This window comes from Micromonospora saelicesensis, from assembly GCF_900091575.1.
GTDB classification, from domain to species: domain Bacteria; phylum Actinomycetota; class Actinomycetes; order Mycobacteriales; family Micromonosporaceae; genus Micromonospora; species Micromonospora saelicesensis.
This window is the reverse complement of sequence record NZ_FMCR01000002.1, coordinates 399,431-455,592: the sequence shown is the minus strand read 5'-3', so window position 1 is coordinate 455,592 and position 56,162 is coordinate 399,431. Positions and strand designations below refer to the sequence as shown.

Sequence of the window (56,162 nt, the reverse complement as noted above, 5' to 3'; positions counted from 1 at the left end):
TCGCCGTCGTGGAACAGGCCCTGCGGGGTGAGGTCGGCACCCTCCGGCTCGCCTTCCTGACCACCGTCGCCAACCACCTGCTGCCCCCGGTGGTCCGGGCAGTCCGCCAGCACCTCCCCAATCTGCACCTGGTCACCGAGTCCACCAGCATCGCGCCCCTGGTGCAGGGCGTCCTCGACGGGCGGTTCGACGTCGCCTTCACCCGGACCCCGCTCGTTCCCGGCCTGGAGTCCAGGAGACTGACGACCGAACCGGTCTGCGCGGTGCTGCCCGAGGGCCACCCGCTCGCCGGGCGAGACGAGTTGACCCTCGCCGACCTGGCGAACGAACCGTGGGTCATGACCCCGCGCAGCTCCTGGGAACCCTGGCATCGCGCCTACGAGGACCAGTTCCGGGAAGCGGGCTTCGTACCGACCGTCGTTCAGGAGGAGTCCGGTGTGCAGAGCCTCCTCGGCCTGGTCGCCGCCGGGCTCGGCGTCACCCGACTCGCCTGCTCGGCGGCGAGTCTTCGCCGCACCGGCGTGGTGTTCGTCCCGCTGGCCGGCGCCTACGCGTACACCGAGATGGTGTGGTTGGCGGGCAACACCGCGCCCGCGCTGCACCGGTTCCTGGACGTGGTCACGGAACTCGCGGCGACCACCGACCTCACCAGCACCGGCTGACGGTGAGCCGGCCGGCTCACCGGGTCGCGAGGTGGTGGGTGGTGCCGTCGGCGACGGCGCGAAGCTTGTCGGGGTTGGCGACGTTGTGGATGGCGGTGATGCGGCCGTCGGCGTCGATGTCGAAGGAGACGGTGGCGACCACCCGCCCCGCACCGCTGAACACCAGACCCGGGCCCCCGTTGATCTCGACCAGCGCGGCGCGCATGTCGTGCGGCGCGACGCCCTGGTAGGTGACGGTGCCGATGGCCGCGAACCACGCGGCGACCGTTTCCGCGCCCCTGATGGGACGCAGGGCCTGGCGGACCTTACCGCCACCGTCGGTCCACAACGTGACGTCCGGAGACAGCAGCTCCAGCAGGGTGTTGATGTCGCCACCGGTCGCGGCGGCGAGGAATCGCTCGGTGACCCCGCGCTGCTGCGACCGATCCGCCGTGAAACGTTGCCGCTGGCCCCGCACGTGCTCGCGAGCCCGGTGGGCGATCTGGCGGACCGCGGCCTCGGAGCGCTCCACCGCCGCCGCGATCTCCGCGTGGCTGAAGTCGAAGACCTCCCGCAGGACGAACACGGCGCGTTCGAGCGGGCTGAGCGTCTCCAGCACCACCAGCATCGCCATCGACTCGGCGTCGGTGACGGCGTCGGCGGCGTCCCCATCGGTCAGGACGGGTTCGGGCAACCACGGCCCCGGATAGGTCTCGCGCTGGTGCCGGGCCGAGCGCAGGCGCTGCAACGCGAGGTTCGACACGATGCGGGCGAGGTACGCCTTCGGGTCGGCGACCTGGGAGCGGTCTGCCGAGGACCAGCTGATCCAGGCGTCCTGCACCGCGTCCTCGGCATCGGCCGCGCTGCCGAGGATCCGGTAGGCCACCGAGAACAGCAGGTTGCGATGACTGTGGAACACCTGCTGGTCGGGGTCCGGCGGGTGCGTCACCGCGCGTTCCGCAGGCGGGTGAAACGGCCACCACGCGGCCAGAACGCACCGGAGGAGGGCAACCGCGACATGCGACGGTAGGTCGGCCAGGGCGAAGCGCTCACGGTCTCCTTGTACCAGACCGCCATCCGCCCGGTCAGACACCCGCGGCGAGGGCTGTCGTCCGGGCGGGTGAACTGCACGACCGCGTCGTTTCGGCCCAGGCTCACCGGCGTGTGGTAGTAACCGAACCGGAACGGCCTGGGTTGCCTGCCCCGCAGCGCGCGGGCGATCGACACCGCCGCGTGCACGCCGGTCGGCATACCGCTCTGGCAGGTGCCGTGCAGCACCCCGTAACCCTGCCGGATCGCTGCCGCATCGCCGATCGCGTACACCTCGGGGTGCGACACCGACCGCAACGCGGAGTCGGTGACGACGCGACCGCGTTCGTCGACGGTCAACCCGGCGGCGGCGGCCAGCGGCGCCACCCGGGTACCACCCGTCCAGAGGACGACGTCGGCCGCCACGGTCTCCGCACCGGCCAGTTCGACAGCGTCGGGCCGGACCCTGGTGACCGCCGCTCCGCTGATCACCTGGACGCCGAGGCGGGTCAGCGCGCCCCCCAGGTACGCCCGGGCCTTCGGGTTCATGCTCGCTCCCGGGCCCTGCTGGCCCACCAGCGTGACACCGACCTCCGGGTGCCGTTCCGCGATCTCCGCGGCCGCCTCGATCCCGGTCAACCCGCTGCCGACCACAACGACAGTGCCGGCGCCGAGCCGTGCCAGCCGGTCCGCCAGCGTGGTCGCGCCACTCGGACCGTCCAGGGTGTACGCGTGCTCCTCGACGCCCGGGACCGTCGCCGTGTCCGTCACGCTGCCCAACGCGTAGACCAGGGTGTCGTAGCGCAGCACCCGGCTGTCGTCGACGCGGACGGTCTTCGCGTGGGCGTCCACCGCCGTCACCCAGCCGCGCACGAACTGCGCACCCGTTCCCGCCAGCAGCTCAGTGATGTCCAGCTCGGCGAGCCGCTGACCGGTCGCCGTCATGTGCAGCCGGAGACGCTCGGTGAACCGCTCCTGCGCGTTGACCAGCGTCACCTGCACGTCGGCCCGCCTGGTCCGGGCCGCGAGTTGGGTCGCCGCGGCCATGCCCGCGTAGCCGGCGCCGAGGATCAGTACGCGGTGTGTGCCCGCCGGGACCTGTCGTTGCGCTGTGCTCATTGTTCTGCCTCTCTGATCGGACTGACGACCACGAGATGCGTGCCGCTCGTCGGTTCGTGACATGGCAGCGATGTGACGCCCGCCACGGCCGGCGTCGGAGGGGCGCGTTCACTACCCTTGGCGCGATGAGCCGATCCGCCGCCGCTGGTCGGGCTCCGCTCTGGCGGGACCGGACCTTCGGCACGTACTGGGTCGCGCAGTCGCTCTCGGCGGCCGGCGACTCGTTCGCCTACCTGGCGGTGCCGCTGCTGGTGCTCCAGGCGACCGGGTCGGTGGCGCAGATGGGCCTGCTCACCGCCGTCGCGGGCGCGGCGTCCGTCGTCGCCGGGATCTTCGGTGGGGTGCTGGTCGACCGGTACGACCGCCGCACCCTGATGATCGTGGCGGATCTGACCCGGCTGGTGCTCTACGCCGTGGTGCCACTGGCGTGGCTCGCGGGCCCGCAGGTCTGGCTGCTCTTCGTCGTGCTGCCCATCTGTGAGGCGGCCGGCATGCTGTTCCAGGTCGCCGCGGTGACCGCGGTCCGCAACCTCGTCGACTCCGACCGGATCACCGAGGCCAACGGCCGGTTGCAGGCGACGTACGCGTCGACGGCCGTCCTCGGGCCGCTGCTCGCCGGTGTGGTGGCGGCCCGCTTCGGCCCGGCCACCGCCATCGCCGTCAACGCGGCGAGCTTCGCGCTCTCGGCCGCCGGCCTGTGGCTGATCAGACTGCGCCCCGTCCAGGTGGACGAGGGGGTGGCCCGGCAACGCCCGCTGGCCGAGTTCCTGGCCGGGGCGCGGTTCCTGTGGGGACAGCCCGTGCTGCGCGCGCTGACCGTCCTGTTGTCGGTCTTCATCTTCCTCACCTACGGCTTCGTCGACGTGCTGATCTACCACGTCACGCACGACCTCGGCGGCTCGGAGGGCACCGTCGGCACGGTGCTCGGCCTGGCGGCGCTGGGCACGGTCGCCGGCGCGCTGCTGGTGGCGCCGCTGCGCCGCCGTCGCGGCTTCGGCGCCACCTGGATCGGCGCGCACGCGATCTGCGGTTTCGCCGTGGCGGGGGTCGGCCTCGCCACCACAGTGCCTGCGGTCACCACGCTGACCGCGGTGTACCTGTGCTGTCTCAGCGTCGGCGGGATCTGTTCGATGTCCCTGCGCCAGGAGATCACCCCCGATCACCTGCTGGGCCGGGTCACGTCGGCGTTCTGGAGCACGCACTACGCTCTCGGTCCGGCCGGCGCTGTCGTGCTGACCTGGGCCGCCGGCCGCTACGGTGCGCCGGCGGTCACCCTCGCGGCCGGCGCGGGGTGCCTGCTGGTCGCGGTCGGCGCCCTCTTCACCCCGATCCGCCGTGCCGGCGCGGAACCGGCCGCCGGGCAGCCCGGACTGCGCCCGGCCCCGGCCGGCGGCACCGTCGGTTGAGACGCGCCGATCACCATTGTGAGCAACTCGCCTCGGTCAAAACTCCTGGTACATCACGTGCAGGCCGACCCTGCCGAGGGTGGGGTGACGGAACGCGCCCGGCACTGTGCCGACCACCTCGAAGCCCTCCCGCCGATACAGCCGCACTGCCGAACTGTTGCTCTCCGCCACGGCGTTGAACTGCATGCCGGCGTACCCCTGCCGGCGAGCCCAGGTGAGGGCGTCGCGGCACAGCGCGGTGCCCACGCCCCGGCCCCGCGCGTCGGCGGCGACCATGAAGCTCGCGGTGGACACGTGCGCGCCCGGCCCGGGCCGGTTGGTGCCCATCTTCGCGGTGCCGAGCACCCGTTCGCCGTCGACCGCCACGACGGTCCGCCCTGGCGCCGCCTCGACCCACATGCCGTACGACTGCTCGGCGGTCATCGCCGGGTCGTAGGGGAACGTCTCCTGTGCCCGGATCACCTCCTCGATGATCGGCCACACCTGCGACCAGTCCCGGTCGACGAACTCCCGAATCAACACCCGGGGAGGTTAGGCCCGCGCAGGAGCCCCGGACAATCCGTTATCCGTGAGTGCATCTGCGCGGCCTACCCGGTGCGAAGCATGGATCGTGACGAGACGTCACGGATCCGGTCGCTTCGACGAAAGGCCCGCTGATGAAGATCGCACGAATCGCCGCCCGGATGGCGGTGGGTGCCATGGCCACCGCGCTGGCCACCACCGCGGTCGCCGTACCGGCCGCTCAGGCCACCAGCAAGCCCAAGCCGCTCGGCACGACGTCACTCGCCCAGGTGCTCACCCGGGACAGCAGCGGCTTCGACCGCAACTCGCGTGACTTCGACGTGCTGACGGCGGCCGTGCTGGCCGTGCTGGAGGCCAAGCCGAACTCTCCGGTCAAGGTGCTCACCGACGGCACCGTGGCGCTGACCGCGTTCATCCCCACCGACGCCGCCTTCCAGCAGTTGGTCCGCGAGATCACGCAGGCCCGGAAGCTGCCGAGTGAGAGCGCCGCCTTCACCGCCGTGGCCGGGCTGGGCATCGACACCGTCGAGTCGGTGCTGCTCTACCACGTGGTCCCGGGGGCCACCATCGACCGCAGGACGGCGGTCCGGGCCGACGGCACGGACCTGACCACCGCGCTCGGCTCGACCGTCGAGGTCGACGTGCGCACCTACCTGTACTTCTTCCGCCAGGTGCGGCTGGTCGACGCCGACACCGACGACCGTGACGCGCGGGTCGTCTCCTACGACGTCAACAAGGGCAACCGGCAGATCGCGCACGCCGTGGACCGGGTGCTGCGCCCGATCGACCTGCCCTGACCGCGGGCGGGTGGCGTTCGACCACGCGTCGGACGCCACCCGCGCCGGGCCGTCAGCCCGAGGCGAGCGCGGCCAGCTCCTCGTCGAGCAGGGCCGCCAGCCGGGCGTGCCGCCCGGGATGGCTGCGCGCGGTCATCCCGCGGCTGGGCATCTCCACAGTCATCAGCAGGTACAGGTGCAACCGGTAGAGACCGAGCCGGCGGCGTGCCGAAGCGTTCAGCACCAACGGCTCGGCCGCGCTGGCCTGGTAGCCGCGCAGCAGAGGGTGCTCCGGCTCGTCCTCGACGCGTCGGAAGAGCAGCGGCGAAACCAGGTCCAGCAGCGGGTCGCCGTAGAGGAACCGCTCGCCGTCCACCAGGCCGCGCAGCCGCAACCGGCCGTCCCCGTCGGGCGCCGCCAGCACGTTGCCGTCCCAGCAGTCGAAGTGCAGCAGCGCCGGTCGGCGCACCTCGTCGAGCACGTCGGAGTGTCGCCCCACCAGCGCGTGCAGCTGCTCCGGGGTCACCGGCAGTCGGACGTCCCAGTCGACCGCGTCGGCCAGGAGCGCGTCGAGCATCGCCGTGAACGCCGTTCGCCAGGTCGGCCCGCCGGCCCGGTCGTCGTCGTACCCGAACCGCTCACCGGTCACCCGGTGCAACGCGGCGAGAGCCACCCCGAGGTCGTAGCGCGCCGGGCCGTCGTCGACCACGACACCGGCCTCGGCCAGGTCGGACAGCGACCGGCCGGGCAGCAGCGCGGTGACCAACCACTCGCCGTACGCCGGGTCGGCGCCGCGCCAGAGCACCGGGGGGACGGGCACCTGCGGCGCCCGCTGCGCGACGAGCCGAAAGTACCGCTCCTCGGCAGCGCAGAGCCCGCGCTCGTAGCGCAGCAGCGGCGTTTCGGCCGGCGGAGCCAGCTTCAGCACCACCCGACGGTCGTCGTCGAGCAGCGCCCACCAGACCGTCGCGTACCCGCCGCCGGCCAGCGGACCGGCGTCCCGGACCCGGGCGTGTGGCCCGAACGACGCACCGACCAGGTACGCCACATCGGCGCGCGTGAGGGGCCGTTGCGTCGGGCTGGCACCGGTCACGACGTGCTGTCACCTCGCCGTGCGCGTGGCGCGGAACCCGCGGTGGCGCGGGTGGACAGTGGGACGGGACCGGCGGTGTCGCGGCGGACCAGCTCGGCGGGGAGCACCTCGACCCGGGGCGTCGGGGCCCCGACGTCGAGCACCAGGGACATCGCCCGCACACCCATGTCGACCAGGGGCAACCGCACGGTGGTCAACGCCGGGGTCACGTCCCGGGCGATCGGCATGTCGTCGAAACCCAGCACCGAGATCTGCTGCGGCACGGCCAGCCCACGTGCGCGCAGGGTGGCGAGCGCGCCGATGGCCATCGAGTCGTTGAGCGCCACGATCGCGGTCAGCTCCGGGTCGGCGTCGAGCAGTCGGGCGGTGGCCTCGGCGCCACCGTCGCGGTCGAACTCCGCGTACCGGATGCGCCGTTCGGGCAGTTCGCTGCCCTGCTCGGTGAGGGCCTGCCGGAGCCCGGCGAGCCGGTCGGTGGTGGTGGTCAGGATGCGCGGGCCGGCGACCACGCCGATCGCCCGGTGCCCCAGCCCGCACAGTTCCCGCCCGGCGAGGTAGCCGCCGGTCCGGTTGTCCGGCATCACCGCGTCGCCCGAGTGCTCGTGTCGGCCGATCACCGCCACCCGCCCGCCGGTGGCCTCGTACGCGGCGAGCTTCTCGTTGAGTTGCCGGGTGAACGCCTCGTCGTGGTAGCCCGAGCCGGCCAGGATCAGCGCCGCCACCTGGTGGCCGCGCAGCAGCTCCACGTACTCCAACTCACGGTCCGGGTCCCGGTAGCTGTTGCAGATCATCAGCAGCCGGCCCTGGTCGGTGGCGACCCGTTGCAGCCCCCGGGTGATCTCGGCGAAGTACGGGTCGGAGACGTCGTGCACGATCACGCCGACCGCGCTGCGGTGTGAGCGGGCCAGCAGTTGGGCGTGCGCGTTCGGCACGTACTGCAACTCGGCGACGGCGGCGAGCACCCGTTCGCGCAGCTCGTCGGTGACCGGCTTGCTGCTGCCGTTGATGACGCGGGAGGCGGTGGCGGGCGAGACGCCCGCTCGGCGGGCCACATCGGACAGGGTCGCCATGGCCCGCCCCCTCGATCTGTTGACGGCGTTTCGTCGTGCCGGCTAGCGTCACCGTACCGCAGAGAAAGCCCTTTCCCGCAGGGAGGCCCGGCCATGTCCGATCGCTTCGCGGTACTTCAACTTGACGACCTTCCCGCCCGGCGCTGCTCGTGTGGGACCACCCGCCGGGGTTTCATCGCCGAGAGCGAGGGCCAGGCCAGCGTGCATCTGCTCCAGGTGCAGGACGCGGTGACCCACCACCACCGGATCGCCACCGAGTACTACGTCGTGCTCGCCGGTGAGGGCGAGATCGAGCTGGACGGAGTCCGTCACCCGGCCCGGCCGATGTCCGCGTTCCTGATCAAGCCGGGCTGCCGGCACCGGGCCATCGGCGATCTCACCGTGCTGCTGGTGTCCCTGCCGGCCGCGGACGACACCGACGAGTACTTCGATGCGTGATCGGCCGGCACCGCTGCCCGGTGGGGTCGGGGTGTCCCGGCTGCGCGTCTACGACACCGTTGCCCCGGACGGCCTGGTCGGCGGCACCCCGCACGTGCACCTGTGCTGCACCGAGGGGTACGTGGTGACCGAGGGCGAGGGCGCGGTGCAGACCCTGACCACGGCCGGCTACCGGGAGACGCCCTTGCGGCCGGGGGCGGTGGTCTGGTTCGAGCCGGGCACCGTGCACCGCCTGGTCAACACCGGCGGGCTGAGCATCGTGGTGCTGATGCAGAACAGCGGCCTGCCCGAGGCCGGCGACGCGGTGCTGACCTTCCCACCCGAGGTGCTGGCCGACCCGGCCGCGTACGACGCCGTGGCGGCGTTGCCCGACGGGGGAGCGCCGGGCGCGGACGTCCACGCCGCGTACCGCCGTCGGGATCTGGCGGTGACCGGCTTCCAAGCGCTGCGGCCCGGCGGTCCGGCGGCGCTGGCCGCGTTCCACGCCGCCGCGGTCGCCCTGCGCCAGCCGATGCTGACGCGGTGGCGGCAGCGGTGGGAGGCCGGCGCGGGCCGCGCCGCCGCCGACACCGCCGCGCAGCTCGACGCCCTGGAGCGGGGGGATCCTGCCCACCTGGGCGACGCCGGCGTGTACGCGGTGAACGAGCCGGTCGAGCGGGGCCGGTTGGGGATGTGCGGCCTCCTCGACACCTACCCGGCGGCCGGCTGACCGTCCCCTCGGGACAGCTGCCGGGCTGCTGCCACGCATCGGTGGAAACAGATCGAGGAAAGGCCTTGCCCGGCGTGAGGGGGCCGCCTACGCTCCAGGAAAGCGTTTGCCTGATCCGCCGACGGCCCGGTCCATGGGTGCCGTGCCGGGCCCCGAGGAGGTTCCGCGTGACCGAGAACTCTTTGGACACGGCGGGCCGGCAGGCCGCCGCCGACCAGGCCGGCGGTGCGCGAGCAGCCGCTGCCGGGCCTGGCAGTGTCGATGCGGCGGGCGGCCTCGACGGCACGGTTTCGTCCACTGTGGTGAAGCGGCAACCCGGCGGTGGTCGTCCACCACGTCCCACGCTCGGTCGCCGGGCGGTGACCTTCGCCGACTCGCTCTGGCGCCCGGCGCTGGTGCTCGCGGTCTTCTTCGCCGCCTGGTGGTTCGTGGCGGCCCGCGAGTACGTCCCGAACTACCTGGTGCCCACCCCCGGCCAGGTGTGGGAGACGATGACCACCCAGTGGTCCGAGCTGGCCCGGCACACAGTGGTGACCCTCTACGAGACGGTGCTCGGCTTCGTGCTGGCCGCCGCGTTGGGTCTGGTCACCGCGGTCGCCATCGCCTACTCCCGCACCCTGGACAAGGCGCTCTACCCGATCGTCCTGTTCGCACAGGTCATCCCGAAGATCGCCATCGCGCCGTTGCTGGTGGTCTGGTTCGGCCTCGGCCTCACCCCGAAGATCATCCTGGCGGTGCTCATCGCGTTCTTCCCGGTGGTCATCTCCGGGGTGGCCGGGCTGCGCTCCACCGACCCGGAGCTGCTCGACCTCGCCGCCACGATGGGCGCCGGACCGTGGCGCACCTTCCGCAAGATCCGCTTCCCGAACGCGTTGCCGCACCTGATGGCCGGCCTGAAGGTGGCCGTCACCCTCGCCGTGGTCGGTGCCGTGGTCGGTGAGTTCGTCGGCGCCAGCGAAGGGCTCGGCTACGTCCTGTTGCTGGCCAACGGCAACCTCGACTCCGCGCTTCTCTTCGCTGACCTGATCCTGATGTCCGCCATCGGCATCGTCCTGTTCGTCCTGGTCGAGATCGCCGAGGCACTGCTCATTCCGTGGCACGCCAGCCGCCGGGCCGGCGTGTCCCTCACCACCTCCTGACCGACCCCATCACGGAGGCACCGATGAAACGCACCGCCACCACCATCCTGGCCACCGCCGCCCTGCTCCTCGCCGCCACCGGCTGCGGTGGGGACGACCCCGCCGGCAGCACCAACGCCGACGGCAGCAAGCAGGTCACCCTCACCCTCAACTGGGTGCCCTACGGCGAGCACGCGCCCTTCTACTACGGCCTGCAGAAGGGCTACTACTCGGCCGAGGGCATCGACCTGAAGATCCTGCCCGGCAACGGGTCGGGCAACACCGTCAAGCAGGTCGCCCAGAAGCAGACCGACTTCGGCTGGGCGGACAGCCCGGTGCTGCTCAAGTCGGTGGCCAGCGGGATGCCGGTGCGCAGCCTCGGCGCGTACCTGGAGAAGGGACCCTCCTCGGTGGAGTTCTTCACCGAGGAGAACATCAAGACACCGGCCGACCTCAAGGGCAAGACCGTCGGCGGCACCCCCGGCGACGCCCTCTACGCGACCTTCCCGGCCTGGCTGGAGAAGAACGGCCTCAAGAAGGACGACGTCAAGGTGGTCAACGTCGACGCCGCCGGCAAGATCGCCGCCCTGGCAGAGGGCAAGGTCGACGCCATCATGGGCTTCTTCCACGACCAGGCGCCCACCATCGAGAGCAAGACCGGCAAGAAGGTCGATGTGCTGCTCTTCGCCGACTACGGGATGAACCTGCTCGGCACCGGCCTGATCGCCAACACTCAGACCCTGCAGAAGGACCCGGAGCTGGTCCGCAAGTTCGTCCGCGCCACCCAGAAGTCCTGGGCCGACGCCGCCCGGGACCCGGCCGGCGCGGTGAGCGCGATGACGGCTCTGGCCGAGAACGAGCCGGCGCCCGAGGTGCTCACCAAGCAGCTCACGCTCAACATGCCGCTGATCGGCGCGGACGGCCCGCCCGGGGTGAACACCGAGGCCCAGTGGACCGAGACCATCGACCTGATGTCCCGCTACGCCGAGCTGAAGGACCCGGGAGCGCCCAGCGCGTACTGGGACTCCTCGTACGCGGCGCAGGGGTGACCCGGTGACCGCCGCGCCGGCAGCCACCGGCACCGCCATCGGGATGTCCGGGCTGACCGTCCGGTTCACCACCCGACGGTCGCAGACCACCGCGTTGGACGACGTGTCGCTGGACATCGAGCCGGGCGAGTTCGTCACGATCGTCGGCCCGTCCGGCTGCGGCAAGTCCACCCTCCTGAAGATCGTCGCGGGGTTGGTCAAGCCGACCAGCGGTGACGTGTCGCTGCTGCAGCGCCCGGTGCGCGGCCCGCAGAAGGAGATCGGCTTCGTCTTCCAGAAGGCCGCGTTGCTGGAGTGGCGCGGTGCCCGAGCCAACATCCTGCTCCAGGCCGAGATGCGCGGCATGGACCGGGCCCAGGCGGCCCGCCGCGCCGACGAGCTGATCGAGATGACCGGCCTGACCGGCTTCGAGAAGGCGTTGCCACACGAGCTGTCCGGCGGCATGCAGCAACGGGTGGCGCTCTGCCGCGCGCTGCTGCACTCCCCGCCGGTGCTGCTGATGGACGAACCGTTCGGCGCCCTGGACGCCCTGACCCGGGAGCAGATGAACGCCGAACTGCACCGGATCTGGCGGGAGACCGGGACCACCGTGGTGCTGGTCACCCACTCCATCGCCGAGGCGGTCTTCCTCGGCACCCGGGTCGTGGTGATGAGTCCCCGGCCCGGCCGGATCATCCGCACCTTCCCGGTCGAGCTGCCGGCGCACCGCGACTACGCGCAGGTGATGTCGGATCCCCGCTTCGACCGGCTCGCCACCGACCTGCGTGGGTTGCTCGGCAGCGCGGCCGCCAACCACTGAGCGCAGATCGGCACGACCAGCACGACGGAAGGAACACCATGACCCGCAGGTCGATCGGCATCATCGTCAACGGCGTGACCGGGCGGATGGGCTACCGGCAGCACCTCGTCCGGTCGCTGCTGGCCATCCGCGAATCCGGTGGTGTGGCGTTGGCCGACGGCACCACCATCTGGCCGGAACCGGTCCTGGTCGGGCGCAACGAGACGAAGCTCCGGGAGCTCGCCGAGCGGCACGGGCTGACCGACTGGACCACCGACCTGACCTCGGCCCTGGCCCGCGACGACGTCGAGATCTACTTCGACGCGCAGGTCACCCAGCAACGGGAGAAGGCGATCCGGCAGGCCATCGAGGCCGGCAAGCACATCTACACGGAGAAGCCGCTGGCCGAGGACACCGCAGCTGCCCTCGACCTGGCCCGGGCGGCGGACGCGGCCGGCGTCCGCACCGGTGTCGTGCAGGACAAGCTCTTCCTGCCCGGTCTGCGCAAGCTCAAGCGCCTCATCGACGGCGGCTTCTTCGGCCGGATCCTCTCGGTGCGCGGCGAGTTCGGGTACTGGGTCTTCGAGGGCGACTGGCAGCCCGCTCAGCGGCCGTCGTGGAACTACCGGAACGAGGACGGCGGCGGCATCGTGGTCGACATGTTCCCGCACTGGCACTACGTGCTGGAGGAGCTGTTCGGCCGGGTCACCGCCGTCTCCTGCGTGACCGCCACCCACGTGCCCGAACGGGTCGACGAGGCCGGTCACCCGTACGCCGCCACCGCCGACGACGCCGCGTACGCCACCTTCGAACTCGACGGCGGGGTGATCGCGCAGATCAACTCCTCCTGGGCCGTGCGGGTGTACCGCGACGAGCTGGTGGAGTTCCAGGTCGACGGCACGGAGGGCAGCGCGATCGCAGGCCTGCGCAACTGCCGGGTGCAGCACCGGGCGGTCACCCCGAAGCCGGTGTGGAACCCGGACCTGCCGGCCACCGAGGACTTCCGCGCCCAGTGGGCCGAGGTGCCCGACAACGAGGAGTTCGACAACGGCTTCAAGGTGCAGTGGGAGGCGTACCTGCGGCACGTGGTGGCCGGCGAGCCGTTCCGGTGGGACTTTCTTGCCGGCGCGCGTGGCGTGCAGCTCGCCGAGTTGGGGCTGCGCTCGGCCCGCGAGGGCGGTCGCATCGAGGTGCCGGAGCTGCGCTCATGAGCGCCGAGGTGGTGTTGCCCGGCGGACGGCGACACCGACTGGCCGGGGGTGGAGGCTTCGCCCGACCGGACGCGCCGTCGACCAGCCGGATCGCGTACGCCGCCGCGCACGTGGTCGCCGACCCGTGTGCGGAGAACGTGCCGGGTGCCCCGGCGGCGGTCGACTGGGACACCACCCTCGCCTTCCGCCGGCACCTCTGGTCCTACGGGCTGGGGGTCGCCGAGGCGATGGACACCGCCCAGCGGGGGATGGGTCTGGACTATCCGGCCACCCGGGAGCTGATCCGGCGCAGCGCCGCCGAGGCCCGCGCGGTCGACGGCCGGATCGTCGCCGGGGTCGGCACCGACCAGCTGCCGGTCGGCCCGGCCACCCTGGCGGCGGTCACCGCCGCGTACGCCGAGCAGCTCGACGACGTCCGCGCCGCCGGCGCCCGGCCGGTGCTGATGTGCAGCCGGCACCTGGCCGCCGCGGCCCGTGGTCCGGAGGACTACCTGCGGGTGTACGACGAACTGCTGAGCGCCGCCGACGAACCGGTGGTGCTGCACTGGTTGGGTCCGATGTTCGACCCGGCGTTGACCGGCTACTGGGGTGCGGTCGACCTGGACCTGGCCGCCGACACGGTGATCGAGCTGATCAAGGCACACCAGTCCACTGTGGACGGCATCAAGGTGTCGCTGTTGGACGCCGACCGGGAGGTCGCGTTGCGCCGCCGCCTGCCGGCCGGGGTACGGCTCTACACCGGTGACGACTTCCACTACCCGGAGCTGATCCGCGGTGACGAGGTGGGTCACTCCGACGCGCTGCTCGGGGTGTTCGCGGCTATCGCGCCGGCCGCCGCTGCCGCGCTGGCCGCCCTGGACAGGGGGGACCTGACGGCGTACGAGGAGATCTTCGCACCCACTGTGCCGCTGGCCCGGCACCTGTTCGCGGCGCCGACCTGGCACTACAAGACGGGGATCGTGTTCCTGGCCTGGTTGGCCGGGCACCAGGACCATTTCACGATGGTCGCCGGCGCGCAGTCCGGCCGGTCTCCGGCGCACCTGGCCACCCTGCTCACCCTGGCCGACGCCGCGGGGCTGCTGCCCGACGCCGACCTGGCCGCCGCCCGCGCCCGGGCCTTCTTCACCGTGGCGGGGGTGGCCCAGTGAGCGCGAGGAGTGAGCCGGTTCTGCGAGCCCCGCAGTCGCGAGCGGAGACCAGCCCGGTGAGCCTCGCGCGGTTCTCGTTCAACCAGGCGACCGCCCAGCGCTGGCCGCTGCCCGAGGTGGTGGCCGGGTGCGTGGCAGCCGGTGTGCCGGGCATCGGCCTGTGGCGGGAGCCGGTGGCCGAGTACGGGCTGGCCCGCTCGGCGAAACTGGTCCGCGACGCCGGCCTCGCCGTCACGTCGCTGTGCCGGGGCGGGTTCTTCTCCGCCGACGACTGGCGCGCGGAGAACCTGCGGGCCATCGAGGAGGCCGCCGCCCTCGGCGCCCCGGAGCTGGTGCTGGTCTCCGGTGGGCTGCCGGCCGGCAGCCGGGACATCGACGGCGCGCGGCGTCGGGTCGCCGACGCCATCGGCGAGCTGGCCCCGCACGCCGAGGCCGCCGGGGTACGGCTGGCCATCGAGCCGCTGCACCCGATGTTCGCCGCCGACCGGTGCGTGATCGCCACCCTCGGCCAGGCGCTCGACATCGCCGAGCGGTTCGACCCGGCGGTGGTCGGCGTGGTCGTGGACGCGTACCACGTCTGGTGGGACGACACGGTGTACGCGCAGATCGCGCGGGCCGCCGCCCGGATCGCCGCGTTCCAGGTCTGTGACTGGGTGACCCCGCTGCCCGAAGGGGTGCTGCTCGGCCGGGCGTTGCCCGGTGACGGCTGCATCGAGTTGCGTCGGCTGCGCGAGGCGGTAGACGCGGCCGGCTACGTCGGCCCGATCGAGGTGGAGGTCTTCTCCGCCGAGGTGTGGGCGCGGCCGGGCGCGGAGGTGCTCGACGCGGCGATCGCCGGCTACCTGCGCCACGTTGCCTGACGTCCCCGAACGGCGGTGGCCGGCGGCGGTCGGTGCCTGGTTGGGCATCGGCACCGCACCCGCCACGCTGGTGCTCGGCGCGGCGATGGCCGCCCGACACGGTGGCGCGGTGCCGGTGGCCGGGCTGCTGGTCGGCGGGGTGCTGATGGCGGCTCTGCTCTGGGGGCAGGGCCGGATCGGGCTGCGTCGACCGCTCGGCGACGGCGGGACGTTGACCGCGGTGCTGCCCGCGTACCTGGGGGACACCTCGCGGCTGCTGCTGGCGGCGGTGCTGGCCGTGTCGATGGTCGGTTGGAACGGGTTCAACGTCGGGCTCGGCGGGGCTTCGCTGGCCGCGCTGACCCACCTGCCGGGCTGGGCCGGGCCGGTGCTGCTGGAGGTGGCGGTCCTTGCCGTCTCCTGGGCGCCGGCCCGGCTCGGCAACCGGGTCGCGGTGGTCACCACGCTCAGCGCGGTGGTGCTGGTCGGCTGGTGCCTGACGGTGCTTCCACCACCCGGTGCGCCGGTCCGTCTCGCCGGTGGCGGGCTCGCCGACGGCGCCGCGCTGATCGGGTACGCGGCCGTGTTCGCGCTGCGCGCACCGGACTTCAGCGTGGGCCTTTCGCGGAGGCGGGACCTGGCCTGGTGCGTGGGGCTGCTGATCGGGCCGGCGCTGCTCGGGGTGCTCGCCGGGGCCGGCCTGTGGCTGCGGACCGGCTCGGCCGACGTTGTCGCGCTGCTCGCCGCCGGCTCGGGGCTGGCCGCGTACGCGAATCTGTTCGTCGCGGTGGCGGTCTTCGCGGCGGCGCTGACCACCACGTACTCCGGTTCCCTGGCGTTGCGTGGTCTGGCTCCCCGCCTGCCGGCGCGGGCGGCGATGCTGCTCGTCGCGGTGCTCGGCGGGATGCTGGCGGTGGCGCGGTTCGACCGGCTGGTGCTGCCCTGGCTGACCCTGCTGGCCGCAGCGTTGCCGGTGCTGGTGGTGCCGATGGCCGTGGAAGCGGCGGCCCGTCGGCGCGGGCGTATCCCGCGTACCGTGCCCGCCTGGTGCTGGATGCCGCCGGCGCTGCTCGCGGTGGCCTGCACGCTCGCCGGCGTGGGTGTCGCCCCGCTGCTCGGGCTGGTCCTGGCCGCGGCGTGCACGGTGCTCTGGCGCCGCCGAGGAGGCGCGGACCAGTTGGTTGGCGGCGCCTAGCGGGTGGCGTGTGGGCCGTGGTCGCTGACCTGGGCATCGAACCAGTGGTGCAGTGCGTCGCGGAGCCCCGCGTCGTCGGTGGCGTAGGTGGCGCGTGCGCCGTCGGGAACCGCCTCGTACGTGATGGTGATCCGCCCGCCGTGTGCCCGAAGCGTTGCCAGGCCGGGCATCTCGGTGCCGTGGATGCGGGCCGGGTCGCTGAAGTCACCGCGCCGGAACCGCTCGACCTCGGCGCTCAGATGCTGTTGGACAAGGGTGATCTGGGTGCTGTCCCGCGGGTCGTCGGCGACGACGGTCTGCACGCCGCCGGTGTCGGTCCTGGTGAAGCGGTGTGTGGTGCGCTCCAGGTCGAAGGGCATGACCGAAGCGCCTCGCTCGGCGACGTCGGCCTGTCGATTTGAGGTGGTCGTTGTCGGCGTCGACGGTGCCGAGTCGTCGGCGCAGCCGCCGCTGAGCGCGGCGACAGCGACGGCCGCCAAGAGCAGAAGCCGATGGGGACGAGGGTGGTCAGAACGGTTCACGGGTGGCCTCCGCGAGGGTCTGGAGCGCACGCACCACTGCCGTGCGCTGGTCGTCGGGAACGCGATCGAGCAGGGCGGTCAGCCGGGCCCGACGGGCGTCGGCCTGTCGGGCGGCGGCCGTGGTGCCCGCGGCAGTCAACAGAAGCAGGACGCCGCGACCGTCACCCTCGGCTGTCTCCCGGTGCACCCAGCCCCGGTTGACCAGGTTGGTGACCAGGCGGCTGACGCTGCTCTTTTCCAGACGCAGCCGGCGAGCCAACTCCACCTGCCGGATCTGCCCCTCCCGGGCGATCTCCACCATGGCGTGCGCCTCGGACACCGGCAGCGGCTGCCCGCAGGGAGTCCGGTCGGGCTGATGGAGGCCGAAGTTGCGGACGAACCGCATCAGTGCCTCCTGCGCCGCATCGAGTTCGCCAGACTGCATGGTTCGACGGTACAACCAGATGGTTCGACTGTGCAACCATTGTGGAGAGAACTCGCATCTGAACCCACGGGAGGCATGGCATGACGCCGGAGAGCGACCGTTACGTGGTTCGGCCGAGCCAGCGACGCCGCTGAACTAGCCCGCCTGCACGCCTTGGTTCAGCTCCAGGCGGTGACCGGCGGCCAGCCACACCCCGGCATCGCTACCGAACCCGGAACCCACGCCGCCATCCCACCGGGCGCCCTACTCCAGTTGGCCCTCGGCCACCGCACCGTGCCCGAGGTGGTCGACACCTGGCCGGACTGCCTGCTGCGCGACCGCCGCACCGAGCAGTTCCTGGCAGCGGCCTTCCCGCGCGTGTCGGTCCAGGTCTGGCCCCGCAACTGACCAGCGACCAGGTGCGTGTCGGTGGTAGCGGGGTTCGTGACGACCCGGTCCGGCCGGAGTGGACGCGGTCGGCGAGATGGGCCTGGACCTCGGCCGTGCGGTAGCCGTCCTCCTGCCGCCGCGACGGCCGAGGGTCAGCCGCTTTCGATCATGGTATTGACGGCACACCACCTACCGCGCGTACGGTGATCTTGCCAGTACCGGCGTTCCGTAACACCACGCAAATCCTCGATTAACCGTCGTGGACTTGGGTGGGGGAGCGCTCCCAGTGCGGGTCGCGATCAATGAGAGACGCTCCACAAGGGAGCAACCGAAAGGAGCCTCGTGGCTACAGGCACGAGCGGAAACAGGCTGCGAAGACTGGCGATACCTACGCTGGTCGTCGCCCTGATCACCGGCACCACCGGTGTAGCGGGAACGGCGTCGGCGGCACCCGCCGGGTCGTCGGGTAACGGCAGTGGCACCGGCTACTTCACCGCCGGGTCCGACCGGAAGGTCACCCTGACCGACGGGGCCGACCGCCGACCCGGCGGCAACCGTGCGGCCACGCCGAAGGCAGCCGCCGACGAGACCGACTCCGGCATGTACGTCGTCGAGTTGGCCGAGGACCCGTTGACCACGTACACCGGTGGGGTGTCCGGTCTGGCGCGGACCCGCCCGGCGGCGGGTAACCGGCTGGACGTGACGTCGACGCCGTCACAGGCGTACCGCCGGCACCTCGACACGCAGCGGGGCGCCGTCGCCGCCGCGGCCGGGGTCACTGTCAACGCCGTCTACACCGCCGCCTTCAACGGGTTCTCGGCGAAGCTGACCGCCCAGCAGGTGAGCACGTTGCGGGCGGACAAGCGCGTCCGCGCCGTCACCGCCTCGCGGGCCCTCGGCACCCCCTCGGCGCCGCCCGCCGCGACCACGGCGACCGCCGCCAACCCGACGCCCGCCACCCCCGGTGGCGCGGACCAGTCGGCGCCGGCGGACCGCTCCGGCCGACCGGCCAAGCCCGGCCCCGGCACGGGCGCCGGCATGGTGATCGGCGTCCTGGACACCGGCATCTGGCCGGAGAGCGCGTCGTTCGCCAAGAAGATGCCCGCTCCCGCGACCTGGCACGGCACCTGCCAGACAGGTGTGGCCTTCGTAGCCGCGCACTGCAACGGCAAGATCGTCGGTGCCCGGTACTTTGCCGACTCGTGGCTCGCCGGCGGCGGCTCCGTGCCCGAGGGTGAGGTGCTGTCCCCGCGCGACATGGCCGGCCACGGTACGCACACCGCCTCCACGGCGGCTGGTCTGCCCCTGTCGAACGTCACCATCGACGGTCGCCGCTACGGTCCCGTCTCCGGGGTGGCGCCGGACGCCCAGATCGCCGTCTACAAGGTGCTCTGGGGTGGCATGGGCTACGACGCCGACATCATCGCCGGCATCGACGCCGCCGTCGCCGACGGCGTGCAGGTGCTGAACTTCTCGATCGGTTCCGACCTCGGCGACTGGGAGGCCAACACCCCCATCGGCGTGGCGTTCCTCAACGCCTCGCTGGCCGGGGTCTTCGTGGCGGCGTCGGCCGGCAACACCGGCATCGTGAGTGGAGCCATCAGCAACGCGGCGCCCTGGGTGACCACTGTCGGCGCGGCGGTGACCAAGCTCGACGAGGCCACCGCCAAGCTGGGCGACGGCACGAAGCTGGTCGGCGGCTCGCTGGACGCCCTGCCCGGCGGTGGCGCACGGCCGCTGGTCTTCGGTGAACAGGCCGGCTCGCCCGATCTGGGCGCGGTCTACTGCGAGCCCGGCAGCCTCGACCCCGCCAAGATCAAGGGCAAGGTGGTCGCCTGCGCGCTGTCCGACATGTTCGGCTCCGCCGCCGAGATCAAGGCCAAGGGCGGGGCGGCGATGGTGGTGTTCGACCCGGTCGGCAACTACCGGATCAACTCCATCTTCAACTTCCCGGTGGTCTACCTGCCGACCGAGAAGCAGGCCGGCACGCTGTTCAACTACCTGATGCGCCACCCCACCGACGCCACTGTCTCGTTGCGCACCGGCGGCGACGGCTCCAGCGTCCCGGGCATACCGAGCGTCGCGGACTTCTCCTCCACCGGCCCGGACAAGGTGACCCTCGGCGTCTTCAAGCCGGACCTGGTCGCGCCCGGATCGAACATCATCGCCGCGGTCTCACCGGCGGGCAACTTCGGGCGGCAGTACGACGCGTACTCCGGCACCTCGATGGCCTCGCCCTACGTGGCCGGAGCGGCGGCGATCCTGCGCGCCACGCACCCGGACTGGTCACCCGGCGCTGTCGCCTCCGCGCTGCGCACCACCGCCACCGACACCGTCGGCACCAGCAGCCCCCTGGACCAGGGCAGCGGCTTCATCAATCTGCCCCAGGCCACCGACCCGGGACTGGTCATCGAGCCCACGGCGGCGGAGCTGATCGAGTTCAGCGAGACGGCCGAACCCGACGGCAAGGCACTCAACCTGCCGGCCATCTCGTTGCGCGAGTACGACGGGACCCGCCCGGTGACTCTCACCCGCACCCTGACCAATGTGGGCAAGGCGCGGGAGACCTACCGTTCGTCGGTGTCCGGTCTGCCCGGCATGAAGGTCACCGTGTCGCCGGCATCGGTGACCCTGGCGCCCGGCAGGTCCGCGACGGTCACCATCACCCTGCGTCGGGGCAGCGCGCCCTGGGACCGGTACGTGACCGGGTCGATCACCTGGCAGGGTAAGGCGCACAGCGCCCGGATCCCGGTCGCCGCCCGTCCGTGGGGTATTTCGGCCCGGCCGTACGCCGACGACGGCGAGGAGTTCGCCCGGATGGCCAACGGTGCCTTCGGCATGGTCCAGCCGGGCTTCACCGGCCCGCTCGTCGGTCGCAGCACCGGCTACACCCCGATGCGGCGCACGTCGTACTCGATGCCGGCCGGCGTCTACGGGGGCGTGTTCGACCCGAGCGCCACCGGAGTGAAGAAGGTCGACTTCACGGTGCCGGCGAACACCGCCGGCATTGTCGTCGAGGCCAACACCGCCGATCCGAACACGAACCTCGATCTCTACCTGTACAAGGGCGACAAGCTCATCTACAGCAGTGACAGGTTCTGGACCAGCGCCGAGCAGGCGTACAAGTTCCTGCCCGAGCCGGGGCGCTACACCGCGTACGTGTTCGCCCAGTACCCCGGTGGTCCCGTCGTCGACTTCGAGCTGGGCCACGCCATCATCGGCCGTAACGCCAAGTATTCCGGTGCCACCCTCACGCTGCCCTCCACCTCGGAGCGCGGTCAGGGCTTCAACTTCACGCTGAAGCCGAACAAGCCGCTGGCCGAGGGGGACTTCTGGGCGTACACCGAGTACAGCACCAACGGCACGGTGGTCCCCGGCAACCTCGTCTACACGCAGCAGAGTTCCTGGCAGTAACCATTCAACCGGGCGTGGGGCGGTGCCGACGTGCACCGCCCCACGCCCGGAACCACCGTCCAGGTGGTGACGAGGATCCTCGGGCCGGAGCGCGTCAGCCCACCTCCGGCCAGCTGCCGGCGAGCGCCGCGAGATCGTCCCCGCCGGTCGGCCAGCAGATTTCATCACCGTCGCCCTCGCGGTCCAGCACCAGACAGGCGGCACCGACCGACTCGGCCAGCCCGGTGAAGGTGTCCCGAATGCTCGTTGACTGCTCGAACAACCGGCTCATGCCGGTACTGGCGGCGGTGAAGTCCAGCCGTGAATAGCCGGGACGCAGCCCGCAGTTCCGCCAGAAGTACAGGTAGATCGAACCGACCCAGATCCGTCCTTGCGCATCAGGGTGTTCCTGTCTGCCGGAGCGTCGTTCCACTTCGGCCCACGCTCGGATCGCCTCGTCGTCAACGGGGAAGAACAGACACGTATCCAGCGACCAGTGGTCCACGTCGTCCGCCGGGTCACCGCGAAACGGCAGCGTGATCCGCTCACCGCCGGGCACGACGGCATCCACCGAACCGATCCCGCGCCGGGCGATCGAGGCGACCGTCCGCAGGGCCTGGCCGACCGCGTGAGTCGGCAGGTAGAGATCGTATCCGTAATCGATGCCCATCAGCCCCGCTGCCCGTCGAAGGCGGCCCTCGCTGCGCAGCACGCGGGGACCGTTTCCCTCGGAATCGTAGCGGCAACAACCAGGAGTACGGCGTCCTGTGCCCTGCATGCCACAGCCTCCGAGGCCTGGTCATCGCGAGCGCGAGCCCGACCGAGTACGGCGCGCACGCCACATTGCCGGATGCCCGGGACGCCGCCAGCGTGCGGTAGAGGTCGGCCGTGAAGCCGCGAACCGCGGTAGCGGCGGCCTGCATCGTGGCCGGGTCGGGTGGTACGCGGTCCGCATTCGCCGGGGTGGGCGACGGGCCGAGCCAACGGGAATCACCTGGGACGGCGGTAAGGGCAGCGGCGGCAAGTGGTACCGCCCGCAGGACCGATCGACGCGAGACCGTGTATCGACGGTAGGCTATCTCTGCCTTCCTGGGGTGCCCGGAGGTTCGGACCGCGACGGCCCTGGTGCCGCGCCCTCAGGGCAACAGGTACGCCGTCAGGCGGTCGGCGAGTTGTATCGGGTGGCTGAGCGGCACGCAGTGACCACCGTCGACCTCGTCCGGGACGATACCGAGTCGGTCGGCGGCAACCCGGCGCTGAAAGTCCGCCGGGAAGAACCGATCCTCGCGGGCGAGGAGCACCGTCGTCGGCACGTCTGGCCAGGCGTCCAGTGGCCACGGCTGGTCGCCCTCCGCGCTGACCTGGTCCCGGCTGTGTGATGCTGCCTCCGCGATGATCTCGGCCGGGACGCCGTTGTAGAACTGCTGCTCCTCGCTGAGCCCTTCCGCGCTGCGGTAACCGGTGTTGACCCACCAGTCACCGGGCCTCTCACCGGGCGTGGGGACCATCGGTGTGAGCAGGACGATCAGCCGCACCGGCAGCTTGTCGGCAACGAGCGGCGCGGTGAACGCACCGTACGAGTGCCCGACGACAACGAGGTCTCTCCGGTCGCCGACCGCGTCGACGACCGTCCGGCAGAACTCGGTGAACCCGGCGGACCTGTCCTCGATCGGCAGTTCCGGTACGACCACGTCGTGGCCGCGGCCGGTCAGCTCGGGCACAAGGAGATGCCAGTCCCAGGCGCTGCCCCCGCCACCGTGGATCAGAACGAACGTCGCCATGCCCCGAAGCCTCACACACGGGTATGACACGCGCCACTGTCGATGACGATGCACTGGATACGGACGACGAAGGCGCATCGGGTCAGTCAAATCGAGGCTGAGGTCAGTAGGGTGCCGTCGATGGGGTACCGGCCACCCCGGAGGTAGTCCTCGGCGTGGCTCAGGTGACATCTACCGATTGCGAAGGACGCCCGACATGAGCAGCCCACGCGATACTTTCCTCCGACTGGTGAACGGTGTTTGCGATGGTCCGTACGAGGACTTGGCCGACCTGTACGCCGAACAGACCCATGTCACGCATCCGTTCCATCCGCTCAACCCGCCGCCGCTGCATAGCCGCAACGAACTGCACGAGCACTTCACCGCGCCGCCTCCGGTCGCCCGGACGCTGGTCCGTAAGCCGGTCGACGTGACAATTCATGAGACTGTGGACCCGGAGGTGATTGTCGCCGAGTTTGCCTATCAGGGGCGGGTAGCCGAGACAGGTGAGGCATTCACGGTGCCCTGCGTCTTCGTGATGCGTATCCGCAATGGGCTCATCATTGAGTCCAGAGACTACATTGACCCCATTGCCAGCGCGCGGGCTTGGGGTCAACTCGACAGCCTCCTGACCGCACTTCGTCCACAAGGCAGCACCACCATCGAGGGTGCAGTCCGACCTTGAGCAGGTGCGCCTACCGCTGCCGGGCGTCGATGCTTGTGCCCTGGTTGCGCCAGTTCGGCTCCTGGGCGGCGGAACTGTCGCCGTTGCCGTTCCATCCCTGATCGTCGAAGCCGGACACCGCCCCGCCGGCCTGCCATATCGGTGAGCACAGGATCGGCAACCAGACCAGCGCGAGCGCGGCACAGGCGGCCCACATGGCGGCGCGCGGACCGCCAACGAGTGCCGCCGTCGCCGCGCCGAGCGTGAGCGCACCGCTGAACACCACGCGCAGGGTCCCGTTGACGCGTCCCAGAAGTCGTGGCGGCGTGACGTGCTGGCGGAACGACATCAACACCACCTGCCGAAGCTTGAAGATCACCATCGCCCATGCGAGTGCGGCGATCAGCCCTGGAATCGGCCGGCCGGTGAGCAGCAGGGCGAGCGACGCCGGCGCGACGGCGGCCCCGACCGCCAGGACCGAGCGGCCGGCCCCGAGGCCCTTCGACAACCGCGTGGGCACGTCCGCGCGAGGGCTTGGGGCTGGGTCAGCAAGGTTCGATCTGAACAGCTTTACCGCCGCTACCCAGATCTTGGACAGTTTCCGTTACGCGAGAACGGAAACTGTCCAAGATCTATGGTGCCGGCTCCCCGATCAGCGTCACCGGCGCGGTCTGGGAGCATCTGACCGCCGGCGCCTCGGCTCGCCCGGCCCGTGGACTAGATCGTCTGGGCGCAACACCGTCTAGTGATCAACCCAGCGGTGCCGAGCGGCGGCGGGCGGGGTGGACCCCCGCCCGCCATCGTCCGACGGTCAGGTGACAGTGATGGTCAGGTTGAGCGAGCGGGTCTCCCCGCTGGTGTAGGTGACCGTCACCCGGGCGGTGAAGGTCCCCTTGCGGGGGTAGCTGTGGGTCGTCGACCGTAGTGTCGCTCCGTGCGCGATGGCGCTGTTGTCGCCGAAGTCCCACGCGTAGTCGGTGATGCTCTGCCCGGACGGCGCCGTTGCCGTCGCGGTGAGCGTGGTGGTCAGCGGTGCGGCGCCACCGGTCGGGTTGGCGGCCAGGGACAGCGTCCCGCCCGGCTCCTGTTTGACCCCGGCGCCGTTGAACCGCAGCCAGTCCAGGGCGAGCAGGTCCGGGGTGCCGTTGACCTGGGCGGCGTTGACGAACTTCGCGTACAGGGTGGTCGTGCCGGTGGGCTTGTTGGTCAGCGTGACGGTGGGGGAGACCAGGTTGTCCCACCCGCCGGTGGAGCCGATGGTGGCCGTGCCGATCAGCGTGCCGGTGGGCGAGCCGGTGCGCAGTTCGATGGTGCCGCCGAGCCCGCCGTTGGTCACCCCGAGCGTCACCGAGCCGACGTTGCGCAGGTCCGCCGGCCCGAACGCCACCCAGTCGTTGTGGTCGACCTCGCCGAGCCGCTTGCCGGCGCGGGCGGTGGCCCGGTCGTTGACCGTGACGCCGGACTGGGCGCTGAAGTGCTCGGCCTCCTTGCTCTTGGGCTGCAACTGCACGCGGGTCGAGCCGGTCAGCGCCGGTACGCCGCCGGCCGCGCCGCCGTCGGTGTACTGCGCGGTGATCAGGGTGTAGAGGTTCTGCCCCGGCCCGTGGCCGTCACCGGCGTCCGCCTCGGTGGCGAGCAGGCCGGAGCAGCCGGTGTAGACGTCCAGCGGGTGGGCGTGCGAGTCGTGGCCGAGCTGGGTCTGCACGGTGACCTTGGCGCAGTCGATGGTGGACTCCTCCGGGTCGGTGACCGTCACCGTGTACGGGATCTTGTCGCCGAAGTCGAAGAACCCACCGTCGGGCACTGTGATGGTCACCGTCGGTCGGGTGTTGCCGACCACCACGTCGGTGACCGCGGTGGCGGTCAACCCGTTGCCGCTGTTGCGCACGGTCAGCCGGGCAGTGTGCTTCCCGGCCGTCGGGTAGGTGAAGCTCGGGTTGGCGGCGGTGGAGTCGGTGCTGCCGTCGTTGGTGAAGTCCCAGGCGTAGCTGAGCGCCGACCCGTCACCGGCGGACGAACCGGCCGAGGAGAACGTCACCGCGAGCGGCGTACGTCCGCTGTCCGGGGTGGCGGCGATCTTCGCGGTCGGTGGCCGCCCGTTGGCGACGTAGTCGATGCGGTAGATGCCCGCGCCGGCGTTGCTGCCGCCGCGACCGCTGCCGGTGCCCTCGCCGAAGTCGATGACGTAGAGCGAACCGTCCGGGCCGAACTCCGCCTCGAAGGGCTGGATCCAGCTCATGTTGCCGAAGATCCCGTTGATCGACTGGAGGTCACCCACGGCGGTGGGGCCGAAACGTGCGTTGCTGAAGGTCTGCGCCGTCTTGTGGATCGACAGCGTCTTGAACCACCTGCGGGTCAGCTCATAGGTGATCCACTTGCCCTCGAAGTACTCGGGGAACTTCGTGGTGCGGGTGTTGGCCGGGTCGTAGTCGTAGACCGGGCCGCTCATCGGCCCGCCACCGCCGGTGCCCAGCTCGGGGAACTGGGTGGAGGCGGAGTACGCGTACCAGACCAGCGCGGACTTCGCCGCCGGCAGGGTGGTCAGGCCGGTGTTGTTGGGTGAGTTGTTCACCGGTGCGGCGCAGTTGAACTTCGCCCCCGAGGTGTTGGTGGCGAAGTTGTAGTCGTTGAACGGGATGTTGTTGCCCACGCAGTACGGCCATCCGAAGTTGCCGGCGCTGGTGATCCGGTTGAACTCGACGGTCCCCTCCGGACCACGGTTGGGGTCGGCGGCGCGGGCGTCCGGACCGTAGTCGGCCACCAGCACCGCGTTGGTCTGCGGTTCGATGGTGATCCGGAACGGGTTGCGCATGCCCATCGCGTAGATCTCCGGCCGGGTCCTCGCGGTGCCGGCCGGGAAGAGGTTGCCGCTGGGCACTGTGTACGTACCGTCGGACTGCGGGGTGATCCGCAGGATCTTGCCGCGTAGGTCGTTGGTGTTGCCGGCGGTGCCCTGGGCGTCCCAGGCGGCGCGGCCGGCGCGTTCGTCGACAGGGGTGTAGCCGCTGGAGGCGAACGGGTCGGTGTTGTCACCGATCGCCGCGTAGAGCCGTCCGGCGGCGTCCATGGCGAGCGACCCGCCCATGTGCGAGTTGGCCCGGCCCTCACCCCGATAGGTGGGGATGGTCAGCAGACGTTTCTCCGAGGAGAGCGCGACGCTGTTGTTGGCGACAGTGAACCGGGACAGGTTGAGCTGTTTGAGCGTCTTGTCCGACCAGAGCAGGTAGATCCAGCCGTTGCTGGCGAAGTTGCGGTCCAGGGTCATCCCGAGCAGCCCGTCGGACTGGTCGGTCATCGCCGAGGTGTACGCGAAGTCCAGCAGCGTGGTGACCTGGAGGGTGTCGGAGTTGACCACCTTCAGCGCACCGGTGCGCTGGATGTAGTAGACCTTCCGGTCCGGGCCGACGGCCAACTCGAAGGGGTCGGCCAGGTTCTCGGTGACCAGCCCCACCCGTTCGAAGTTGCTGGTCTCGGTGGCCGAGCAGTCACCGGCGACCGCGCCGGCCGCCCACTCGATGCCGTAGCGAAGGTGCTCCAGGAAGGTCGGGGTGCTGAACTGGGAGCTGGCGTGCCCGCCGGCGGTGAACCAGGACCGGCCGCCGTCGTAGCGCTGACACCAGGAGTACGCGTGGTCGACGCCCTCGTCCAGGCCGTTGATCCCGTCACGCACCTTGATCTGGGCGAGGGTGTGCACGTTGCCGGTCGGGTTGGTCCGCCAGTTGTACCACTCCTCGCTCTGCTCCCAGAGTTCCGGCAGGTTGCGCGTGGAGGGGTGCGCCCGGTCGAGCACCTTGACCCGGCCGGGGAAGGTGCCGCCGGTGGACGAGAAGTCGGGGTGGTAGTCGAAGATCGTGCCGACCAGGCCCTCGTACCAGGGCCAGTCGCGTTCGCTGGCCGAGGCGGCGTGCAGGCCGGCCCAACCACCGCCGTTGCGGATGAACGTCTGCAACGCGGCCCGCTGGCTGGCGTTGAGCAGGTCACCCGAGGTCGGGAGGCTGTTGGTGTTGTTGAACACGAGAGCGTCGAAGGTGGCGAGGATGGCGTCGGTGAAGGCCGCCGCGTCGGTGGTGGCGACGACCTCGAAGTTGTGGGCGGCGCCGAGCTGCTGGATCGCGGCGATGCCGGCCGGAATCGAGTCGTGGTAGAAGTTTGTGATCTTGGAGAAGACCAACACCCGGAAGCGCGGGGCGGCCTCGGCGGGCAGGGCGGTGGTGGTGCTCACCACGGTGGCGATGGTGAGCAGGATCAGGCAGAACGCACGGAGGTGTCGGGGCATGGGGGCGCTCCCTGTCGGACGGTGAGGGGTCGGAAAGCGCTTTCTCGCTGCCCGCATCACGGTACTGACAGCCAGTGACGACCGTCAATAGCCCTCTGGTAAGCGGTTTCCCGCCCCGGTGGCGTCCGCGCGTCGGTGGGCCCCACAGGCCCATGGGTGCGGCTTAAGATGGCCTCTGGATACGACCGGTGACTCTACGGATGCAGCGTGTCCCGTCGACCTGGGGAGGTCTCGTGACGGTTCCGTCCACGTCGGAATTGCCCGAGGGTCGGGGTGCCGACCGGATCGACACCACGACGGTGCATCCGGCTCGCCGCTACAACTACTGGCTCGGCGGCAAGGACAACTTCGCCGTCGACCGGGAGTCGGGCGACCAGATCGCGGCCGTCTACCCGGGGGTACGCACGCTCGCCCGGGAAAACCGGGCCTTCCTCGGCCGGGCGGTCCGGTTCTTCGCCGAGGAGGTCGGCGTCCGGCAGTTCCTCGACATCGGCACCGGCATCCCGAGCGCCGACAACACCCACGAGGTGGCCCAGTCCGTCGCCCCCGACTCCCGGGTGGTCTACGTCGACAACGACCCGATGGTGCTGGTCCACGCCCGGGCGCTGCTGACCAGCGATCCGGCCGGCGCCACCGCCTACCTGGACGCCGACCTACGCGACCCGGAGAAGATCCTCGCCGACCCGCAGCTGCACGCCACAGTGGACCTGTCCCGACCGGTAGCCCTGGTGCTCATCGCCGTGACGCACTTCCTCACCGACGACGACCGCCCACACGAGCAGGTCGCCCGCCTGCTCGACGCTCTGCCGTCGGGCAGCTGGCTGGCGCTGACCCACTTCACCACCGACCACATCCCCGCCGAGATCGTCAGGCGGATGGAAGCCGAGTTCGCCGCCGGCCGGATGAAGCAGGACGCCGTACCCCGCGACCGCGCCGAGTTCGCCCGCTTCTTCACCGGTCTGGAGCTGGCCGAACCGGGCATCGCCCCGGTCAGCGAGTGGCGGCCGCAGGTGCCACCGGAGCAGCGTCCGCCCCTGGCCGACGCCTCCATCTACGGCGCGGTGGCCCGCAAGCCCTGACCGGTTGCACGCGCCGGGCTTGTCCACGCAGGGGGAAGGCCTATCCCATTCGGTGTCGACGGTACTCCGGCTCGAGCTGGCCGAACGCGATCCCGTTCTCGTCCAAGGCGTTGTACAGAGTCAGCCAGCCGTCCGAAAAGCGCAGGCCAACAGCGACGGAATCGTCCGCCAGGTCTCCGCCGGCCCATTCGAGAAGCTCGACCGCCTCCAACCGCTGCCCGCGCAGGGCAGCCAACACGGCGGGAGCGTCATCGCGCCAGACCAGCCGGAAGTCGTCCGATGTCGGCCACACCGGCGGCCGGGTCACGTCCACCGAGTTCCAAGTGATCGACAGGTCATCGAACTTCTGGTGATTGACTTCCAGACGCTCCCCGGCGAAATCGAGCACCACCGGGCAGTCGGCGAACCACTCGTCGCTATTGGTGTCCCACACAACCCACGGACACGTCAGTACGCGGCCGACAAGCCGGCCCAGGCGGCCTCCGTGATGCTGCGCGACCCTGTCTTCCCCGTTTAACCAACGTGGCTGATACCCGTCGATACCGAAGTCGAACACTGGCCAATTATGCCGCCCGTGGGCAGGGTTCTGGCTTGTGGCCGGAGGATCCAGACTGTGGATCCAGACGTGGATGAGGGACGCGAGGTGGGGTCATTGGCTCTGACCGAAGGCTGGCTGAGTGCCTGGGCCGAGGAGATACAAACCGCGGCCGACGGTGTCGCGGCGCCTGTCGGTAGTGGTCGGCGGGTGGATGGACCGGCGCAAACCAGTTGGTTGCTCCATGGCGTGCCGCTTACGGTGCACGCGTGACGATGGGGGACGCGGATTGGTGGTCGATACTCCGGGCGTTGGACGAGCCGATCGCGCCGGTGCAGGGCGGCATCGGGCGGGAGTCGATTCTGCGGGCCATGGTGGAGGGGGTCGTGCCGGAGCCGACGCTGGCGGCGTTGGACGAGGGCGTTGCGCGAGGTGACGGTGATGGTCTGGAGGTGCCGCGGGACTTCGACCACGCTGCGGTTCAGGGCCGGTTTGACCGGCTCGCAGAGAGGCTGAGCCATGCCTATGGATGTCCGTGTGACTCGGGGCTGGCCCAGGACTCTGCCTGTTTCGGGAGAATCTGGATTCCCGCCGAGGCCAGCCGCAGTCGTACGAAGCGCACGCGGATTCCGCTGTCCCTGACCGTGCATGTGAGCAAATTTGGTGGCCTTGCCACCTACGGGGCTTCCAGCCCGGGCGGTCATAACCCTTACCTGCACCCCGATGACCGGCAACGGATCGAGCAGGAACTCACCGGACTCGGTTACCTCATCGTGCCCGAGCAGATCCTCGCCACGCCATACGACGGTCCCAACGCGTGGGTCTTCGGACCGACGGGCAATGAGACGTGGGCTACTCGGTTCTTCGACCAGCTTTGAACAGCGCTCGTCCGTTCGGCAGTCGGCACCTGCATCGCGTCAGCGCCAGATGTCAGTCTGCGCGTGCCGGTTCCGCCGGCCGGGTGAAGAAGCGAACGATGTCTTCCGCCGCGGTGGGGGACAGCATCATTGCCTGGACTCGTGCGGACATTTCGGCGATCGGGTGAATCCTGCTGAACATTGCCTCTTCGTACGTCCGAATCGCCGAATTCGGGTCGCCGGGGTTGGCGGCGAGGTGGCCGGCGAGTTCCGCGGCGTCGAGCATGGCCTGGTTCGCGCCCTCGCCGACCGGTGGCATGAGGTGCGCGGCATCGCCGATGAGGGTGACGCCCGGCCGGCTGGTCCAGCGCGTACCGATGGGCATCGCCTCGATCAGGCGTGGCGTCGGCGCGCCCTCGGCGGCCTCGATGAGCGCGGTGAGGCGGGGGTTCCAGCCAGCGAACAGGTCCAGCAGGGCGCGTTTACTGCGGTACCAATCCAGGGGCCGGTCCTCCGCGCGCAGCGAGATCCCGACCCGGAGGCTGCCGTCGCCGAGACGTTGCGCTGCCAGGATCTGGTTCACCCCGACACACCACAGGTTCCCGGGGCCGACCAACTCAGCGAGATCGGGATGACGCTGGTCGACGTCCTCGACGTTCAGCTCCACGAGCGTCGCCACGTAGGACAGTTCGACGTCGGTCAGCAGTGACCGGACGACTGAGCGCGCGCCGTCCGCGCCGATGAGGACGTCGCAGCTGGTTCGGCGACCGTCGTGGAACGTCAGTTCCCAGCCGCCGTCGGGTCGGGGGGTCGCGGCGACGAGCCGGTGTCGCCAGGCAACCGTGTCGCCGGGGAGGGAGTCGAGTAGGAGATCGCGCAGTGCGCTCCGGTCGATCTCGGGACGTCCGGAGAATGAGCCAGGTTGCGGCTCGTGGTGCACCAGGACGCGTCCGGTCGGGTCGAGGATGCGATGTTCCTCGCCGTCGGGCCGCGCCTCGGATCGGAACCGGCCGGCGAGACCCGCCTCGGCCAGGGCCAGTTGCCCGGACTCCGGGTGCAGATCGAGGGCACCGCCCTGGGGGCGCGCGGACCGGCTTGCTTCCCGGTCGTACACCACGGTGTCGATGCCGTGTCGGTGCAGGATCCGAGCCAGCGTCAACCCGCCGAGTCCACCACCGGCGATCGCAATTCGCGTTCTCACGCCGCTACCGTACACTGTATTGGTGGATACACCGTACGGTAGCGAGCCGGTGCCCGTCTGGGAGCGGCCCGAACCTCAGCCGCGGGCGGTGCCGGTGCCGTTGAGCCGCGAGAAGATCGCCGCCACGGCGATCAGGCTTGCCGACGCGCACGGCCTCGACGGGCTGTCACTGCGCAAGATCGCCAAAGAGCTCGGTGTCGGTCCGATGCGGCTCTACGACTACGTGATCAACAAGTCGGAGCTACTCGATCTCATGGTCGACGTCGTCTACGCCCGGATCGCCGAGGTGGGCCAGCGTCCCGGGTGGCGCGACACGGTGCTGGCCATCGCCCACGCGACCCGCGATGCCGCCCTTGACCATGAGTGGTTCTCCGACGTGCTCGGCGGGCGGCCACACCTGGGACCACACGCGCTCGCCGTGGGCGAGGCGACCGCCGCCGCGCTCAGTGCGGCACCCGGCGTGCGTGACATCGGCGATCTCCAGCGAGCCGTGGGCGCCCTCAACGCCTTCGTCATCGGATCGGTCCGCAGAGAGGTCACCGAACGACGCACCGCGCGTTCCACCGGCACCGATGAAGCTGCCTTCCAGGCCAGCCTCGGCCCCTACCTCACGCGCATGTTGAGAACCGGCAGGTACCCCACAGTGGCCCGACTCGTCATCGACGGCGCCCACCTCAACGCCGAGGAGACCTTCAACCACAACCTGACCACCATCCTGGACGGCATCACCAGCCGACCCCCGACGTGATCCGTTGCGCTGCGGCCAGCGGCTCGCCGACCGGATGTGTCTCGTTGAGCGGTATACCTCTGAGTCATAGATATACCTCTGAGGTATACCGCTCTCCACCAACCTGACCCGCTCGACCAGCCGTACCCACACAGCGGCGACACGAGTTCAGACAGGAGCCCGCGAGTGGACGTCAGCCTGGCGACGAGCGCCGGAAGGGCCGATCGGTCGAACGAGGACTTCGTCGGTGCGGTTCCCGGCGCTGTCGTCCTGCTCGACGGTGCCGGCATTCCGGGAGCCGAGTCACTCTGCTCCCACGGCGTCGCCTGGTACACGCACCGCCTCGGCGGCGGGCTGCTCGGCCACCTGTCGCACGGGGACGAGCGAGAGCTCGCCGCGATTCTCGCCACCGCCATCGGCGAGATCGCCGCCGAGCACGGCGACACCTGCGACATCGCGGACCCCAGCAGCCCGCAGGCCACCGTCGCGATGGTCCGCGCCCACCAGGACCGCTTGGAGTGGCTCCTGCTCGCGGACTCCTTCCTCGTCATCGACCAGGTCGACGCCGGCCCGCTGGTGATCACCGATGAGCGCGAGATGACTGCCCGGCGGGAATGCTCGGTGCCGCTGACCGGCATTGCTCAGGAAACGCCAGAGTACGACCGGGTGCGAGCCTCCTGCGCCACCGCTCTGCGTGCCCGCCGGAACCAGCCGGGCGGGTACTGGATCGCCAAGGACGACCCGCGCGCGGCGCGGGAAGCGGTGACCGGCAGCCGATCCCTCGCCGACGTGAACGGTGTCGCGTTGCTCAGCAACGGTGCCAGCCGCATCGTCGACCCGTACGGTCGGACCGACTGGCCGGGCGTGCTGGACCTGCTTCGGGCCAGCGGGCCGGCCGGCGTCATCGCCCGCGTCCGGCAGGCCGAGGCGCAGACCACCGGTGGCGCGGATGCGCACAGCCCGGACGACGCCACAGTGGCCCACTGCACGCACCTGCCACGTTGAGCACCTGCCCACGGAGTGCCGATGATCCGTGCGTCGACTCGTGCCGCGAGAGCGTGCTGGGCTTCACGCGTGAGACGGGGGAGCTGCGACAGGGGCTCGCTCGTCCGACCCCTCCGGCAGGGTGATCGGGGCCGCGATGATCCGGCTGGGCACCACCGGAGCGTCCCGGCCGGTGCCCCGCCGGCTGTCGCCGCCGGAGGATTCCTCGTGGTAGTCCTGCTCCACGTTGACCGACCAGACGTCGTGCGTACTCCCGGTGGCGATGTTCTCGGCGGTGAGCATCGCGGTCAGCATCGAGTGGTCCTGGTTGTTGTAGCGGTGCATGCCGTTGCGGCCCACCGGGTGGACGTTGGGCACCGCCTCGGTCAGCCAGGCCCGGATCACGTCCACGTTGTGCTGGTAGCGCTCGTCGTACACCGGGTAGGCCTTGGGCATGCGCACGACGTAACCGGCCTCCACCACGTCGGGTCGAACCAACCCCAACCGCTCCAGCTCCGCGGTGGCGAGGGCCACGAGGTCGGCATCGGGGGTACGCCACATCTCGTCATCCTCGAACACGAAGTACTCCAGGCCCAGGCAGGTGCGGCCGTCCTTGACGAGGTACGGCGACCAGGAGCCGAAGTTCTGGATCCGGCCCACCCGTACCCCCGGGTCGTGCACGTAGATCCAGTTGTCCGGGAACGAGAACTCCGCCGGCACGACCAGGGCGACAGTCAAGAAGTCGCGGTAGCGCAGGTCGGCCGCGCAGGCCAGCACCTCCGGCGGCGCCGGCGGATGGAGCGCGGTCACCAGCTCCGAGATCGGCATGGACGAGATCACGTGGTCGGCAGCTTCGGTACGTTGCCCGCCCGCGCCGTTGACCGTCACGCTGATCGCCCGCTGGCGGGTCGGGTCGCGGTGCACGGCGGTGACCCAACTGCCGGTGGACAGTTGCCCGCCCCGCTCGCGAACCTGCTCGGCGCAGCGCTCCCACATCATCCCGGGCCCGTACTTCGGGTACTGGAACTCCTCGATCAGGCTGGTCACGTCGGTGCGTCGACGCCGGGGCAGCAGGGCGTTGCGGATCGCCGTGGCCAGTGACAGGTTCTTGATCCGCTGCGCCGCCCAGTCGGCCTGCAGCCGGTCCGCCGGCATACCCCAGACCTTCTCGGTGTACGTCTTGAAGAAGATCGAGTACAGCCGCCAGCCGAACCGGGCCGACACCCAGCCCTCGAAGTGTGACTGGTCCCTCGGCGGCCGCAGCCGGGCGCGAGCGTACGAGCCGAGGCAACGGACGGCCTCCGGCAGACCCAGGTTGCGCAGCGCGTTCACGGCGCTGAGCGGGTAGTTGAACAGGGCACCCCGGTAGAAGATGCGGCTCATCCGGGGCCGGGTCAGGAAGTCCTCGTCCGGCAGGATCTCGTGCCAGAACGCCTCCACCCGGGGCACCTTGGTGAAGAACCGGTGCCCGCCGATGTCGAACCGCCACCCGTCGCGCTCCACTGTCCGACTGATCCCGCCGACCACCTCGTCGGCCTCGAACACCTGAACCGACCGGCCGTGCCGGAGCAACTCGTACGCCGCGGTGAGCCCGGCCGGCCCCGCACCGATGACCACCGTGCCGTTCTGCTCGCTCATGCTGACGCGCTCCCTGCTCACCGCCATGATTGAGGCGCGGCGTCTACCCGCTATGGGCAGAATGTCACACTTAGTGATAGCTGGTCCTCGCTTCGGCGGGGCGCGCTGCGGCGTACCACGAGAAGAGCGACTCCCCCGCGCGGCCGGCGGTCCGGGGGAGCGGGGAAGCGGGGCGATGGACCGGTGGCGCAGCGGCGCGGCGACGCTGGCCGCCCGGGCGGTCGCGGCCGGCCGCGGCGGAGCGCGCCTGGCCCGCCGGGTGCCGGCGCCCTGGCCGTACGTCATCGGTCTGTTCCTCGGCGCGAAGCTGCTGCTCACACTGCTCGGGCTCCTGGTCCTGCACGCCTGGGACGACATCCCCGGCGCGCCGCCGGCCGACGAGACGTTGATGTGGGCGCAACAGCGGGAGATCTCCGGGCACCGGTGGATCTCCTTCTGGTTCGCCTGGGACTCGCTGCTCTACCTGCGGCTGAGCGAGCTGCCGCTGACCGGGCCGTGGCGAGACTTCGGATTCCCGCTGCTGTACCCGTTTCTGGCCCGGCCCCTCGGCGCGGTGCTCGGCGGCGACAACGCGCTGGCCCTGCTGGTGATCAGCAACGTCGCGTTCCTGCTGGCGCTCTGGTACGGCTACCGGCTGGCGGAGCTGCTGCTCGGCGACGCGTACGCGGCCCGCCGGTTCACCCGGTACCTGGTGCTGCTGCCGACCGCGTTCCTGTTCCAGGCCGCGCTGACCGAGTCGCTCTTCGTCTGCCTCGCGTTGGCCGCCTTCTACTACGCCGAGCGACGCCGGTGGCTGCTGGTCGGCGTGATCGGCTACTTCCTGGCGATGAGCCGCTCCGTCGGCCTGCTCGTGGCGCTGCCGCTGGCCCTGGTGCTGCTCCGGCAGCACGACTGGCGGCTCGGGCCGCGCGCCCTGCTCGGCTACCTCCGGATCGGCTGGCCGTTGCTGCTGCTGCCCGCCGGATGGTTCACCTTCATGGCGTACTGCCGGTGGCGGGGTGGGGACTGGTTCGCCTACCAGCACGCCCAGGAGACCGGATGGGGCATCAAGGTGCAGAACCCCGTTCCGGTGCTGCTCAACGGGTTGACCGGGGAGCCGCGCGACGCCGCTCGGGCGTGGTTCGCCGTGGCCGTCCTGGCCGTGCTGGTCGCCGGGTTCCGCCGCCGGGAGCTGGCCTACCTGGTGTACGGCGTCCTCATGGTGCTGGTGCCGCTGTCGATGGGCCCGCCGGTGTACAAGAGCCTGCTGCGCTATCTGCTCGCCGCCTTTCCGGTGGCGCTGGTGCTGGCCCGCTGGGCCCGCCACGCCAGCGTCGACGTGTGGCTGACCGCGACGCTCGCCGTGGTGCAGGGCGTGCTGTTCGTGCTCTGGCTCAGCTACTGGACCCACATGATCATCTGATTGGCGCTGCCGTCGGCCGGGCAAGATGTACGCGATGACCGAGCCACGGGTACGCCTTGACGACCTGGGCGCCTGGCTGATCAAGGGCAACGCGGACCTGGTCGACCTCGCCGCCCGGTTCGCCAGTGAGCCACTGGTGACGAACTGGTGCGTGCGCCCCGGTTACCGGGCGCGGTTGATGCGCGCCGGGCAACCGGTGGTCTTCTGGGCCAGCGGCAGCCGGGGCCGACTGCCGTACGGAGTGTGGGGTGTCGGGCGGGTCACCGGGGCGGCCGAGCCAGGCGCACCGGGGCAGCCGTGGTCGGTGCCGCTGGATCTGCCCATCCTCGCCGAACGGGACCGGGTTTCCCGGCTGCTGTTGCGCGCCGATGACCGGCTCGCCGCCCTGGAGGTGTTCCGTCAGCCGCAGGCCGCCAACCCCTCCTATCTGACCGTGGCCCAGTTCGCCGCGCTACGTACCCACCTGCCGGCGTGAGCGCGCAGGGCGGCCGTGCCTCGACCGAGGTGCCTGTGCGAGCCTGGCTACCCACGTGAGAAGCGCATTGATTGGAGGCCCGGTGTTCGCCCTGCCGCTGACCGAGGACGTCGAGCTGAGCCCGTTGAACCCGTGGCGGGCCGAGGAGTTCCTCGCCCACCTCGATCGGGCCCGTGAGCACATCCAGCCCTGGGTGTCGCCGTCCTTCGTCGCCACCGACCTGCCGTCGGCCCGTGCGGTGTTGCAGCGCTACGCCGACTTCTGGGCCAGCGACAGCGGTGGCATCTGGGGGCTGTGGTGGCGGGGCACGCTCGTCGGTGGGGTCATGTTCGTGTCGTTCGACGTGACCCGGGGCGTCTGCGAGGTCGGTTGCTGGGTGGAGCCGGCAGCGCAGGGCAGGGGCATCGTCGCCCCGGCGGTGCGCCGGATCGTCGACTGGGCGGTGCGCGAGCGCGGCATCCAACGGGTGGAGTGGCGTACCAACGCCGACAACACCCGCAGCAAGGCCCTCGCCGACCGGCTCGGCCTGCGCCTCGACGGCACGCTGCGCCAGGTCAGCCCGGGTCCGCACGGTCGGATCGACCTCGAGGTCTGGTCGGTGCTGGCCGACGAGTGGTCTGCCCGCCACGCACCGTCCACTGACGACAGCGAATAGTTGTCATACCCGCGCGGCACCATGCATCCATGGCCGTCCCCGCGCTCACCCCTCATTCCGACCCGCCGCGTTCCGTGCCGCTGCGTGAGGCGCGCACCCGGTTCAGTCAGCTCGTCGCGCTGGCCGAGCTGACCGACGCGGTCACCGTCGTCACCCGCGACGGCGATCCGCGTCCGGTCGCCGCGATCGTCCCCGCCGCCGCAGCCCGCAGCGGCGCCCAGGCCCGCGCCGACGCCGACCGGCTCGCGACGGTCACCGCCGGCTGGGCCCGCCGCCTCGAGGAGCAGCACCGACGCAGCACACAGCGGCACGCCGCCGAGCTTGGCGCGGTCCGCGCGGCGCTGGCCGAGGCGTGGGCCGAGCTGGACAGCCGGGTCGTCCCGGGCGGCGACCCGACGCTGGCCCGGCTGCGCGCCGCACACGCCGACCTGCTCGCCGGCTGACTCGCGGCTGTCTGCTTGGCACGGGCGGCGGTGAGGGACGCGCCGGCCGGGTCCACCCCGGTGACGATGTGGCCGGCGTCGGGTCAACCGGTGGCCGGATACGCGTGGGTCTCGGTCGCCTTGACCGCCACCCAGACCTGCTGACCGGGGATCAGCCGCAGCTGCGCGGCGGCGGCCGGCGTGACGTCGGCGGCCACCCCGATCGGCCCGTCCAGTTGCACCCGCACGTTGTCACCGTGGCGCTGGACGCCGGCCACCGTGCCCGCCCAGGTGTTCCGTGGGCTGCCCTCCGGCCGGGCCGGGTGCAGAGCCACCGCGGCCGGGCGAAACGCCACGAACGCTTCGCCGTCCAACCGGTCGGCGACTGTGAGGGTCAGCTCCGGCGACACCCGCACCCCGTGCCCGTCGGCGCGACCCCGGTACAGGTTCAGACCGACCAGCCGGGCGACGTAGTCGGTGCGCGGGCGGGCGGTGACGCTCGGCCCGTCGCCCTCCTGCACCACCCGGCCACCCTCGACGATGACCAGCCGGTCGGCCAACGCCAGCGCGTCCAGCGGGTCGTGGGTGACCAGCACCGTCGCGCCCGCGTGCGCGGACAGGTGCCGGTGCAGCTCCGCACGGGTGTCCAGCCGGGTGCGGGCGTCCAGCGCGGCGAGCGGCTCGTCCAACAGCAGCAGCGACGGCGCCACGGCCAGCGCGCGGGCCAGCGCCACCCGCTGCGCCTGACCGCCGGAGAGCTGCCGCGGCCGGCGCTGCGCCTGCGCGTCAAGCCCCACCCGACCCAGCCACTCCCGGGCCGTGGCGCGGGCGGCCCGCCGCTCGACGCCGTGCCGGCGCGGCCCGAAGGCCACGTTGTCCAATGCGCTGAGGTGCGGAAAGAGCAGGTAGTCCTGGAAGACCACGCCGATCGACCGGTGTTCGGTGGGCACCCAGCCACCGGTCGCCGGGCGGTCCAGGTCGACGTCGTCGAGGGTGACGTGCCCGTCGGTGAGGGGATGCAGCCCGGCCAACGCCCGCAGCGCGGTGGTCTTGCCGGCGCCGTTCGGGCCGAGCAGCGCCACCACCTCGCCCGGCGCGACCCGCAGCGGCACGTCGAGCCGGAAGACGCCCCGGTCGACGACGAGCCGCGCGTCGAGAAGTCGGTCGCTCATGCGGTGGTCATCCAGCGGTCCCGCAACGCCACCAGGATGCCCACCGACACGACGAGCAGCACCAGGCTGAGCACGATCGCCGACTCCAGGTCCGTCTCCAACGCCAGGTAGACGGCGAGCGGCATGGTCTGCGTCCGACCGGGGTAGTTGCCGGCGAAGGTGATGGTGGCACCGAACTCGCCGAGCGCCCGCGCCCAGCAGAGCACCGCCCCGGCGGCCAGACCGGGCGCCACCAGCGGCAGCGTGACGTGGGTGAAGGTGGTCCACCGGCTGGCGCCCAACGTCGCCGCGGCCTCCTCGAAGCGATGGTCGGCGGCGCGTAGCGCACCCTCCACGGCGATCACCAGGAACGGCATGGCGACGAACGCCTCGGCCAGCACCACACCCGTGGTGGTGAAGGGCAGGGTGACGCCGAACGTGCTGTCGAGCCAGCCCCCGAGCAGGCCACGCCGCCCGAAGACCAGCAACAGCGCCACCCCACCGACCACCGGCGGCAGCACCAGCGGCACGGTGACCAGCGCGCGTACCAGCCGACGGCCGGGAAACTCGACCCGGGCCAGCACCCAGGCGAGCGGCACCCCGAGCAACAGACAGAGCGCGGTGGCCAGGGTGGCGGTCTGCACCGACAGCCGCAGGGCGGTCAACGCGCCCGGCTCGGTGAGCCGCTCCGGCAGGGTCGTCCACGGTGCCCGGATCAGCAGCCCCGCCAACGGCAGGACGAGGAACAGCAACCCCAGCCCGGCGGGGATCAGCAGCGCCGCCGGCACCCGACCCCGCCGTCGAGACGTGGCCGGCCGACGGCGGGGTGTGCTGTGGTCGTGGACCTGCCTCACGGAGCCTGGAACCCCGCCTCGGCAAGGACCGCCTGCGCCGGCGCCGAGCGGACGTACGCGACGAAGGCCCGTGCGCCATCCGGATTCGGCGCGTCCTTCAACGCGACTATCGGGTAGTCGTTGACCGCCCGCGCCGACTCGGGAAACTCCACGCCGGTCACGTCGGCGCTCGCCGCCCGCGTGTCCGTGCGGTAGACCAGTGCCGCGTCGACCTCGCCGAGCTTCACCTTGGCGAGCGCGCCCTTGACGTCCTGTTCCAGGGTGACCGGCGTCAGGGCGACGCCGGCCGCGTCCAGGACGGTACGGGCCGCCGCGCCGCAGGGCACCTGGTCGGCGCAGAGCGCCACCTTCACGCCGGGCCTGCTCAGGTCGGCCAGCCCGGTCACCCCTCCCGGGTTGCCCCGGGGCACCGCGATGACCAACTGATTGCGGGCGAAGGTGGTCGGTGCGCCCTCGGCGTTGCCCGCCTTGGTGACCGTGGCCATGTTCGCCGGGGCGGCGGAGGCGAACACGTCCGCCGGCGCACCCTGGTTGATCTGGTTGGCCAGGGCGGAGCTGCCCGCGACGTTGAGGGTCACGGTGCTGCCGGGGTTGGCGGCCTCGAAGTCCTTGCCGATCCGGCGGAACGACTCGGTCAGCGAGGCGGCCGCGAACACCGTCACCGCGCCAGTGATCCGGCCGTCCGCGGCACCGCCAGCGGCCCGGTCGTCGCCCGCGGCGCAGCCCGCGACCGTCAGCGCCATGACCACGGCCATCGCCGTACGCGTCGCCCGCGCGCTCATCCGCCCGACCTTCCCCTGCTCGGGGCGGGTGCGGCCCGCTCCACCACCACCGTGGTCGACTTGATCACCGCGACGGCCATCGACCCGACCCGCAGATCGAGCTCGTCGACCGCCTCCCGGCTCATCAGCGACACGACGCGGAACGGGCCGGCCTGGATGTCGACCTGGGCCATCACCGTGTCCTTACGGACGTCGACGACGATGCCGCGCAGCCGGTTGCGGGCCGAGGAGAACTCGGCGCCCGCGTCCGGGTCGGCGGCCTGGGCGCGGGCGAACGCGGCCAGGTCGACCCCGTCGATCACCCGGTGGCCGTGCTCGTCGCGCCCGGCCGTCAGCCGCCCGGCATCGATCCAGCGGCGAATGGTGTCGCTGCTGACACCGAGCAGGTCGGCCGCCTCACCGATCCGGAACATCGTCACCGGCTCACCCTAGCTGCCGCATCTGCGAGCACGAAAGGCCGGACCGTGCTGTGTCTGCGTACTCCCGTGGGCTTCTGCGGCCGTAGGTGCGCGACCGGATGTTGCGTGGTTCGGTCGGGCGGAGGGGGAGCGGCTCAGGCGACCTGGTTGTCGTACGTCGCGCGGTTGGCGAGCACGTCGTCCATGTGCGTTTCGGCCCAGCCCTTCAGGCCGCGTACCACCTCGTGCAGGGAGACACCGAGGTCGGTCAGCTCGTAGGTGACGGTGACGGGCACGGTCGGCACCACGGTGCGGGTGATCAGACCGTCGCGTTCCAGGGAGCGCAGTGTCTGGGTCAGCATCTTCTGACTGACCCCGGCCAGGAGGCGCGACAGCTCCGAGTACCGCATCGGCCGCGGCTCGCCGGCGCAGTCGGCGCCGAACCGGTGCGAACCGTCGCTGCGTAGCGCGGCCAGAACCAACGTGACCCACTTGTCCGCGATGCGGTCGAGCAGCTTGCGGCTCGGACACTGCGCCAGGAAGGCGTCATATTCCGCCTTGGCCTGAACTCTCTTCCGCGCCGCCGTCGTCGTTGTCATCGGACCGTTCCTCCCGCCGCTGGGGGCGTTACGCACCTTCGGGTGCCTACTTCCCGTAGTGAAGTTACACCCCGATAGTGGAGCAGGAAGATGATGCACCAGCACCGCTCGGTGCGACACGAAAGCCAGAGGTACGAACATGGTCTCCACCTCCCTTCCCGGCGGCACCTGGACGCTGGGAGACCTGCCGGTCACCCGGTTCGGCTACGGCGCCATGCAGCTGGCCGGCCCCTGGGTCATGGGACCGCCGGCCGACCACGGGGGCGCACTCGCCGTCCTTCGCGCGGCCGTCGAGCTTGGCATCACCCACATCGACACCTCCGAGGCCTACGGGCCGCATGTCACCAACCAGCTGATCCGGGAGGCGCTGCACCCGTACCCCGATTCGCTGCACATCGTGACCAAGGTCGGCGCGAACCGCGACCAGCAGGGCGGCTGGCCACCGGCCCGTGACCCGGAAAGCCTGCGCCGGTCCGTGCACGAGAATCTCGAGACCCTCGGTCTCGACGTGCTCGACCTTGTCAACCTCCGGCTCGGCGACGCCGCGGGCCCGCAGCCCGGTTCGGTCGCCGAGGCGTTCGAGACACTCGTCGGCCTTCAGCAGCAGGGCCTGATCCGGCACCTCGGAGTGAGCAACGCGACGCCGGAGCAGGTCGCCGAGGCGCAGGCCATCGCGCCGATCGTGTGCGTGCAGAACATGTACAACCTCGCGCACCGCCAGGACGACGAGCTGATCGACGCGCTCGCCGAGCAGGGCATCGCCTATGTGCCGTTCTTTCCGCTCGGCGGCTTCAGCCCTCTGCAGTCCTCAGTGCTCTCGACCGTGGCCGCTCGGCTGGAGGCGGCACCGATGTCGGTCGCCCTGGCCTGGCTGCTGCAGCGTTCGCCGAACATCCTGCTGATCCCGGGCACCTCGTCCGCGACACACCTGCACGAGAACATCGCGGGCGCCGCCCTTTCCCTCTCCGACGACGACCTCGCCGAGCTGGACAAGATCGGCCGCTAGCGAAGGGTGGACCCGCCGGTGTTTCCGACGGGTCCACCCTGTGCCCTCAGCAGTTGCGCAGCTCCGGCGACTGGTTGAGCAGTTGGCCACGCGTCGACACGAAGCGGCGGTAGCGCTCCCCGTCGACGGCCGACGGGCGGAACGCGGCGACGCGGTGGCAGTTCTGGAACGCCAGGCGTACGCCGAAGTGTCGCTCCAGACCGCCGCGGATCGCGTCGCTCGCCAGCGCGCGGAGCAGCTGACCCCGGTCGGCGTCGGTGGGCGGCGGGACGACGTTGTCGGCCAGGTCGGCGTCGCCGGCCTCCAGCTCGGCGACCACCCGGCTGACGGTGGCCCAGGCGTATGGCAACGAGTCACGGACGCAGGCGATGAACGCCTCGTCGTCGATGGGGCCGCGTTCGGCGGCGTCGAGCAGGGCGGGCGGGACAGTGAGAGACATGGTTCTCCTCCGCATCAGCTAATGATTACCGTTTTCATTAACGGTGTCGACTGAGCAGACCACGTCATCGCGGGGACGTCAACGACCCGCAGGGCGTGCCGCGTGAAAGAACGGCGATCCGAAGGAGGTCAGGGCCGGCGGGGGTGGCCCTTGAGGTGCCGGCCCAGCTCGCGGGCGATCTCGCGGTTGGCGTCGCGCTCGGCGAGCGTCTGCCGCTTGTCGTAGGAGCGCTTGCCCTTGGCCAGGGCCAGCTCGACCTTGGCGTAGCCGTTCTCGAAGTACATCGACAGCGGAACCATGGTCACCCCACCCTCGCGGACCTTGTCCAGGATCCGGTCGATCTCGGCGCGGTGCAGCAGCAGCTTGCGGTTGCGGCGGGGAGCGTGGTTTGTCCAGGTGCCGTAGGTGTACTCGGCGATGTGCAGGCCGTACAACACGATCTCGCCGTCGCGCTCGTGCGCGAACGCGTCCACCAGCGAGGCCCGCCCCTCGCGCAGCGACTTCACCTCGGTGCCGACCAGCACGATGCCCGCCTCGTACGTGCGCAGCACTGTGTACTCGTGCCGGGCCTTCTTGTTCGAGGCGATCAACCGGCGTTCGGGCTGCTTGGAGGGGCTCACCCCGCGACGATATCCGGCCGCTGCCTCAGCCGGTCGTCCGGCGTTCGGCGAGCAGTCGCGCGGTCAGGTCCCGTACCGCGTCCCCGAACGCCTCCTGCGACTCACACGGCCAGTGTCCGAGGATCGGCGGGGGAACGCTGTCGCTGGGCGCCGGCACCACGTCCTGCGGGTCGGTCAACCGCCGGTCCACGGTCGCCGGCGGACCGGTCAGTGCCTCGGCCTCCCCGGGACGGTGGGAGGCGAAGATCCAGCCGCCGATCGGGTCGGTGTCGCGCCACAGGTTGATCCAGCGCCAGCCGATCCGTTCGCCGATCTCCCGCAGCGCCGGCTCGTCGGCGTACGCCGGGAAGAGCCGGGAGTACAGCCGGCCCAGCGGTGACCCGTAGGTCAGCAGGGCGACCCGCTCGGTGATCCGGGTGGGCAGTTGCAGGACCGTGGCGGCGAGCAGCACCGAGCCGTGGCTGTGTCCGGCCAGCAGCACACCCTGCCCCTGTTCCACCAGGTAGGTGATCCGCTTGGCCAACTCCGGCACGGCCCGCTCGGCGTAGCAGGGCGGCGCGAACGGGTGCGCCGCCCGGGGCCAGAAGGTGCCCAGGTCCCAGAGCACCCCCACGTACCGACGGAACTGCGCCGTCCGGTACGCGAAGATGCCACCCACCACCAGGCCGAGCAGGATCGCGGCGATCACGTAGCTACCCGAACCGATCAGGAAGTTGACCATGCCCTCCGGCACGCCGATGTAGCGCTGCGCCACGTCGCCGGGTGGGAGCTGGAGCAGGCCGAGCACGCTGGTGGCCAGGCCGAGCGCCGCCAGGCTGGCGTACACCACGGAGAGCGGTTCCAACCGTTCGGTGAAGCGGGCCCGGGCTACCGCCTGCTCGACCCGCCGCAGCCGGGCCGCCGCCCGCGGCGGCGCGTCCGGGAAGTCGGCGGCCACGATCGCCCGCGCGGCCCGCCGCCGCCCGCGCCGGGTCATCCTGGTGACCAGGCCGGCCACCAGCAGTGCGGTCACCACGGCCAGGAAAAACCCGAAGATCGCCCATTTGTACGCCAGGGGAGGGCTGGTTTCCAGGCCGTCCGCTGTCGTCCCCTCGCGATCGAGCAGGTCCGCCACCCGGTAGACCAGCTCGGCCGAGAATGCCACGGCGAGCCCGGCCGAGATCGTCATGAAGACCGGCGCTCCCAACGCGCGGATGGGTGACCGGCTCTGCCCGCCGCCCCGCCGCCAGATCACCAGCGCGGCGAGCGCGACCACCAGCACCGTCTGGCTGACGAACAGCCAGGCCACGATCGCGCCGTAACCGGGTAGCGCACCGCCTTGCGGCCACGGTGCCGGGCTGATGACGACGTGCACGATCACCAGCATCGTCAGGCCGCAGGCGATGGTGCGTAGCCCGCGGAAGACCCCGTCCACCCGGGGCGACGGGTCGGTGCGGTCGATGCTCGGCACCACGGTGACCAGGACCAGGCAGGCCAGCAGCACCGCCGCGGTGGCCGTCATCAGGGTCACCATCACCCACGAGCGGTGCTGGCTGGCTCGCGCGGCCAGCAGGCTGGCGCTCAGCGTGGCGAACGCCGCCGCGACGTGGACCGAGCGCAGTCGACCCACCAGCGGCTCGCCGTCCCACTGGCCGACGGCGCTCAACTGGTGTTTCGACGTCAGCGTCGAGGGCGTCCGGAACGCGTCGAACGAATGGCCCGGGCGAGCGCCCAACCACCAGACGAGCCCGATGGCGGCGACCGGCACGAGCGCCAGCACACCCAGGCGCAGCCCGGGCGGGCGCCCGCCCAGCCAGGACAGCCAGCTCCGGCCGGCCAGGCACGACGGGGTGTCCATGCAGCGCCAGGCGACCAGGTCCAGCGCCACTCCGACGATGGAGAGCACGTAGAGCACGGTGAGGGTGAGGGCGAGCACCCGGCACAGCGCCATGAAGCCGCGCTGCGAGACGGTGTTCGCCGGACGCATCCAGAGCGCCACGTTGCAGAGCATGAACGGCAGCAGGAAGACCAGCGACAGCGTCCGCACGGCCGTGCCGGACGGCAGGTCACTCCAGCGGTACGCCTCCAGCGTCACCCCGTCCGTTCCGGTGGAGTCGGGATAGCCGGGGCGCGGTCGGTAGAAGCCTCCGCTGCGGTCCCCAGCGACCTGGTGCACGTACGGCCGGTCCAACACCTGGTCCGCGCCCGCGCCGGAGACACCGTGCACCCGCAGCTCCACGATCCCGCCCGACGTCGTCGGTCCGGTCGGTGTCGCGTCCGCCATGGGCCCCCCGAGGTGTGCGCGGCAACCGTGCGGGTCGTCGATGTCCGGCCGCCCGCGCGGCTTTCCGGCTTACCCGTCTGCGGGGCGGTCAACCGTGGGCCGGGCCTCGGCGATGGTGCGGTCGACCCTCGACAGGTGATTTCATGGCGCCATGGCGAACCCGGTGATCCTGACCGTCGACGACGACCCCGTGGTGTCCCGGGCGGTGGCCCGGGACATCCGGCGCCGCTACGGCGACCGCTACCGGGTGTTGCGGGCGTCCTCCGGGCCGGAGGCGCTGGACGCGCTGCGCGAGGTCAAACTGCGCGGCGAACAGGTGGCGTTGCTGCTGGCCGACCACCGGATGCCGGAGATGACCGGTGTCGAGTTCCTGGAAGCGGCCATGGACATCTTCCCGGCGGCCCGCCGGGTGCTGCTCACCGCGTACGCGGACACCGACGCCGCGATCGAGGCGATCAACGTGGTCGACCTGGACCACTACCTGCTCAAGCCCTGGCACCCACCGGAGGAGAAGCTGTACCCGGTGGTCGACGGGCTGCTGGAGGCGTGGGCGGTCACCCCGGACGCGGCCAGCGCGGAGATCCGGGTCGTCGGGCACCGCTGGTCGGCGCCGTCGTTCAAGGTCCGCGACTTCCTGGCCCGCAACCTGGTGCCGTACCGGTGGCTGTTGTCCGACGATCCGGAAGGCGTCCGGTTGCTCGACGCGGCCGGGGCCACCGAGGCGGACGTACCCCTGGTGGTGACGCCGGAGGGCAAGGCGTTGGTCGCCCCGAGCGAGGCCGAGTTGGCCGCGCTGGCCGGGTTGACGGTGGTGCCGGCGTGTGACTTCTACGACCTGGTGGTGATCGGTGGCGGCCCCGCCGGTCTCGGTTCGGCGGTGTACGGCGCGTCGGAGGGGCTGCGCACCGTGCTCGTGGAGCGACGGGCGACCGGCGGTCAGGCCGGGCAGAGCAGCCGGATCGAGAACTACCTGGGCTTCCCGGACGGTGTCTCCGGCGCGCAGTTGACCGATCGGGCCCGGCGGCAGGCGGTCAAATTCGGCGCCGAGCTGCTCAGCGCCCGGGAGGTGGTCGGTCTCAGCGAGGCCGGCGGCGCCCGGCTGCTGCGCTTCGGCGACGGCACCGAGATCGCCGCGCACACAGTGGTGCTGGCCACCGGTGTGTCGTACCGGGTGCTCGACGCCCCGGGGCTGGCCGACTTCACCGGGCGGGGGGTGTTCTACGGCGCCGCCGCCACCGAGGCGCCGAGCTGCGTCGAGCAGGACGTCTACATCGTCGGCGGGGCGAACTCCGCCGGCCAGGCGGCGGTCCACTTCTCCCGGTACGCGTCGAGGGTGCACCTGCTCATCCGTGGTGCGGACCTGACCGCCTCGATGTCGCGTTACCTGATCGACCAGCTGGAACGGATCGACCGGATCACCGTGCACCCGCACACCGCCGTGGTCGGCGGGGCGGGGGAGGACCACCTGGAACGGCTCACCCTGTGCGACACCCGCACCGGTGAGGCCCGCTCGGTCGACACCTCCTGGCTGTTCATCTTCATCGGCGCGGAGCCCCGCACCGACTGGCTGGACGGGGTGCTGGTCCGCGACGACCGTGGTTTCATCGTGACCGGTCCGGATCTGCTCGCCGGGGGGCGGCGGCCGGCCGGCTGGTCGCTGTCGCGCGACCCGTACCACCTGGAGACCAGCGTGCCGGGGGTGTTCGCCGCCGGGGACGTGCGGGCCGAGTCGGTCAAGCGGGTCGCCTCGGCCGTCGGCGAGGGTGCGATGGCGGTGTCGCTGGTGCACCGCTACCTGGAGGCCCAATGAGCCGGTTCTGCGAGCCCAGTCGCGAGCGAAGGAGTCCCTGTGACCACCGAGTCTGACCGGCTGACATCGGCGCAGTTGCGCACTCTGTTTCTGTTCGAGGCGCTCGACGACGGGCAGCTCGACTGGCTGGCCGAGCACGGCCGGGTCGAGCAGCGCGCCGGCGGCACCCTCGTGTACGGCGAGGGTGAGCCTGCGACCTGCTTCTTCGTGCTGGTGCGCGGGGCGGTGGCGTTGAGTCGCCTGGTGCGCGGCGACGACGTCGAGGTCAGCCGGACCGACCAGCGCGGGGTGTACGGCGGGGCCACTCAGGCGTACCTGGGTGACCAGGTCGACCAGATCTACCGCAACAGCCTGCGGGCGGTGACCGACGCGGAGTTCTTCGTGCTGCCGGCGGAGGACTTCGCGTACGCCCTGCGGTCCTGGTTCCCGATGCCCATGCACCTGTTGGAGGGGCTGTTCTTCGGAATGCGGGACAGTCAGGCCATCGTCGGTGAGCGGGAGCGGTTGCTGGCCCTCGGTTCGCTCTCGGCGGGGTTGACCCACGAGCTGAACAATCCGGCCGCGGCGGCGGTGCGGGCCACGTCGGTTCTGCGGGACCGGGTCGCCGGGATGCGGCACAAGCTCGCCATGATCGCCGACGGGCGGCTCGACGGAAGCGCCCTGCACGGCCTGGTCGCGTTGCAGGAGGAGGCGGTCGCCCGGGTGGCCACCGCGCCGAAGCTGACCCCGATGGCCACCGCCGACGCCGAGGACACCCTCACCGACTGGCTGGAGGACCATGGCGTCGGCGGTGCCTGGGACCTGGCGCCGATCCTGGTCGGCGGTGGGCTCGACGCGGCCTGGCTGGCGCGGGTCAAGGCCGCGGTCGGCGCCGCGGACCTGGAGGCGGCGGTGCGTTGGCTCACCTACACCGTCGACACCGAGCTGCTGATGCGCGAGATCGGCGACGCGGTCACCCGGATCTCCGGGCTCGTCGGCGCCGCCAAGCAGTACTCGCAGCTGGACCGCGCGCCGCACCGGGTGGTGGACGTGCACGACCTGCTCGACGCCACGCTGGTGATGTTCAAGGGCAAGATTCCCGCCGAGGTCAAGCTGGTCCGCGAGTACGACAGGGACCTCCCACCGGTCCCGGCGTACGCGGCCGAGCTGAACCAGGTGTGGACCAACCTGATCGACAACGCGTTGGGCGCGATGGGGGAGAAGGGTGTGCTGACCGTCCGCACCGGACGAATCGGCGACCAACTGGCGGTGGAGATCACCGACACCGGGCCGGGCATCCCGCCGGAGGTGCGTCCGCGCATCTTCGAGCCGTTCTTCACCACGAAGCCGGTCGGCGCGGGCACCGGCCTGGGGCTGGACATCTCGTACCGGATCGTGGTGCACAAGCACCACGGCGACATCCGGGTGGAGACCGAGCCGGGACGCACCACCTTCCGGGTCCTGCTGCCGATCACCGAGGACACACCGCACTGAAGTCCGCGCGTCCGCCGCGCCGATCTTGCAGTTTCGGTTGTCGATATGCACGGTGAGCCCCTTGTGCCGGGACAGTAAGTGCAAGATCGCGGGGCGGGGGCGGGGGCGGGGGTGGGGTCAGGCCGGGTGGTCGGGGGTGAGGAAGTCGGCGAGTACCCGGGTGTGGGTGGAGAACGCCAGCTCGACCGGGTCGGTGAGCACCAGCCACTCGGTTGCCTCCTCGGTCGGCGCCGACGGTGGCAGGTCCTCGGCCGCCCGCTCGGGCAGCACTCCGAAGACCATCATCGTGCCGCCCGCCGGTGCGCCGTGCACCGCGAACAGGCGGGCGTCCTCGGCCGCCGCGATCAGGCCGGTCTCCTCGCGCAGCTCACGCACGAGTGCGTCGGACCACTCCTCGCCGTACTCGATGAAGCCGCCGGGCAGCGCGAGCAGGCCGCGGGCCGGTTCGATGTCCCGGCGGACCACCACCACACCCAGGCCCTCGGCCGTGCGGACCGGCAGCACCGCCACCGCCACCGGCAGCGGGTTGCGCCAGACGGTCTCGCCGCAGACCGCGCAGACTCGCGGCCACTCGGCGGCCGACGGGTAGGCGGCGCCGCAGGAGGAGCAGTGCGAGTACGGCGTGCCGGTCATGCCGCAGCACGTTACTCCGATACCCACCCAGGCTGCCGCGCCGCCGCCTCGTCCCGCGCTCAGGTTGCCGGGTCGCCCGTGTAGAAGGCGGTGGTGCGTTCGGCGGCGGCCTTCGCCTCGTCGGCGTCGGTGCCGGCGGCGATGCTCGCTTCGCACCACAGCTGGCTGCTCAGCTCCATGGCCCGTCGTCCCTCGGCGGAGGCGGTCCACTCGGCACCCTGTTCCGGGGTGATCCCGCTGCCGTCGGCGGCCAGGTGCGAGGCGAGGCCGAGCAGCCCGAGGTCCCAGCCGACACCGACCGCGCCCGGCCCGAACTGGGCCCACCGGTCCTGGTCGACGTGCGCGATGTGGTCCAGGTCGAGCCGGGCCCGCTCGTCGCCGACCGGGGTGACCCGCACCTCGATCCAGCTCACCTCGCCGCCCATTTCCCAGGTGGCGGTGAAGCGGTGCGGCGGCTCGCAGCTCTCGACGGTGCCGTGGGCGTTGCCCTGGAGCTGGTACGAGCCGCCCAGCCGCAGGTCACCGGAGATCGGAAGGAACCAGCGCGGGATGCGCTCGGCGCTGGTGCAGGCGTCCCACAGATCCTCGGCCGTCGCCTGGTAGGTCTGGCTGATCGTGGTGACCCGCGCCTCACCGGCTTCCAGGGTGCGGCTGCCGACCTTCCGCTGGACGGCGTTGATCTGCTCGGTGGCGTCGAACATCAGGTGTTCCTCTCGTCGGGTGGGTCGGCGGGCCCGCGCAGCCGACGCTCGCGTCGGCCCCGGGCCAGCTCGGTGGCGAGTGCCGCCAGGGGTGGGGTCCAGAACCGGCGGAAGTGCTCCAGCCAGCCGTCGACCTCGCGCAGTGGGCGTGGGTCGACCGCGTAGAGCCGCCGGGTGCCCTCCGGCCGCACGGTGGCGAAGCCGTTGTCGCGCAACACCTTGAGGTGCTGGGACACGGCAGGCTGGGAGATGCCGAACTCCTCGCGGATGACAGCGCTGACCGCACCGGCGGTCTGCTCGCCACCGGCGAGCAGTTCCAGGATGCGGCGCCGGACCGGATCGCCCAGCACGTCGAAGGCGTGCACGACGACAGTTGTATCACTGACGGCTTATTTAAGCCAAGTCTGATACTCCGATGAGCTTGTCCAGCCGGATCGGCAGTTCCCGGATCCGTACGCCGGTCGCGTGGTGCACCGCGTTGGCGACCGCCGCTGCGGCGCCGACGATGCCGATCTCGCCGAGGCCCTTCACCCCGGCCGGGTTCAGCTCGTCGTCCCGCTCGTCCAGCCAGTACGCCTCGATGGACTCCACGTCCGCGCAGCCGGTGATGTGGTACGTGGCCAGGTCGTGGTTGACCCAGTCGCCGTACCGCTCGTCGAGCACGCCCTCCTCGTGCAGCGCCATCGACAGCCCCATCGTCATGCCGCCGATGAGCTGACTGCGCGCCGTCGTCGGGTTCACCACCCGCCCCGCCGCGAAAACCCCGAGCATCCGGTTCAGCCGTACCTCGCCGGTGTCCGCGTCGACACGCACCTCGACGAAGTGTGCCCCGTACGCGTACCGGGGCAGCGCGGGCTGCCCGCCCACCTCCTCGGTGGTGTCCGCCTCGGCCGTCACCTCGCCGGTCGGCGGCCCGCCGTCGCGCAGCTTCTCGCGCAGCGCCTGCGCGGCGCGTATCACCGCCCAGCTCCAACTGGCGGTGCCCATCGAGCCCCCGGCCACCGGCGCGGTCGGCAGGGTGGTGTCGCCGATGTGGATCTCCACCCGCTCCGGCGGCACCCCGAGCGCGTCGGCGGCCACCTGCCAGATCGCCGTCCGGGCGCCGGTGCCGATGTCGGTGGCGTTGATCTGGACGAGGAAGCTCCCGTCGGGGCGGGCGGTGGCCCTGGCCGACGACGGCCTGGCGCGGGCCGGGTAGCTCGACCCGGCCACCCCCGTGCCGACCAGCCAGCGTCCGTCGCGCCGGGCGCGAGGCGTCGGGTCCCGGTCCGCCCAGCCGAACCGCTGCGCGCCCTCACGCAGGCAGGTGACCAGGTTGCGGCTGGTGAACGGCTGCCCCTGGTCGGGGTCGACCTCCGTGTCGTTGCGGATGCGCAGCTCCACCGGGTCCATGCCGACGGCGATGGCCAGCTCGTCCACCGCGGACTCCAGGGCGTACGCGCCGGGGCACTCGCCGGGGGCGCGCATCCAGAACGGCGTGGGCACGTCGAGGCGGACCAGCCGGTGCGTGGTGCGGCGGTGGGGTGCGGCGTACATGCTGCGGGTGTAGACCGCGGTCTGCTCGGCGAACTCGTGGATGGTCGAGGTCTGGCTGATCGCGTCGTGGCAGATGGCGGTGAGTCGCCCGTCGGCGTCCGAGGCGAGGCGGACCCGCTGGATGGTGGGGGTGCGGTAGCCGATCGGCCCGAACAGTTGCTGGCGGGTGAGCGCCAGTTTGACCGGGCGGTCCACGTGCCGGGCGGCGAGGGCGGTCAGCACCACTGCGGCCTTGGCGTAACCCTTGCTGCCGAAACCGCCACCGACGTGCTCGGTCACGACCCGCACCGACTCCGGGGACACCTCGAACAGTTCTGCGAGGGTGGCCCGCACCGACGACGCGCCCTGGTTGGAGTCGTGCACCAGCAGCCGTCCGTCGTGCCACTGCGCCGTTGTGGCGTGCGGCTCCATCGGGTTGTTGTGGTACGCCGGCGTCCGGTAGGTGACGTCCACCCGCACCGGGGCGGCCGCGTACCCGGCGTCGAAGTCGCCCTCGGCGGTGTCCGTCGGATAGCTGGGGTTGACCTGGTCCGGCTTGTACAGGCCGGGGTGGTCGTCGGTGAGCACTGTGCTGTGCGGGCCGGTGTCGTAGTCGATGCGGACCAGTCGGGCACCCTCGCGGGCCGCCTCCAGGCTGGTGGCCACCACCACGGCGACGTACTGCCCCCGGTAGTGCACGGTCGGCTCCTGCAACAGCCGCAGCTCCGGCTGCGGGCCGGGCGCCATCCGGGGCGCGTTGCCGTGGTGCACCACGGCCAGCACACCGGGCGACGCCAGCGCCTCCGTCGTGTCGATCCGGGTGATCCGGCCCCGCACCACCGCCGACGGGACCGCCCAGCCGTAGGTGATCCCGTCCACCGGGTACTCCACCGCGTACCGGGCCGTGCCGGTGACCTTCGCCGGGCCCTCCAGCCGGGGGTACGCCCGCCCGACCGCCCCGGTGCTCACGACGACGCCAGTTCGGTGAGCGCCCGCACGGTGATGGCCCGGGTCAGTGGCAGCTTGAAGCCGTTGTGCCGCAACGGGCGCGCCTCGGCCAGCTCCGCGTCGGCGGCCCGCGCTGCCAACTCGCGGCTGAACGGACGACCGCGCAGCTCCTCCTCGGCCCGGTACGCCCGCCACGGCCGGTGCGCCACCGCCCCGTACGCCAGCCGCACGTCGCGAACCACGTCCCCGTCGAGGTCCAGCACCGCGGCCACCGAGCCGACGGCGAAGGCGAACGAGGCCCGGTCGCGCACCTTGAGGTACGTCGAGCGGCGCGCGGCCGGTAGGGGTGGCAGCCGCACGGCGGTGATCAGCGCGCCCCGGGCCAGGGTGGTCTCCCGTTCCGGGTGGGTGCCCGGGGAGCGGTAGACGTCGGCGATCGGGATGTCGCGGGGGCCGTCGGCCTCGTGCACCTCCACCACAGTGTCGAGGGCGGCCAGCGCGACGGCCAGGTCGGACGGGTGGGTGGCCACGCACTGCTCGGACCAATCCAGCACCGCCAGATCGCGGTTCTGGCCGTGCAGCGCGGCGCAACCGCTGCCCGGCTCTCGTTTGTTGCACGCCTTACCGGTGTCCTGGAAGTAGACGCAGCGGGTGCGCTGCAACAGGTTGCCGCCGGTGGTGGCCATGTTGCGCAGCTGTCCGGAGGCGGCGGCGAGCAGGGCGCGGGCCAACACCGGGTAGTCGCGGCGTACCACCGGGTGGGCCGCGAGGTCGCTGTTGCGGACTGTCGCGCCGATCCGCAGCCCACCGTCGGGCAGCCCCTCGACGGTGTCGAGTGGGAGCCGGGTCACGTCCACCAGCACGTCGGGGCGTTGCACCCCGAGCTTCATGAGGTCCACCAGGTTGGTTCCGCCGCCCAGGTAGGCGGCCTGTGGTTCGGCCGCCAGCACGGCGACCGCCTCGGCTACGTCGGCGGGTCGGTGGTAGCGGAACGCCCTCACGAGGACGCCGCCGTCTCGCGCACGGCCGCGACGATGTGCGGGTACGCGGCGCAGCGGCACAGGTTGCCGGCCATCCGCTCGCGGATCTCCGCGTCGATCAGCTCGGCGGGCGTGTTCAGGTCGTCGGTGACAGCGCTGGGCCAACCTCGGGAGACCTCGTCGAGCATGCCGCGGGCGGAGCAGAGCTGCCCGGGGGTGCAGTAGCCGCACTGGAACGCGTCGTGCGCGATGAAAGCGGCCTGCAACGGGGACAGCTCGTCCGGACCCGCCAGTCCTTCGACTGTCACCACCGACCGGCCGTCCACGGTGACCGCGAAGACCAGGCAGCTCTTCACCCGGCGGCCGTCGAGCAGCACCGTGCAGGAGCCGCACTGGCCGTGGTCGCAGCCCTTCTTCGCCCCGGTCAGGTCGAGGTGCTCGCGCAGCGTGTCGAGCAGGGTGGTGCGGTTGTCCAGGGTCACCTCACGGGACGCGCCGTTGACCTCGACCGTCACCCGGGACGAGTGGCGCTCGTCGATCGTCGTCGCGTTCTCCGGTCCGCCCTGCACCGGCCCAGACTAGCTTTGTCGGTATATCTCAGGGCGAATAACGCAAAGCCCTTCGTACGGGAGGTGACGACGGTGACCGCCGGACTGCTGCTCGCCGCCGGCGCCGGACGGCGCTACGGCCGACCGAAGGCGCTGGTCGAGCTGGACGGCGAGCCGCTGGTGCGGCGCGCGATCCGGCTGCTCGGCGACGGCGGCTGCGCACCCGTGCACGTGGTGCTCGGCGCGGGCGCCGACGAGATGCCCGACCTGCTCGGCGCGGTGCCGATCCGGCACGACCGCTGGTCCGACGGGCTGGGCTCGTCGCTGCTGCGGGGCCTGGCCTCGCTGCCGGCCGACGTGCCGGCCGCAGTCGTGGTCCTCGTCGACCAGCCGCTGCTGAGCCCGGTCGCGGTGCGCCGGGTGCGCACGGCGTACGCCGACGGCGCTGTCGTCGCGGTCGCCACCTACGCCGGCCGGCCCGGGCACCCGATCCTGCTGACTCGACGAACCTGGCCGCTGCTGAGCGGGTACGCCCTCGGCGACCGGGGCGCTCGCGACCTGCTGCGCGACCGGTCGGACCTGGTGGTCGAGGTGCCCTGTGACGACGTCGGCTCCCCGGTCGACGTGGACACCCCGGCCGACCTGCTCCGACTCCGCCCGCTCACCGGCGGGTCAGCCAGCGGGGCAGCCCCTCGCTGGTGACCGCGTGATAGGTGATCATGACGATGACGCCGATCAGGCCCAGCAGTGGGCTGACGAACCAGCCGAGCAGCCCGCTGAGCCCGTACAGGATCAGGCCGGTGACGGGTCGCAGCCGCTGCGTACGCACGTACTCGGGGCTGACCCGGCGCTCCAGCAGCGCCGGGTGGCGGTGCAGGTAGCCGAAGAACACCAGCCAGGGTGCCGACATCAGGGCCGCGGCCAGCGCGTACAGGGCGACGGCCGCGCGTTGGTCGTCGGTGTCGCCGTGGGTGAACGCGGACGCCAGCACCGCGGTGGGGAAGGGGATGATCACCGCGCCGAAGAGCACACCGAGGTTGATCCAGCTCAGCGTGAGCGTGGTGCCGCGGATCAGCCGCAGCAGCGCGTGGTGGTTGAGCCAGAGCACCCCGATGTAGACGAAGGACACCACGAAGGCCAGGTAGGAAGCGCCCTCGCCGAGCAGGCCGGTGAGCAGCTCGCCCTCGTGGTATTCGGGCACCCGCAACTCGATGACCAGCAGCGTGATGACGATGGCGAAGACGCCGTCGCTGAAGGCCGTCATCCGGTCGGTGGCGGTCACCCGCCCTCTGGGGTCGGGCTGCTCGACCTCGTCGGGTGCTGCGGACATTGCCGCAGGCTAGCCACTCGGCAACGCGGTCGGTGGCGGTTTCGTCCGATCGGGACGGGAACGGCCGCCCGGGGTCGAAACCCCGGGCGGCCGCTCGCACCGCCCCCGTTCAGGCCACCGGCGTCGCCGAGCCGGTGGTGCGGGCGAGCCGCTGGTGGGCGCGAATCAACTCGGCGTAGCGCAGACCGCTCGCCTTCACCGTCCGGCGCTGGGTGGCGTAGTCGACGTGCACCAGCCCGAAGCGCTTGTCGTAGCCGTACGCCCACTCGAAGTTGTCCAGCAGCGACCAGACGAAGTAGCCGTCCAGCGGAACCCCTCGGGCCACCGCCGACGCGCACGCGGCCAGATGCTGCTCCAGGTGGTCGGTGCGTTCCTTGTCCTCCACCGTGCCGTCCGGGGTGACCTCGTCCGGCCACGCCGAGCCACTCTCGGTGACGATGATCCGGCCCGGCCGGTACTCCTCGTGCACGTCGACGAGCAGCCGCTCCAGGCCCGCCGGGTACATCTCCCAGCCCATCGCGGTCTCCACCGAGCCGGGTACCGGCACCTGCCGGGCGTACGGGGCCGGACCGGTGGGGTCGTCGACCAC

The 56,162-nt window shown here is 71.4% G+C and carries 56 protein-coding genes and 1 pseudogene (2 of these 57 running past the window's edge); 27 read left to right on the top strand and 30 right to left on the bottom strand.

Annotation, left to right across the window (positions count from 1 at the left end; all coding sequences use genetic code 11):
- Positions 1-662, top strand: partial view of a LysR family transcriptional regulator gene (locus GA0070561_RS10055; RefSeq protein WP_091398753.1) — the 3' portion only. Its footprint begins 244 nt before the window's first position; the window shows 662 of its 906 coding nt (coding positions 245-906); the start codon falls outside the window, past its left edge; its stop codon occupies positions 660-662.
- A gap of 16 nt (positions 663-678) precedes the next feature.
- Here GA0070561_RS10055 and GA0070561_RS10050 read toward each other — a convergent pair whose 3' ends face one another.
- Entirely contained in the window at positions 679-1,590 is a 912-nt protein-coding gene (locus tag GA0070561_RS10050; protein WP_091398751.1) for an RNA polymerase sigma-70 factor, read from the bottom strand.
- A complete protein-coding gene (locus tag GA0070561_RS10045) occupies positions 1,587-2,789 on the bottom strand; it encodes an NAD(P)/FAD-dependent oxidoreductase (protein WP_091398745.1) in 1,203 nt (400 codons plus the stop codon). The genes GA0070561_RS10050 and GA0070561_RS10045 overlap by 4 nt, the downstream gene beginning before the upstream one ends.
- Before the next feature lie 125 nt (positions 2,790-2,914).
- On the opposite strand from GA0070561_RS10045, the gene GA0070561_RS10040 reads away from it, so the two are divergent.
- The gene (locus GA0070561_RS10040; RefSeq protein WP_091398739.1) at positions 2,915-4,195 is read left to right on the top strand and encodes an MFS transporter; all 1,281 of its coding nucleotides are present in this window, start codon (positions 2,915-2,917) and stop codon (positions 4,193-4,195) included.
- 36 nt (positions 4,196-4,231) lie between these two features.
- Here GA0070561_RS10040 and GA0070561_RS10035 read toward each other — a convergent pair whose 3' ends face one another.
- Complete coding sequence (locus tag GA0070561_RS10035; protein WP_091398737.1) at positions 4,232-4,717, bottom strand: GNAT family N-acetyltransferase; 486 nt, start codon at positions 4,715-4,717, stop codon at positions 4,232-4,234.
- Positions 4,718-4,851: 134 nt separating this feature from the next.
- On the opposite strand from GA0070561_RS10035, the gene GA0070561_RS10030 reads away from it, so the two are divergent.
- The gene (locus tag GA0070561_RS10030) at positions 4,852-5,514 is read left to right on the top strand and encodes a fasciclin domain-containing protein (RefSeq protein ID WP_091398735.1); all 663 of its coding nucleotides are present in this window, start codon (positions 4,852-4,854) and stop codon (positions 5,512-5,514) included.
- 52 nt (positions 5,515-5,566) lie between these two features.
- On the opposite strand, the gene GA0070561_RS10025 is transcribed toward GA0070561_RS10030, so the two are convergent.
- Positions 5,567-6,586 carry a phosphotransferase family protein gene (locus tag GA0070561_RS10025; RefSeq protein WP_208603727.1) on the bottom strand — a complete coding sequence of 340 codons (1,020 nt, stop codon included), beginning with the start codon at positions 6,584-6,586 and terminating at the stop codon, positions 5,567-5,569.
- Positions 6,583-7,656, bottom strand: coding sequence for a LacI family DNA-binding transcriptional regulator (locus GA0070561_RS10020; protein WP_091398733.1), 1,074 nt, complete (start codon positions 7,654-7,656; stop codon positions 6,583-6,585). Before GA0070561_RS10020 ends, GA0070561_RS10025 begins: the two co-directional genes overlap by 4 nt.
- 93 nt (positions 7,657-7,749) lie before the next feature.
- Between GA0070561_RS10020 and GA0070561_RS10015 the strand changes: the two genes are divergently transcribed.
- The 9 genes from GA0070561_RS10015 to GA0070561_RS09975 all read left to right on the top strand — a co-directional run bounded on the left by GA0070561_RS10015 (position 7,750) and on the right by GA0070561_RS09975 (position 16,141).
- Positions 7,750-8,094 carry a cupin domain-containing protein gene (locus GA0070561_RS10015; protein WP_091398731.1) on the top strand — a complete coding sequence of 115 codons (345 nt, stop codon included), beginning with the start codon at positions 7,750-7,752 and terminating at the stop codon, positions 8,092-8,094.
- Complete coding sequence (locus tag GA0070561_RS10010; RefSeq protein ID WP_091398729.1) at positions 8,087-8,803, top strand: cupin domain-containing protein; 717 nt, start codon at positions 8,087-8,089, stop codon at positions 8,801-8,803. Before GA0070561_RS10015 ends, GA0070561_RS10010 begins: the two co-directional genes overlap by 8 nt.
- Before the next feature lie 167 nt (positions 8,804-8,970).
- The gene (locus GA0070561_RS10005) at positions 8,971-9,942 is read left to right on the top strand and encodes an ABC transporter permease (protein ID WP_208603726.1); all 972 of its coding nucleotides are present in this window, start codon (positions 8,971-8,973) and stop codon (positions 9,940-9,942) included.
- A 23-nt stretch (positions 9,943-9,965) separates the two neighbouring features.
- Entirely contained in the window at positions 9,966-10,970 is a 1,005-nt protein-coding gene (locus GA0070561_RS10000) for an ABC transporter substrate-binding protein (RefSeq protein WP_091400123.1), read from the top strand.
- A 43-nt stretch (positions 10,971-11,013) separates the two neighbouring features.
- A complete protein-coding gene (locus GA0070561_RS09995) occupies positions 11,014-11,769 on the top strand; it encodes an ABC transporter ATP-binding protein (RefSeq protein WP_373861944.1) in 756 nt (251 codons plus the stop codon).
- 38 nt (positions 11,770-11,807) lie between these two features.
- Positions 11,808-12,959 carry a Gfo/Idh/MocA family protein gene (locus GA0070561_RS09990; protein WP_091398723.1) on the top strand — a complete coding sequence of 384 codons (1,152 nt, stop codon included), beginning with the start codon at positions 11,808-11,810 and terminating at the stop codon, positions 12,957-12,959.
- The gene (locus tag GA0070561_RS09985) at positions 12,956-14,107 is read left to right on the top strand and encodes a dihydrodipicolinate synthase family protein (protein ID WP_091398720.1); all 1,152 of its coding nucleotides are present in this window, start codon (positions 12,956-12,958) and stop codon (positions 14,105-14,107) included. Before GA0070561_RS09990 ends, GA0070561_RS09985 begins: the two co-directional genes overlap by 4 nt.
- A 56-nt stretch (positions 14,108-14,163) precedes the next feature.
- Positions 14,164-14,967, top strand: a complete 804-nt coding sequence (locus GA0070561_RS09980; RefSeq protein WP_091398718.1) for a sugar phosphate isomerase/epimerase family protein — start codon at positions 14,164-14,166, stop codon at positions 14,965-14,967.
- On the top strand, positions 14,960-16,141 hold the full coding sequence (locus tag GA0070561_RS09975) for a purine-cytosine permease family protein (protein WP_091398715.1): 1,182 nt from the start codon (positions 14,960-14,962) through the stop codon (positions 16,139-16,141). Before GA0070561_RS09980 ends, GA0070561_RS09975 begins: the two co-directional genes overlap by 8 nt.
- Here GA0070561_RS09975 and GA0070561_RS09970 read toward each other — a convergent pair.
- The gene (locus GA0070561_RS09970; protein ID WP_208603725.1) at positions 16,138-16,620 is read right to left on the bottom strand and encodes a hypothetical protein; all 483 of its coding nucleotides are present in this window, start codon (positions 16,618-16,620) and stop codon (positions 16,138-16,140) included. The genes GA0070561_RS09975 and GA0070561_RS09970 overlap by 4 nt on opposite strands.
- A 28-nt stretch (positions 16,621-16,648) precedes the next feature.
- Positions 16,649-17,086 (bottom strand): MarR family winged helix-turn-helix transcriptional regulator, encoded by a 438-nt coding sequence (locus tag GA0070561_RS09965; RefSeq protein WP_091398709.1) that lies wholly within the window; start codon positions 17,084-17,086, stop codon positions 16,649-16,651.
- A gap of 159 nt (positions 17,087-17,245) precedes the next feature.
- Between GA0070561_RS09965 and GA0070561_RS09960 the strand changes: the two are divergent.
- Positions 17,246-17,473 (top strand): annotated as a pseudogene (locus GA0070561_RS09960) (GNAT family N-acetyltransferase); the annotation flags it as partial.
- 324 nt (positions 17,474-17,797) lie between these two features.
- Positions 17,798-20,869 carry a S8 family serine peptidase gene (locus GA0070561_RS34510; protein ID WP_091398703.1) on the top strand — a complete coding sequence of 1,024 codons (3,072 nt, stop codon included), beginning with the start codon at positions 17,798-17,800 and terminating at the stop codon, positions 20,867-20,869.
- A gap of 94 nt (positions 20,870-20,963) precedes the next feature.
- Here the strand turns inward: GA0070561_RS34510 and GA0070561_RS09950 are convergent, their stop codons facing one another.
- Together GA0070561_RS09950 and GA0070561_RS09945 are read right to left on the bottom strand one after the other, a co-directional pair.
- Positions 20,964-21,560 (bottom strand): hypothetical protein, encoded by a 597-nt coding sequence (locus GA0070561_RS09950; RefSeq protein WP_208603724.1) that lies wholly within the window; start codon positions 21,558-21,560, stop codon positions 20,964-20,966.
- 424 nt (positions 21,561-21,984) lie between these two features.
- Positions 21,985-22,629, bottom strand: coding sequence for an alpha/beta fold hydrolase (locus GA0070561_RS09945; RefSeq protein WP_091398697.1), 645 nt, complete (start codon positions 22,627-22,629; stop codon positions 21,985-21,987).
- 196 nt (positions 22,630-22,825) lie between these two features.
- On the opposite strand from GA0070561_RS09945, the gene GA0070561_RS09940 reads away from it, so the two are divergent.
- Positions 22,826-23,293, top strand: a complete 468-nt coding sequence (locus GA0070561_RS09940; RefSeq protein WP_091398694.1) for a nuclear transport factor 2 family protein — start codon at positions 22,826-22,828, stop codon at positions 23,291-23,293.
- Between the two features lie 10 nt (positions 23,294-23,303).
- Here the strand turns inward: GA0070561_RS09940 and GA0070561_RS09935 are convergent, their stop codons facing one another.
- Positions 23,304-23,780, bottom strand: a complete 477-nt coding sequence (locus GA0070561_RS09935; protein WP_141710343.1) for an MFS transporter — start codon at positions 23,778-23,780, stop codon at positions 23,304-23,306.
- A gap of 303 nt (positions 23,781-24,083) precedes the next feature.
- On the bottom strand, positions 24,084-27,548 hold the full coding sequence (locus GA0070561_RS09930; protein WP_091398687.1) for a ThuA domain-containing protein: 3,465 nt from the start codon (positions 27,546-27,548) through the stop codon (positions 24,084-24,086).
- A gap of 233 nt (positions 27,549-27,781) precedes the next feature.
- Between GA0070561_RS09930 and GA0070561_RS09925 the strand changes: the two genes are divergently transcribed.
- Complete coding sequence (locus GA0070561_RS09925; protein ID WP_244166139.1) at positions 27,782-28,627, top strand: SAM-dependent methyltransferase; 846 nt, start codon at positions 27,782-27,784, stop codon at positions 28,625-28,627.
- Positions 28,628-28,667: 40 nt separating this feature from the next.
- Here the strand turns inward: GA0070561_RS09925 and GA0070561_RS09920 are convergent, their stop codons facing one another.
- Entirely contained in the window at positions 28,668-29,183 is a 516-nt protein-coding gene (locus GA0070561_RS09920; protein ID WP_091398679.1) for a hypothetical protein, read from the bottom strand.
- A gap of 248 nt (positions 29,184-29,431) precedes the next feature.
- On the opposite strand from GA0070561_RS09920, the gene GA0070561_RS09915 reads away from it, so the two are divergent.
- Entirely contained in the window at positions 29,432-30,040 is a 609-nt protein-coding gene (locus GA0070561_RS09915) for a hypothetical protein (RefSeq protein WP_091398675.1), read from the top strand.
- Between the two features lie 52 nt (positions 30,041-30,092).
- Here GA0070561_RS09915 and GA0070561_RS09910 read toward each other — a convergent pair whose 3' ends face one another.
- Positions 30,093-31,220, bottom strand: a complete 1,128-nt coding sequence (locus GA0070561_RS09910; protein WP_091398672.1) for an FAD-dependent oxidoreductase — start codon at positions 31,218-31,220, stop codon at positions 30,093-30,095.
- A gap of 22 nt (positions 31,221-31,242) precedes the next feature.
- Here GA0070561_RS09910 and GA0070561_RS09905 point away from each other — a divergent pair, with 22 nt between their 5' ends.
- Together GA0070561_RS09905 and GA0070561_RS09900 are read left to right on the top strand one after the other, a co-directional pair.
- Positions 31,243-31,968 (top strand): TetR/AcrR family transcriptional regulator, encoded by a 726-nt coding sequence (locus GA0070561_RS09905; protein WP_244166138.1) that lies wholly within the window; start codon positions 31,243-31,245, stop codon positions 31,966-31,968.
- A gap of 165 nt (positions 31,969-32,133) precedes the next feature.
- Positions 32,134-32,952: a hypothetical protein gene (locus tag GA0070561_RS09900; RefSeq protein ID WP_167362368.1), complete on the top strand. Its 819-nt coding sequence runs from the start codon at positions 32,134-32,136 to the stop codon at positions 32,950-32,952.
- Between the two features lie 63 nt (positions 32,953-33,015).
- On the opposite strand, the gene GA0070561_RS09895 is transcribed toward GA0070561_RS09900, so the two are convergent.
- The gene (locus tag GA0070561_RS09895) at positions 33,016-34,569 is read right to left on the bottom strand and encodes an NAD(P)/FAD-dependent oxidoreductase (RefSeq protein WP_091398669.1); all 1,554 of its coding nucleotides are present in this window, start codon (positions 34,567-34,569) and stop codon (positions 33,016-33,018) included.
- 175 nt (positions 34,570-34,744) lie between these two features.
- Between GA0070561_RS09895 and GA0070561_RS09890 the strand changes: the two genes are divergently transcribed.
- The 4 genes from GA0070561_RS09890 (at position 34,745) to GA0070561_RS09875 (ending at position 37,544) form a co-directional block, all read left to right on the top strand.
- On the top strand, positions 34,745-35,971 hold the full coding sequence (locus GA0070561_RS09890) for a hypothetical protein (protein ID WP_091398665.1): 1,227 nt from the start codon (positions 34,745-34,747) through the stop codon (positions 35,969-35,971).
- 34 nt (positions 35,972-36,005) lie between these two features.
- Positions 36,006-36,446, top strand: coding sequence for a hypothetical protein (locus GA0070561_RS09885; RefSeq protein WP_091400117.1), 441 nt, complete (start codon positions 36,006-36,008; stop codon positions 36,444-36,446).
- Between the two features lie 82 nt (positions 36,447-36,528).
- Complete coding sequence (locus GA0070561_RS09880) at positions 36,529-37,101, top strand: GNAT family N-acetyltransferase (RefSeq protein WP_091398662.1); 573 nt, start codon at positions 36,529-36,531, stop codon at positions 37,099-37,101.
- Between the two features lie 29 nt (positions 37,102-37,130).
- On the top strand, positions 37,131-37,544 hold the full coding sequence (locus tag GA0070561_RS09875) for a hypothetical protein (protein WP_091398659.1): 414 nt from the start codon (positions 37,131-37,133) through the stop codon (positions 37,542-37,544).
- 83 nt (positions 37,545-37,627) lie between these two features.
- Here GA0070561_RS09875 and GA0070561_RS09870 read toward each other — a convergent pair whose 3' ends face one another.
- From GA0070561_RS09870 to GA0070561_RS09850, 5 genes are all read right to left on the bottom strand, one after another.
- Complete coding sequence (locus GA0070561_RS09870) at positions 37,628-38,695, bottom strand: ABC transporter ATP-binding protein (protein ID WP_091398656.1); 1,068 nt, start codon at positions 38,693-38,695, stop codon at positions 37,628-37,630.
- Positions 38,692-39,528, bottom strand: a complete 837-nt coding sequence (gene modB, locus GA0070561_RS09865; RefSeq protein WP_091398653.1) for a molybdate ABC transporter permease subunit — start codon at positions 39,526-39,528, stop codon at positions 38,692-38,694. Before modB ends, GA0070561_RS09870 begins: the two co-directional genes overlap by 4 nt.
- Positions 39,525-40,310, bottom strand: coding sequence for a molybdate ABC transporter substrate-binding protein (gene modA / locus GA0070561_RS09860; protein WP_244166137.1), 786 nt, complete (start codon positions 40,308-40,310; stop codon positions 39,525-39,527). Before modA ends, modB begins: the two co-directional genes overlap by 4 nt.
- Positions 40,307-40,729, bottom strand: coding sequence for a TOBE domain-containing protein (locus GA0070561_RS09855; RefSeq protein WP_091398650.1), 423 nt, complete (start codon positions 40,727-40,729; stop codon positions 40,307-40,309). Before GA0070561_RS09855 ends, modA begins: the two co-directional genes overlap by 4 nt.
- Before the next feature lie 134 nt (positions 40,730-40,863).
- Positions 40,864-41,307, bottom strand: coding sequence for a winged helix-turn-helix transcriptional regulator (locus GA0070561_RS09850; RefSeq protein WP_091398648.1), 444 nt, complete (start codon positions 41,305-41,307; stop codon positions 40,864-40,866).
- A gap of 139 nt (positions 41,308-41,446) precedes the next feature.
- Here GA0070561_RS09850 and GA0070561_RS09845 point away from each other — a divergent pair, with 139 nt between their 5' ends.
- A complete protein-coding gene (locus GA0070561_RS09845) occupies positions 41,447-42,313 on the top strand; it encodes an aldo/keto reductase family oxidoreductase (RefSeq protein WP_091398646.1) in 867 nt (288 codons plus the stop codon).
- A 46-nt stretch (positions 42,314-42,359) separates the two neighbouring features.
- On the opposite strand, the gene GA0070561_RS09840 is transcribed toward GA0070561_RS09845, so the two are convergent.
- The 3 genes from GA0070561_RS09840 to GA0070561_RS09830 all read right to left on the bottom strand — a co-directional run bounded on the left by GA0070561_RS09840 (position 42,360) and on the right by GA0070561_RS09830 (position 45,635).
- Positions 42,360-42,752 (bottom strand): SCO5389 family protein, encoded by a 393-nt coding sequence (locus GA0070561_RS09840; RefSeq protein ID WP_091398644.1) that lies wholly within the window; start codon positions 42,750-42,752, stop codon positions 42,360-42,362.
- Between the two features lie 128 nt (positions 42,753-42,880).
- On the bottom strand, positions 42,881-43,372 hold the full coding sequence (smpB, locus tag GA0070561_RS09835; protein WP_088948483.1) for an SsrA-binding protein SmpB: 492 nt from the start codon (positions 43,370-43,372) through the stop codon (positions 42,881-42,883).
- Between the two features lie 25 nt (positions 43,373-43,397).
- The gene (locus tag GA0070561_RS09830; RefSeq protein WP_091398642.1) at positions 43,398-45,635 is read right to left on the bottom strand and encodes a hypothetical protein; all 2,238 of its coding nucleotides are present in this window, start codon (positions 45,633-45,635) and stop codon (positions 43,398-43,400) included.
- Positions 45,636-45,786: 151 nt separating this feature from the next.
- Here GA0070561_RS09830 and GA0070561_RS09825 point away from each other — a divergent pair, with 151 nt between their 5' ends.
- Entirely contained in the window at positions 45,787-47,445 is a 1,659-nt protein-coding gene (locus GA0070561_RS09825) for an NAD(P)/FAD-dependent oxidoreductase (protein WP_091398639.1), read from the top strand.
- A gap of 39 nt (positions 47,446-47,484) precedes the next feature.
- Complete coding sequence (locus GA0070561_RS09820) at positions 47,485-48,918, top strand: ATP-binding protein (protein WP_091398637.1); 1,434 nt, start codon at positions 47,485-47,487, stop codon at positions 48,916-48,918.
- A 117-nt stretch (positions 48,919-49,035) separates the two neighbouring features.
- Here the strand turns inward: GA0070561_RS09820 and GA0070561_RS09815 are convergent, their stop codons facing one another.
- Genes GA0070561_RS09815 through GA0070561_RS09790 form a run of 6 tightly spaced genes read right to left on the bottom strand, consistent with a single transcriptional unit; the run spans position 49,036 to position 54,210 of the window.
- Positions 49,036-49,551 carry an NUDIX domain-containing protein gene (locus tag GA0070561_RS09815; RefSeq protein WP_091398635.1) on the bottom strand — a complete coding sequence of 172 codons (516 nt, stop codon included), beginning with the start codon at positions 49,549-49,551 and terminating at the stop codon, positions 49,036-49,038.
- A 59-nt stretch (positions 49,552-49,610) separates the two neighbouring features.
- Positions 49,611-50,252: an SRPBCC family protein gene (locus GA0070561_RS09810; RefSeq protein ID WP_091398632.1), complete on the bottom strand. Its 642-nt coding sequence runs from the start codon at positions 50,250-50,252 to the stop codon at positions 49,611-49,613.
- The gene (locus GA0070561_RS09805; protein ID WP_091398629.1) at positions 50,252-50,617 is read right to left on the bottom strand and encodes an ArsR/SmtB family transcription factor; all 366 of its coding nucleotides are present in this window, start codon (positions 50,615-50,617) and stop codon (positions 50,252-50,254) included. The genes GA0070561_RS09810 and GA0070561_RS09805 overlap by 1 nt, the downstream gene beginning before the upstream one ends.
- 28 nt (positions 50,618-50,645) lie before the next feature.
- Positions 50,646-52,736: a xanthine dehydrogenase family protein molybdopterin-binding subunit gene (locus GA0070561_RS09800; RefSeq protein WP_091398627.1), complete on the bottom strand. Its 2,091-nt coding sequence runs from the start codon at positions 52,734-52,736 to the stop codon at positions 50,646-50,648.
- Positions 52,733-53,716 (bottom strand): FAD binding domain-containing protein, encoded by a 984-nt coding sequence (locus tag GA0070561_RS09795; RefSeq protein WP_091398624.1) that lies wholly within the window; start codon positions 53,714-53,716, stop codon positions 52,733-52,735. Before GA0070561_RS09795 ends, GA0070561_RS09800 begins: the two co-directional genes overlap by 4 nt.
- Positions 53,713-54,210: a 2Fe-2S iron-sulfur cluster-binding protein gene (locus GA0070561_RS09790; RefSeq protein ID WP_208603756.1), complete on the bottom strand. Its 498-nt coding sequence runs from the start codon at positions 54,208-54,210 to the stop codon at positions 53,713-53,715. Before GA0070561_RS09790 ends, GA0070561_RS09795 begins: the two co-directional genes overlap by 4 nt.
- Before the next feature lie 126 nt (positions 54,211-54,336).
- Here GA0070561_RS09790 and GA0070561_RS09785 point away from each other — a divergent pair, with 126 nt between their 5' ends.
- The gene (locus tag GA0070561_RS09785; protein WP_244166136.1) at positions 54,337-54,945 is read left to right on the top strand and encodes a nucleotidyltransferase family protein; all 609 of its coding nucleotides are present in this window, start codon (positions 54,337-54,339) and stop codon (positions 54,943-54,945) included.
- Here GA0070561_RS09785 and GA0070561_RS09780 read toward each other — a convergent pair.
- Positions 54,905-55,573: a TMEM175 family protein gene (locus GA0070561_RS09780; protein ID WP_091398616.1), complete on the bottom strand. Its 669-nt coding sequence runs from the start codon at positions 55,571-55,573 to the stop codon at positions 54,905-54,907. The genes GA0070561_RS09785 and GA0070561_RS09780 overlap by 41 nt on opposite strands.
- Positions 55,574-55,682: 109 nt before the next feature.
- Positions 55,683-56,162 carry the end of a GH1 family beta-glucosidase gene (locus GA0070561_RS09775; RefSeq protein WP_091398613.1) on the bottom strand. It continues 897 nt past the right edge of the window, so the window shows 480 of its 1,377 coding nt (coding positions 898-1,377); its start codon lies beyond the right edge, outside the window; its stop codon occupies positions 55,683-55,685.

Bases quoted from the DNA above. Each gene is read 5' to 3' on its own strand.
- GA0070561_RS10045 (WP_091398745.1), bottom strand. From the start codon at position 2,789: ATGAGCACAGCGCAACGACAGGTCCCGGCGGGCACACACCGCGTACTG.
- GA0070561_RS10040 (WP_091398739.1), top strand. From the start codon at position 2,915: ATGAGCCGATCCGCCGCCGCTGGTCGGGCTCCGCTCTGGCGGGACCGG.
- GA0070561_RS10030 (WP_091398735.1), top strand. From the start codon at position 4,852: ATGAAGATCGCACGAATCGCCGCCCGGATGGCGGTGGGTGCCATGGCC.
- GA0070561_RS10020 (WP_091398733.1), bottom strand. From the start codon at position 7,656: ATGGCGACCCTGTCCGATGTGGCCCGCCGAGCGGGCGTCTCGCCCGCC.
- GA0070561_RS10015 (WP_091398731.1), top strand. From the start codon at position 7,750: ATGTCCGATCGCTTCGCGGTACTTCAACTTGACGACCTTCCCGCCCGG.
- GA0070561_RS10010 (WP_091398729.1), top strand. From the start codon at position 8,087: ATGCGTGATCGGCCGGCACCGCTGCCCGGTGGGGTCGGGGTGTCCCGG.
- GA0070561_RS10000 (WP_091400123.1), top strand. From the start codon at position 9,966: ATGAAACGCACCGCCACCACCATCCTGGCCACCGCCGCCCTGCTCCTC.
- GA0070561_RS09995 (WP_373861944.1), top strand. From the start codon at position 11,014: ATGTCCGGGCTGACCGTCCGGTTCACCACCCGACGGTCGCAGACCACC.
- GA0070561_RS09990 (WP_091398723.1), top strand. From the start codon at position 11,808: ATGACCCGCAGGTCGATCGGCATCATCGTCAACGGCGTGACCGGGCGG.
- GA0070561_RS09985 (WP_091398720.1), top strand. From the start codon at position 12,956: ATGAGCGCCGAGGTGGTGTTGCCCGGCGGACGGCGACACCGACTGGCC.
- GA0070561_RS09965 (WP_091398709.1), bottom strand. From the start codon at position 17,086: ATGCAGTCTGGCGAACTCGATGCGGCGCAGGAGGCACTGATGCGGTTC.
- GA0070561_RS09945 (WP_091398697.1), bottom strand. From the start codon at position 22,629: ATGGCGACGTTCGTTCTGATCCACGGTGGCGGGGGCAGCGCCTGGGAC.
- GA0070561_RS09940 (WP_091398694.1), top strand. From the start codon at position 22,826: ATGAGCAGCCCACGCGATACTTTCCTCCGACTGGTGAACGGTGTTTGC.
- GA0070561_RS09930 (WP_091398687.1), bottom strand. From the start codon at position 27,548: ATGCCCCGACACCTCCGTGCGTTCTGCCTGATCCTGCTCACCATCGCC.
- GA0070561_RS09895 (WP_091398669.1), bottom strand. From the start codon at position 34,569: ATGAGCGAGCAGAACGGCACGGTGGTCATCGGTGCGGGGCCGGCCGGG.
- GA0070561_RS09890 (WP_091398665.1), top strand. From the start codon at position 34,745: ATGGACCGGTGGCGCAGCGGCGCGGCGACGCTGGCCGCCCGGGCGGTC.
- GA0070561_RS09885 (WP_091400117.1), top strand. From the start codon at position 36,006: ATGACCGAGCCACGGGTACGCCTTGACGACCTGGGCGCCTGGCTGATC.
- GA0070561_RS09875 (WP_091398659.1), top strand. From the start codon at position 37,131: ATGGCCGTCCCCGCGCTCACCCCTCATTCCGACCCGCCGCGTTCCGTG.
- GA0070561_RS09870 (WP_091398656.1), bottom strand. From the start codon at position 38,695: ATGAGCGACCGACTTCTCGACGCGCGGCTCGTCGTCGACCGGGGCGTC.
- modA (WP_244166137.1), bottom strand. From the start codon at position 40,310: ATGAGCGCGCGGGCGACGCGTACGGCGATGGCCGTGGTCATGGCGCTG.
- GA0070561_RS09850 (WP_091398648.1), bottom strand. From the start codon at position 41,307: ATGACAACGACGACGGCGGCGCGGAAGAGAGTTCAGGCCAAGGCGGAA.
- GA0070561_RS09845 (WP_091398646.1), top strand. From the start codon at position 41,447: ATGGTCTCCACCTCCCTTCCCGGCGGCACCTGGACGCTGGGAGACCTG.
- GA0070561_RS09840 (WP_091398644.1), bottom strand. From the start codon at position 42,752: ATGTCTCTCACTGTCCCGCCCGCCCTGCTCGACGCCGCCGAACGCGGC.
- GA0070561_RS09830 (WP_091398642.1), bottom strand. From the start codon at position 45,635: ATGGCGGACGCGACACCGACCGGACCGACGACGTCGGGCGGGATCGTG.
- GA0070561_RS09825 (WP_091398639.1), top strand. From the start codon at position 45,787: ATGGCGAACCCGGTGATCCTGACCGTCGACGACGACCCCGTGGTGTCC.
- GA0070561_RS09815 (WP_091398635.1), bottom strand. From the start codon at position 49,551: ATGACCGGCACGCCGTACTCGCACTGCTCCTCCTGCGGCGCCGCCTAC.
- GA0070561_RS09810 (WP_091398632.1), bottom strand. From the start codon at position 50,252: ATGTTCGACGCCACCGAGCAGATCAACGCCGTCCAGCGGAAGGTCGGC.
- GA0070561_RS09780 (WP_091398616.1), bottom strand. From the start codon at position 55,573: ATGTCCGCAGCACCCGACGAGGTCGAGCAGCCCGACCCCAGAGGGCGG.